The 57,671-nt window shown below is 70.9% G+C and carries 38 protein-coding genes and 1 pseudogene (1 of these 39 running past the window's edge); 20 read left to right on the forward strand and 19 right to left on the reverse strand.

All coding sequences use genetic code 11. The annotated features are described in order from the left end of the window. The 3 genes from ABT025_RS25800 to ABT025_RS25810 form a co-directional block, all read right to left on the reverse strand. On the reverse strand, positions 1 to 14,321 hold a 14,321-nt coding region (locus ABT025_RS25800), incomplete at its 3' end, for a non-ribosomal peptide synthetase (RefSeq protein ID WP_350999011.1). Between the two features lie 106 nt (positions 14,322 to 14,427). Next, a complete protein-coding gene (locus ABT025_RS25805; protein ID WP_350999014.1) occupies positions 14,428 to 16,719 on the reverse strand; it encodes an ABC transporter ATP-binding protein/permease in 2,292 nt (763 codons plus the stop codon). Positions 16,720 to 16,910: 191 nt separating this feature from the next. Then, positions 16,911 to 17,237 (reverse strand): DUF5132 domain-containing protein, encoded by a 327-nt coding sequence (locus ABT025_RS25810; RefSeq protein ID WP_350999016.1) that lies wholly within the window; start codon positions 17,235 to 17,237, stop codon positions 16,911 to 16,913. A 514-nt stretch (positions 17,238 to 17,751) separates the two neighbouring features. On the opposite strand from ABT025_RS25810, the gene ABT025_RS25815 reads away from it, so the two are divergent. From ABT025_RS25815 to ABT025_RS25830, 4 genes are read left to right on the forward strand one after another with little or no spacing between them, the layout of a single operon-like run. Continuing rightward, complete coding sequence (locus tag ABT025_RS25815) at positions 17,752 to 19,332, forward strand: ABC transporter substrate-binding protein (RefSeq protein WP_350999019.1); 1,581 nt, start codon at positions 17,752 to 17,754, stop codon at positions 19,330 to 19,332. 29 nt (positions 19,333 to 19,361) lie between these two features. Further along, entirely contained in the window at positions 19,362 to 20,330 is a 969-nt protein-coding gene (locus tag ABT025_RS25820; protein ID WP_350999022.1) for an ABC transporter permease, read from the forward strand. 2 nt (positions 20,331 to 20,332) lie between these two features. Further along, a complete protein-coding gene (locus tag ABT025_RS25825) occupies positions 20,333 to 22,198 on the forward strand; it encodes a dipeptide/oligopeptide/nickel ABC transporter permease/ATP-binding protein (protein WP_350999025.1) in 1,866 nt (621 codons plus the stop codon). Next, positions 22,195 to 22,986, forward strand: coding sequence for an ABC transporter ATP-binding protein (locus tag ABT025_RS25830; RefSeq protein WP_350999027.1), 792 nt, complete (start codon positions 22,195 to 22,197; stop codon positions 22,984 to 22,986). Before ABT025_RS25825 ends, ABT025_RS25830 begins: the two co-directional genes overlap by 4 nt. 136 nt (positions 22,987 to 23,122) lie before the next feature. Here ABT025_RS25830 and ABT025_RS25835 read toward each other — a convergent pair whose 3' ends face one another. Continuing rightward, complete coding sequence (locus ABT025_RS25835) at positions 23,123 to 24,175, reverse strand: alpha/beta fold hydrolase (protein WP_350999029.1); 1,053 nt, start codon at positions 24,173 to 24,175, stop codon at positions 23,123 to 23,125. A gap of 326 nt (positions 24,176 to 24,501) precedes the next feature. Between ABT025_RS25835 and ABT025_RS25840 the strand changes: the two genes are divergently transcribed. Next, positions 24,502 to 25,536: a 3-oxoacyl-ACP synthase III family protein gene (locus ABT025_RS25840; protein WP_350999032.1), complete on the forward strand. Its 1,035-nt coding sequence runs from the start codon at positions 24,502 to 24,504 to the stop codon at positions 25,534 to 25,536. 558 nt (positions 25,537 to 26,094) lie between these two features. Here the strand turns inward: ABT025_RS25840 and ABT025_RS25845 are convergent. Then, complete coding sequence (locus ABT025_RS25845; RefSeq protein ID WP_350999039.1) at positions 26,095 to 26,670, reverse strand: TetR/AcrR family transcriptional regulator; 576 nt, start codon at positions 26,668 to 26,670, stop codon at positions 26,095 to 26,097. Positions 26,671 to 26,744: 74 nt separating this feature from the next. On the opposite strand from ABT025_RS25845, the gene ABT025_RS25850 reads away from it, so the two are divergent. Further along, positions 26,745 to 27,794, forward strand: coding sequence for a zinc-binding dehydrogenase (locus tag ABT025_RS25850; RefSeq protein ID WP_350999042.1), 1,050 nt, complete (start codon positions 26,745 to 26,747; stop codon positions 27,792 to 27,794). Between the two features lie 260 nt (positions 27,795 to 28,054). Here the strand turns inward: ABT025_RS25850 and ABT025_RS25855 are convergent, their stop codons facing one another. Next, positions 28,055 to 28,333, reverse strand: a complete 279-nt coding sequence (locus tag ABT025_RS25855; protein ID WP_350999045.1) for a DUF3817 domain-containing protein — start codon at positions 28,331 to 28,333, stop codon at positions 28,055 to 28,057. Between the two features lie 5 nt (positions 28,334 to 28,338). Continuing rightward, positions 28,339 to 28,803, reverse strand: coding sequence for a DUF2269 family protein (locus ABT025_RS25860; RefSeq protein WP_350999048.1), 465 nt, complete (start codon positions 28,801 to 28,803; stop codon positions 28,339 to 28,341). A gap of 89 nt (positions 28,804 to 28,892) precedes the next feature. On the opposite strand from ABT025_RS25860, the gene ABT025_RS25865 reads away from it, so the two are divergent. From ABT025_RS25865 to ABT025_RS25880, 4 genes are all read left to right on the forward strand, one after another. Further along, positions 28,893 to 29,234, forward strand: coding sequence for a PadR family transcriptional regulator (locus tag ABT025_RS25865; RefSeq protein WP_350999051.1), 342 nt, complete (start codon positions 28,893 to 28,895; stop codon positions 29,232 to 29,234). Further along, positions 29,231 to 29,911, forward strand: coding sequence for a hypothetical protein (locus ABT025_RS25870; RefSeq protein ID WP_350999053.1), 681 nt, complete (start codon positions 29,231 to 29,233; stop codon positions 29,909 to 29,911). The genes ABT025_RS25865 and ABT025_RS25870 overlap by 4 nt, the downstream gene beginning before the upstream one ends. 550 nt (positions 29,912 to 30,461) lie before the next feature. Then, on the forward strand, positions 30,462 to 31,667 hold the full coding sequence (locus ABT025_RS25875; protein WP_350999056.1) for a hypothetical protein: 1,206 nt from the start codon (positions 30,462 to 30,464) through the stop codon (positions 31,665 to 31,667). After that, positions 31,658 to 32,761 carry a hypothetical protein gene (locus ABT025_RS25880; protein WP_350999058.1) on the forward strand — a complete coding sequence of 368 codons (1,104 nt, stop codon included), beginning with the start codon at positions 31,658 to 31,660 and terminating at the stop codon, positions 32,759 to 32,761. Before ABT025_RS25875 ends, ABT025_RS25880 begins: the two co-directional genes overlap by 10 nt. A 370-nt stretch (positions 32,762 to 33,131) precedes the next feature. On the opposite strand, the gene ABT025_RS25885 is transcribed toward ABT025_RS25880, so the two are convergent. Further along, entirely contained in the window at positions 33,132 to 33,797 is a 666-nt protein-coding gene (locus tag ABT025_RS25885; protein WP_350999061.1) for a TetR/AcrR family transcriptional regulator, read from the reverse strand. 109 nt (positions 33,798 to 33,906) lie between these two features. On the opposite strand from ABT025_RS25885, the gene ABT025_RS25890 reads away from it, so the two are divergent. Continuing rightward, positions 33,907 to 34,854 (forward strand): SDR family NAD(P)-dependent oxidoreductase, encoded by a 948-nt coding sequence (locus ABT025_RS25890; protein WP_350999064.1) that lies wholly within the window; start codon positions 33,907 to 33,909, stop codon positions 34,852 to 34,854. 206 nt (positions 34,855 to 35,060) lie between these two features. On the opposite strand, the gene ABT025_RS25895 is transcribed toward ABT025_RS25890, so the two are convergent. The 3 genes from ABT025_RS25895 to ABT025_RS25905 all read right to left on the reverse strand — a co-directional run bounded on the left by ABT025_RS25895 (position 35,061) and on the right by ABT025_RS25905 (position 37,421). Then, positions 35,061 to 35,477, reverse strand: a complete 417-nt coding sequence (locus ABT025_RS25895) for a (R)-mandelonitrile lyase (protein WP_350999067.1) — start codon at positions 35,475 to 35,477, stop codon at positions 35,061 to 35,063. A 185-nt stretch (positions 35,478 to 35,662) separates the two neighbouring features. Beyond that, entirely contained in the window at positions 35,663 to 36,328 is a 666-nt protein-coding gene (locus ABT025_RS25900; protein WP_350999070.1) for an SDR family NAD(P)-dependent oxidoreductase, read from the reverse strand. A gap of 76 nt (positions 36,329 to 36,404) precedes the next feature. Next, positions 36,405 to 37,421 (reverse strand): zinc-dependent alcohol dehydrogenase family protein, encoded by a 1,017-nt coding sequence (locus ABT025_RS25905; protein ID WP_350999073.1) that lies wholly within the window; start codon positions 37,419 to 37,421, stop codon positions 36,405 to 36,407. Positions 37,422 to 37,625: 204 nt separating this feature from the next. Between ABT025_RS25905 and ABT025_RS25910 the strand changes: the two genes are divergently transcribed. Next, positions 37,626 to 38,510: a helix-turn-helix transcriptional regulator gene (locus ABT025_RS25910; protein WP_350999076.1), complete on the forward strand. Its 885-nt coding sequence runs from the start codon at positions 37,626 to 37,628 to the stop codon at positions 38,508 to 38,510. A gap of 488 nt (positions 38,511 to 38,998) precedes the next feature. On the opposite strand, the gene ABT025_RS25915 is transcribed toward ABT025_RS25910, so the two are convergent. Next, on the reverse strand, positions 38,999 to 39,703 hold the full coding sequence (locus tag ABT025_RS25915; RefSeq protein ID WP_350999079.1) for a hypothetical protein: 705 nt from the start codon (positions 39,701 to 39,703) through the stop codon (positions 38,999 to 39,001). A 334-nt stretch (positions 39,704 to 40,037) separates the two neighbouring features. Here ABT025_RS25915 and ABT025_RS25920 point away from each other — a divergent pair, with 334 nt between their 5' ends. From ABT025_RS25920 to ABT025_RS25935, 4 genes are all read left to right on the forward strand, one after another. Then, complete coding sequence (locus ABT025_RS25920) at positions 40,038 to 40,556, forward strand: hypothetical protein (protein WP_350999082.1); 519 nt, start codon at positions 40,038 to 40,040, stop codon at positions 40,554 to 40,556. Positions 40,557 to 40,606: 50 nt separating this feature from the next. Next, positions 40,607 to 43,582, forward strand: coding sequence for an ATP-binding protein (locus tag ABT025_RS25925; protein WP_350999116.1), 2,976 nt, complete (start codon positions 40,607 to 40,609; stop codon positions 43,580 to 43,582). Between the two features lie 390 nt (positions 43,583 to 43,972). Then, a complete protein-coding gene (locus ABT025_RS25930; protein ID WP_350999085.1) occupies positions 43,973 to 44,413 on the forward strand; it encodes an ATP-binding protein in 441 nt (146 codons plus the stop codon). A gap of 538 nt (positions 44,414 to 44,951) precedes the next feature. Continuing rightward, entirely contained in the window at positions 44,952 to 45,656 is a 705-nt protein-coding gene (locus ABT025_RS25935; protein ID WP_350999088.1) for a tectonin domain-containing protein, read from the forward strand. 489 nt (positions 45,657 to 46,145) lie between these two features. On the opposite strand, the gene ABT025_RS25940 is transcribed toward ABT025_RS25935, so the two are convergent. The 6 genes and pseudogenes from ABT025_RS25940 to ABT025_RS25965 all read right to left on the reverse strand — a co-directional run. Continuing rightward, positions 46,146 to 46,586, reverse strand: coding sequence for a hypothetical protein (locus tag ABT025_RS25940; RefSeq protein ID WP_350999090.1), 441 nt, complete (start codon positions 46,584 to 46,586; stop codon positions 46,146 to 46,148). Between the two features lie 249 nt (positions 46,587 to 46,835). Next, entirely contained in the window at positions 46,836 to 48,683 is a 1,848-nt protein-coding gene (locus ABT025_RS25945; protein WP_350999093.1) for a glycoside hydrolase family 20 protein, read from the reverse strand. 675 nt (positions 48,684 to 49,358) lie between these two features. After that, a complete protein-coding gene (locus ABT025_RS25950; RefSeq protein WP_350999096.1) occupies positions 49,359 to 49,706 on the reverse strand; it encodes an immunity protein TriTu family protein in 348 nt (115 codons plus the stop codon). A gap of 238 nt (positions 49,707 to 49,944) precedes the next feature. Continuing rightward, complete coding sequence (locus ABT025_RS25955) at positions 49,945 to 50,805, reverse strand: hypothetical protein (protein ID WP_350999098.1); 861 nt, start codon at positions 50,803 to 50,805, stop codon at positions 49,945 to 49,947. After that, positions 50,802 to 52,055, reverse strand: coding sequence for a glycosyltransferase family 4 protein (locus tag ABT025_RS25960; RefSeq protein ID WP_350999101.1), 1,254 nt, complete (start codon positions 52,053 to 52,055; stop codon positions 50,802 to 50,804). The genes ABT025_RS25955 and ABT025_RS25960 overlap by 4 nt, the downstream gene beginning before the upstream one ends. A gap of 182 nt (positions 52,056 to 52,237) precedes the next feature. Further along, a pseudogene (locus ABT025_RS25965) lies at positions 52,238 to 52,351 on the reverse strand (LuxR C-terminal-related transcriptional regulator); the annotation flags it as partial. A gap of 118 nt (positions 52,352 to 52,469) precedes the next feature. Here ABT025_RS25965 and ABT025_RS25970 point away from each other — a divergent pair. The 3 genes from ABT025_RS25970 to ABT025_RS25980 all read left to right on the forward strand — a co-directional run bounded on the left by ABT025_RS25970 (position 52,470) and on the right by ABT025_RS25980 (position 56,390). Next, positions 52,470 to 52,640 carry a hypothetical protein gene (locus ABT025_RS25970; RefSeq protein ID WP_350999103.1) on the forward strand — a complete coding sequence of 57 codons (171 nt, stop codon included), beginning with the start codon at positions 52,470 to 52,472 and terminating at the stop codon, positions 52,638 to 52,640. 223 nt (positions 52,641 to 52,863) lie between these two features. Further along, the gene (locus tag ABT025_RS25975) at positions 52,864 to 54,687 is read left to right on the forward strand and encodes an alkyl/aryl-sulfatase (protein ID WP_350999106.1); all 1,824 of its coding nucleotides are present in this window, start codon (positions 52,864 to 52,866) and stop codon (positions 54,685 to 54,687) included. A 110-nt stretch (positions 54,688 to 54,797) separates the two neighbouring features. Then, positions 54,798 to 56,390 carry an oleate hydratase gene (locus ABT025_RS25980; protein WP_350999109.1) on the forward strand — a complete coding sequence of 531 codons (1,593 nt, stop codon included), beginning with the start codon at positions 54,798 to 54,800 and terminating at the stop codon, positions 56,388 to 56,390. A 170-nt stretch (positions 56,391 to 56,560) separates the two neighbouring features. Here ABT025_RS25980 and ABT025_RS25985 read toward each other — a convergent pair whose 3' ends face one another. After that, positions 56,561 to 56,869, reverse strand: coding sequence for a hypothetical protein (locus tag ABT025_RS25985; RefSeq protein WP_350999111.1), 309 nt, complete (start codon positions 56,867 to 56,869; stop codon positions 56,561 to 56,563). A gap of 444 nt (positions 56,870 to 57,313) precedes the next feature. Here ABT025_RS25985 and ABT025_RS25990 point away from each other — a divergent pair, with 444 nt between their 5' ends. Next, positions 57,314 to 57,671, forward strand: partial view of a hypothetical protein gene (locus ABT025_RS25990; RefSeq protein WP_350999113.1) — the beginning only. It continues 548 nt past the right edge of the window; only the first 358 of its 906 coding nucleotides appear in the window; it begins with the start codon at positions 57,314 to 57,316; its stop codon lies off the right edge, out of view.

Here is a 57,671-nt window from a genome sequence, read left to right on the forward strand (position 1 = left end):
ATGAACGCGATTCGTGACTTCGGGTAGGCCGGGTCCACCGGGAGGTAGGCGGCCCCGGCCTTCAGTACGCCCAGGACCGCTACCACTGATTCCACCGAGCGCGGCAGGGAAACCGCTACCACCTGTTCCGGACCGACGCCCCGGGCGATCAGTGCATGGGCGAACCGGTTGGCCCTGGCGTTGAGTTGCCGGTACGTCAGCTCGACGTCACCGCAGACCAGCGCGATCGCGTCCGGTGTCGCCGCCACCCGCGCCGCGAACAGCTCGGGCAGGCTCTCCCCGGCCGTTTGCTCCTCGACCGCGGGCAGCAGCTCGCCGCGCTCCTCGGCGGACAGCAGGTCGATCCCGCCGATCGGCCGGTCGGGTGCGGCGGCGACCGCCGCCAGCAGCCTGGTCCACCTCGTGGTCAGGATCTCGACCGTCGCACGGTCGAACAGGTCGGTGCTGTACTCGACCGCGCCGCTGAGTCCGGCCGGCTCGCCGTCGGGCCCGTACTCCTCCGCGAACCCGAAGGTCAGGTCGAGTCGCGCGGTCCCGGTGAGCACGGCCATGCCGGAGACCTGGAGGCCCGGCAGTTCGAAGGCGCCGCCCGGCGCGTTCTGCACGACCAGACCCGTCTGGAACAGAGGGTGGTGGGACAGCGAGCGGGTCGGGTTGAGCGCCTCCACGAGGTGCTCGAACGGCACGTCCTGGTGTGCGTACGCCGACAGTGCGGTCTCCCTGACCCGGCCCAGCAGCTCCGCGAAACTCGGGTCACCGCTCGTGTCGGTGCGCAGTACCAGCGTGTTGACGAAGAACCCGACCAGATCGTCCAGGGCCTCGTCCGTGCGCCCCGCGACCGGACTCCCGATCGCGATGTCCGTACCCGCACCCAGCCGCGTGTACAGCGCCGCCAACGCCGCCTGCAGCACCATGAACAGGGTCGCCCCCGACCGTCGTGCCACGTCCACGAGCGCCGCGTGCAGCTCGGCATCGATCCGGAGTTCGAGCACGTCACCGCTGTACGACATGGCGGCCGGGCGCGGCCGGTCGGCAGGCAGTTGCAGCTGCTCGGGCAGACCGGCCAGCGTCTGAGTCCAGTAGGCGACCTGGCGGGCGAACAGGCTGTCGGCGTCGTCCTCGTCGCCCAGGATCTCGTGCTGCCACAGGGTGTAGTCGCCGTACGTCACGGGCAGCGGTGGCCATGCCGGTGCCCCGCCACCCTGCCGGGTGGTGTAGGCCGCGGCCAGGTCACGGGCGAGCGGGCCCATGGACCAGCCGTCCCCGACGATGTGGTGCATGACCAGCAGCAGCACATGGTCGTCCGGCGCGAGCGCGAACAGCTCCGCCCGGAGCGGCACCTCCGAGGCCAGGTCGAAGCCGCGCACCGCGGCCTCGCGCAGCAACGCGGGCACCTCCGTCTCGCCGGCCGTGCGCACGGCCAGCGGGACGGCGGCCTCGGAGGTGTCGAGCACCCGCTGGTACGGAATACCGCCGGAGTGCGGGAACACCGTGCGCAGGGTCTCGTGCCGGGCCACCACGTCCACGAGTGCGGCACCCAGGGCGGCCCGGTCGAGGTCTCCGGACAGCCGCAGGGCCAGCGGCATGTGATAGGTGGCGCTCGGCGCCCCGAACTGCTGGAGGAACCAGAGCCGGCGCTGGGCGAACGACAGCGGCATCAGCTCGCGGCGCGGCCGGGGTACCAGAGCCTGCCGCGCGGTTCCGGCGCCGTGCAGCCCGGCCGCCAGTCCGGCGGCGGTCGGGGTCCGGAACAGGGCGCGCAGCTCCAGTTCGGCCCCGAGGGTCGCCCGGACCCGCGAGACCAGCCGGGTGGCGAGCAAGGAGTGCCCGCCCAGCTCGAAGAAGTCCTCGTCGACCCCGACAGCGGCGAGCCCCAGCACCTCGGCGAACATCTCGCACAGGATCTGCTCCTGCGGCGTGCGGGGTGCCCGGCCGCCGGCGGCCGGACCCGGCTCCGGCGCGGGCAGCGCCGCCCGGTCGAGCTTGCCGTTCGGCGTCAGCGGCAGCGCGTCGAGCAGCACGAACGCGGACGGAACCAGGTACTCGGGCACCCGGTCGCGCAGGAACCCAGCCAGCGCCGCCGCGGTCGCCCCGGTCGCGTCCGTGGGGACGACGTACGCGACGATCCGGTCCTCCCGGGCGAGTACCGCGACCTGGGACACGCCCGGGTGCGCGGTCAGCTCGGCCTCGATCTCACCCGGCTCGATCCGGAACCCGCGCACCTTGACCTGGTGGTCGACCCGGCCGGCGAACTCCAGCTCGCCGTCGGCACGCCAGCGCACCAGGTCGCCGGTGCGGTACATCCGCGTGCCCGCCGGACCGTACGGATCGGCGACGAAGCGCCCGGCGCTCAGACCGGGCTGGTTCAGATAGCCGCGCGCCAGCCCCGCTCCGGCCAGGTACAGCTCGCCCAGCACGCCGGGGGCCACCGGTCGCAACGTCGAATCCAGCACATACGCCCGGCAGTTGGCGATGGGGCGGCCGATCGGCACGGGCAGCGGGCAGTCGGCCGGATCGGCCGGGAGCGGGTAGGCGGTGATCACATGGGTTTCGGCGGGCCCGTAGTGGTTGTGCAGGACCCGGCCCGGCCGGCGGGCCTGGAAGCGGCGCACGGCACCACCCAGCCGCATGGCCTCTCCGGCCTGGGCGACCAGTCGCAGGTGCGGCAGGTCCAGCCCGGCCTCCTCGGCGGCCTCGGCCAGCGCCTCGACCACCAGATTCGGCGCGAACAGCTCCTCGACCCGGTGCCGGTCCAGCCAGTGGGCGAGCAGCTCCGCGCTGCGGCGCTGCTCCTCGGTCGGCACCACCAGGGTCTTGCCGTACAGCAGCGCGGACAGCACCTCCTGCACCGAGACGTCGAAGCTGATCGCGGTGAACTGCGCCGTGCGCGTGCCGGGTTCGCCGCCGACGGTCCGGTGGTGCCACTCCAGCAGATTCAGCAGACCGGCGGTGGGCATCTCGATGGCCTTGGGCCGGCCGGTGGAACCGGAGGTGTAGATGACGTAGGCCGGGTGCCGGGCGTCCGCGGGGACGTCCGGGTCGTGCTCCGGCAGCTCGCCGGCCGGTGTGACGGCCGCGAGGTCGTCGAGCACGACGGCCGGGCGGGCGTCCTCCAGCATGTACGTGATGCGGGCGGCCGGGTAGTCCGGGTCGATCGGCAGGTACGCCGCGCCCGTCTTGAGCACAGCGAGTACGGCGACCACCAGCTCGGCCGAACGCGGCAGTCGCAGGGCGACGACCTGCTCCGGGCCCACGCCCCGCCCGATCAGCGCGTGGGCCAGGCGGTTGGCCCGGCGGTTCAGCTCGTGGTAGGTCAGCACGGTGTTCTCGAACACCACGGCAGGCGCCTCCGGCGTCGCCCGGGCCCACGCCTCGAACAGCGCGGGCAGGGTGGCGTCGGGAGTCGGGCGGGCCGTGTCGTTGCGGGCGACCAACAGCTCGCGCCGCTCCTCGGCTGTGAGGACGTCGACCCGGCTCAGCGGACGCTCCGGGTCGGCGACCACCGCCGCCAGCAGCCGCAGCCACCGGGCGACCAGCGCCTCCACCGTTGCGGGGTCGAACAGGTCGGCGCTGTACTCGACCCGCCCGATGATGCCCTCGGCCGGCCCGCCCGTGCCGCCGCGCTCCAGCAGGTGGAAGCCGAGGTCGAACATCGCCGTCGGCGTCCGTACCAGCATGATCTCGGCGGTCAGACCGCTCAGCTCGAACTCGGTGCGGGGCACGTTCTGCAGCGCGAGCAGTACCTGGAACAGCGGCTGCCGGGTGAGCGACCGGGACGGATTGAGGGCCTCGACGACATGCTCGAACGGCAGGTCCTGGTGTGCGTACGCGCCGAGAGCCCCCTCCCGGACCCGGACCAGCAGCTCGGCGAAGGACGGGTCGCCGCTGGTGTCCGTGCGGATCACCAGGGTGTTGACGAAGAACCCGATGAGGTCGTCCAGCGCCTGGTCGGTCCGGCCGGCGATCAGGCTGCCGACCGGGATGTCGCTGCCCGCACCGAGCTTGTCCAGCAGCGATGCCAGGCCGGCCTGCAGCACCATGTACACGCTGGCGCCGTTCTCCCGGCCCAGCCGGACCAAGCCGGCGTGGAGTTCCGCGTCCAGCTCGATTGCCAGGTGGCCGCCGGAGCAGGAAGGCGTCGCGGGGCGGTGACGGTCGGCGGGGAGCCGGATCTGCTCCGGCAGGTCCGCGAGCGTCCGCGTCCAGTAGTCGGTCTGACGGGCGAACAGACTGTCCTGGTCGTCCGCATCGCCGAGCAGCCGGTGCTGCCACAGGGTGTAGTCGGCGTACTGCACGGTCAGTGACGCCCACTGCGGCGCCCCGCCCTGGCGGCGTGCCGCGTACGCGGTGGCCAGGTCGGCGGCCAGCGGGCCCAGCGACCAGCCGTCACCGGCGATGTGGTGCATCACCAGGAGCAGGACGTGCTCGTCCGCTGAGACCTCGAAGACCTCGGCGCGAAGCGGTGGTTCGGTGGCGAGGTCGAAACCGCGCGCAGCGGCCTCCGCCAGCAGTTCCGGCAGGGCCGCCTCGTCGGCCGGGGTGACCGACAGTTCCGGGCGTGCCTCCTCCGCGGCGAGTACCTGCTGGTAGGGCACGCCGTCCATGGCCGGGAAGACCGTGCGCAGGGTTTCGTGCCGGCCGGCGAGGTCGCTCAGCGCCTCCTCGAGAGCCGCCGGGTCCAGCGGTCCCGAGAGCCGCCACGCGAGCGGCATGTTGTAGACGGACTCGGCGCCCTCCAGCTGACGCAGGAACCAGAGCCTGCGCTGAGCGGACGAAAGCGGCACCAGCTCGGGCCGCTCCGCCCGTCCCAGGGCGAGCCGGGCCCGGTCCGCGCCGCCCAGCCCGGCGGCCAGACCGGCCACGGTCGGGGTACGGAACAGGGCTGACAGGGCCAGCTCCACGCCCAGCGTCGCACGGACGCGCGCCACCAGCCGCGTAGCGAGCAGCGAGTGACCGCCGAGGTCGAAGAAGTCGTCGTCGACACCGACCTGAGGCAGACCCAGCACCTCGGCGAACAGGCCGGCCAGCACGTGTTCGTGGGGCGAGTGCGGTGCACGGCCGTCGGACGTCGCGGTGGGCTCGGGCTCGGGAAGGGCGTGCCGGTCGAGCTTGCCGTTCGGTGTCAGCGGCAGAGCGTCGAGGCAGACGAACGCGGCCGGCACCATGTACTCCGGCAGCCGCTCGCGCAGGTGCGCCCGGAGCTCTTCCGGCCTGGGCTCCGTCCCGGAGACGGGTTGCAGGTAGGCGACCGGCCGGGGGCCCGCCGCCCGGTCCTGCCGGACCGTGACGGCTGCCCGTGCGATGTCCGGGTGCTCGGCCAGGGCCGCCTCGATCTCGCCGGGTTCGACCCGGAAGCCGCGTACCTTGACCTGGTCGTCGGTGCGTCCCAGGAACTCCAGGTTTCCGTCGGTGTTCCAGCGGACCAGGTCGCCCGTGCGGTACATCCGCGAGCCGCCGGGACCGTAGGGGTCCGCCACGAACCGTCCCGCGGTCGTGCCCGGCCGGTTCAGGTATCCCCGCGCCAGTCCGGCGCCCGCGATGTACAGCTCACCCGCCACACCTTTCGGCACCGGCTGCAACGCACCGTCGAGCACGTGGAGCCGGGCGTTGCTGACGGGCCGGCCGATGACCGGGTGGGTGCTCGACGACACGGGCGCGGTCACCGAGTTGACGGTGCACTCGGAAGGCCCGTACAGGTTGAGGCAGAGCGTCCCCTCGGCGGCCCGCATCCGCTCCCAAAGGTGCTCGGGAACGGCCTCCCCTCCCGCCGCGACCAGAGCCGGACGATGCCGAGGGTCGTCCAGCAGCCCGTGATCGACCAGAACCCGGAGGTAGGACGGGGTCGCCTCGACGTAATCCAGGCCACGGTGCGCCACGTAGTCGACGAAGGCTTCGGGATCGGTCCAGGTCGCATGGTCCAGTACGTGCAGCTCGTGACCGCCGAACAGGGCCATCAGCTGATCACACGAGGCGTCGAACGACACCGAAGTGGTCAGCCCCATCCGCAGGCGTTCTCCCGTGCGGGCGAGCAGCGGGCGCTGGTCGGCGAACAGGTTGACCACACCGCCGTGTGTCGCGACCACGCCCTTGGGCCTGCCGGTGGAGCCGGAGGTGTGGATGACGTAGGCCGGGTTGCCGGGGTCGACCGTCACCATCGGGTCGGCTGCCGGGCAGTCGGCCACCTGGGCTGCTGTCTGCGGGTTGTCCAGGACCAGTCGGCCGGCGGGGCTGTCGTCGGGCAGGCGCTCCTGGCTGCGGGTGTCGGTGATCACCAGGGCCGGGCAGGCGTCGTCGAGGAGGTAAGCGATCCGTGCGGTCGGATACTCGGGGTCCACCGGAACGTAGGCCGCACCGGACTTCAGTACGGCGAGAATCGCCACGACCAACTCGGCGGACCTCGGCAGTGCCACCGCCACCAGCCGCTCCGGGCCCGCACCCCGCGCGATCAACGCGTGCGCCAGCCGATTCGCCCGCGCGTCCAGCTCCGCGTACGTCAGCGAGACATCGCCGCACACCACCGCGAGGCTGTCCGGAACCCTGCGGACCTGAGCCCGGAACAGCTCCGGCAGAGACATGGCACGGTCCGGGGCCGCCGGGCCGGTACCCAGCGCCGTCAGCTCATCGCGCTCCTCGGCCGTGAGCAGGCCGAGCCGGCTGAGCGGCCGCCCCGGGTCGGCTACCGCGGTGCGGAGCAGCCGCTCCCACCGCGCCGTCATCGTCTCGACGGCGGCCGGGTCGTAGAGGTCGTCGGCGTACTCGACGGACCCGTCGATGCCCTCCGGGGAGCCGTCCTGCGCGTACCGCTCGGACAACGTGAAGATCAGGTCGAGCTTGGCGGTGGTCGACGCCGGAGGCATCTCGTCGACGCGCAGCCCGGGCGGCGCGAAGTCGGCCCCGGGCGCGTTCTGCAGCACCAGCATGACCTGGAAGAGCGGGTGGTGTGCCAGCGACCGGGCCGGGTTCAGGACCTCGACCAGGTATTCGAACGGCAGGTCCTGGTGGGCGTACCCGGCCAGCGCGGTGTCCCGGACCCGGTCCAGCAGTTCGGTGAACGTCGGGTCGCCGGAGGTGTCGGTGCGGAACACCAGGGTGTTGACGAAGTAGCCGACGAGCTCGTCCTGCGCCTGGTCGGTCCGGCCGGCGACCGGACTGCCGACCGGGATGTCGTCACCCGCGCCGAGCTTGCTGAGCAACGCCGCGAGCCCTGCCTGGAGCACCATGAACAGACTGGTCCCGTGCGCACGGGCGAGCTCCCGCAGTCCGCGGTGCAGCTCGGCGTCCAGCCCGGCGCGCACGGAGCCGCCCCGGTGCGAGGCGGTCGCAGGGCGGGGCCGGTCGGTGGGAAGCCGGATGAGCTCCGGGAGACCGGCCAGCTGCCGGGTCCAGTAGTCCGCCTGACCGGCGAGCATGCTGTCCCGGTCGGTGGAGTCGCCGAGCAGTTCGTGCTGCCACAGGGTGTAGTCGGCGTACTGGACCGGCAGCGGCGACCACTGCGGCTCCTCACCGCGGCGGCGCGCCGTGTAGGCGGCGGTCAGCCCCTGCGTGAGCGGGCCCAGCGACCAGCCGTCGCCGGCGATGTGGTGGAGCACCAACTGGAAGACGTGCTCGTCAGGCGCCAGCTCGAACAGCTCGGCCCGCAACGGTACGTCCACGGCCAGGTCGAACCGCCGGTCCTTGGCCGCCGCCATCAGGGAGGGCAGCCCGGCCCCGGTGGTACGGCTCACGGGCAGCCGCGGTCCGGCTGCCTCCGCGTCCAGCACCAGTTGGTGCGGCACGCCGTCCACCGCAGGGAAGACGGTGCGCAGGCTCTCGTGCCGGGCCACCACGTCCGCCAAGGCGGCCTCCAGGGCCGACCGGTCCAGATCGCCGGACAGCCGCCAGGCCAGGGAGATGTGGTAGTTCGCGTCGGCCGTTTCCAGCTGGTGCAGGAACCAGAGCCGCCGTTGCGCGAACGACAGCGGCACGACCGCGGGGCGCTCGCGCGGTGCCAGGGCGGCCTGCGCGGGCCCGGCCGCCACCAGTGCGGCGGCCAGACCGGCCGGGGTCGGCGCCTCGAACAGCGTGCGCAGCGGCATCTCCACGCCGAGCGTGGCGCGGATGCGCGCTGCTAGACGAGTGGCGAGGAGCGAGTGCCCGCCCAGGTCGAAGAAGCCGTCCTCGACACCGGCCGACGGCACACCCAGGACCTCGGCGAACAGCGCGCACAGGATCTGCTCCTGCGGGGTGCGCGGGGCACGGGAGACGGCCGCCGGGGCGAGGCCGGGGGCGGGCAGGGCACGGTGGTCCAGTTTGCCGTTGACGGTCAGCGGCAGGGCGTCCAGCGTGACGAACGCCGACGGCACCATGTACTCCGGCAACCGCTCGCGCAGGTGCTCCCGCAGGTCGGCGGGGCGTGGTGCGGCACCGGCTGCCGGCACGAGGTACGCGGCCAGCCGGGTGTCGTCGGCCCGGTCCTGACGGGCCACGACGGCGACCTGGGCGATGTCCGGGTGCTCGGCCAGGGCCGCCTCGATCTCGCCGAGCTCGATCCGGAAGCCGCGTACCTTGACCTGCTGGTCGGCCCGGCCGACGTAGCGCAGTGTGCCGTCGGCCGAACGGCGCACCACGTCTCCGCTGCGGTACATCCGTGATCCCGGCGGTCCGAACGGGTCCGCCACGAACCGCCCGGCTGTGAGGCCGGGCCGGTTCAGGTAGCCGCGCGCCGGCCCCGCGCCCGCGACGTACAGCTCGCCGGGCACACCCGGGGCCACCGGCCGCAGGCCGTCGTCGAGCACGTACGCCCGCAGGTCCGGGAGGGGGGTGCCGATCTCACCGGCGGCGGTGCCGGTCCGGTCGAGCGCCGCGTAGGTGACGTGCACGGTGGTCTCGGTGATGCCGTACATGTTGACCAGCCGCGGCACGTCGTGCGCGTGCCGCCCGTACCAGCTCGCCAGCCGGGCGTGCTCCAGCGCCTCGCCGCCGAAGACCACCGTGCGCAGTGCGGGCAGACGACCGGTCTCCGGGTCCTCCGCGTCCGCCTGCATCAGCTGGTAGAAGGCGGACGGGGTCTGGTTGAGCACCGTCACCCGCTCGCGGGCGAGCAGGTCCAGGAACCGGCCGGGCGAGCGGCTGGTCTCGTGGTCCACGACCACCAGGCGTCCGCCGTGCAGCAGCGGACCCCACAGCTCCCAGACCGAGAAGTCGAAGGCGTAGGAGTGGAAGAGGGTCCATACGTCGTCGGCGCCGAAGCCGAACAGCTCGCGCGTGGTGTCGAAGAGGCGCACCACGTTGTGATGCGGGACCACCACGCCTTTGGGGTTTCCGGTGGAACCGGAGGTGTGAATGACATAGGCGGCCTGGCCCGGGTCGACGGCGACCCCCGGGTCCGTGTCCGGCAGCCCGTCCAGGTCGGCGGTGTCCAGCAGCAACCGGTCCACGTGCTCCGCCCCCGGCAACCCTCCGGTCCGGCTCGTCGTCACGAGCAGCGAGGGCTGGGTGTCCCGGAGCAGATAGGCGATTCGGGCGGCCGGGTACTCCGGATCCACCGGCACGTACGCGGCGCCGGCCTTGAGTACCGCGAGCACCGCGACGACGAGTTCAGCCGAGCGCGGCAGGGCCAGCGCCACATTCTGCTCCGGCCCCACGCCCCGGTGGATCAGGGCATGCGCCAGGCGGTTGGCACGGGCGTTGAGCTCCTCGTACGTCAGGGAGTCCTCGCCGTCCGTGAGCGCGGTCGCGGACGGGTTCGCCCTCACCTGCCGTTCGAAGAGCGCGGGCAGGCCGTTCTCCGGCAGCTCGTCCGCCCGCCCGGTGCCGACCGGCAGCAGGGCCCTGAGCTCGTCCGCGGACAGCACGTCCACCTGGCCGATCCGCCGGCCGGGGGCGGCGACGACGGCCCGCAGCAGTCGCAGCCACCGCTCGACGATGCCGGTGACGGTGGCCGCGTCGAAGAGGTCGGTGCTGTACTCCACCACGCCCGAAAGCCCGTCCGCGCCGGGCTGTTCGGCCAGGACGAAGGTCAGATCGCACTTGGCCGTTCCGGTGGGGACCAGGTCGGCCGCCACCCGCAGCCCCGGCAGGCCGAAGGTGCCGGACGGTGCGTTCTGCAGGGTGAACATGGTCTGGAACAGCGGGTGGTGCGCGAGCGTCCGGGTCGGGTTCAGCGCCTCCACGAGGTGCTCGAACGGCACCTCCTGGTGTGCGTAGGCGGCCAGCGCGTCGGAGCGCACCCGGCCCAGGAGTTCGGTGAACGAAGGGTCGCCGGACAGATCGGTGCGCAGCACCAGCGTGTTGACGAAGAAGCCCACCAGGTCGTCCAGGGCCTCGTCGGTGCGTCCCGCGACCGGAGTGCCGATCGGAACGTCGGTACCGGCGCCGAGCTTGCCCAGCAGGGCGGCCAGACCGGCCTGGAGCACCATGAAGAGGCTGGCTCCGCCGTCACGGGCGAGGGCGCGGAGGCCCCGGTGCAGCTCGGCGTCGATGTGCACCGGCAGCTGCGCGCCCCGGTAGGACATGAACGCGGGACGGGGCCGGTCGAAGGGCAGTTCGACCTGGTCGGGCAGATCCGACAGCCGCTCCCGCCAGTACGCGAGCTGGCCGTTCAGCAAGCTGCCCGGGTCGGTGCCGTCGCCGAGCAGCTCCCGCTGCCAGAGGGTGTAGTCGGCGTACTGGACGTGCAGCGGCGACCACTCCGGCTCGACACCCGCGCTACGGGCCGCGTACGCGGTCGTCAGATCCTGTGAGAGAGGGCCCGTCGACCAGCCGTCACCGGCGATGTGGTGCACCACGAGCAGCAGTACGTGCTCCTCGGCGCCGAGCCGGAACAGTTCGGCACGCAGCGGCGGCTCCTCGGAGAGCTCGAAGCCCTGCCGGGCCGCCTCGGCCAGCCGGCCGGGCAGCTCGCTCTCGCACACCTCGGTCATCGGCAGGCGCGGCCGTGCCGCGTCCGGGTCCAGCACGCGCTGGCACGGCACGCCGGCAACCACCGGGAAGACGGTGCGCAGGCTCTCGTGCCGCTCGACGACGTCCGTCAGGGCGGCTTCCAGGGCGCGCTCGTCCAGGGTTCCGGACAGCCGCAGGGCCAGCGGGATGTTGTATGTGGCGCTCGGGCCCTCCATCCGGTGCAGGAACCACAGCCGGCGCTGCGCGAAGGACAGCGGGACCGCCCCGGGCCGCTCACTCCGCCCCAGCGCCGGGCGCGCCCGGCCCGCGACATCCACCCTGGCCGCCAGCCGCGTCACCGTCGGCGCGTCGAAGAGATCGCTGAGCCGCAGTTCCACGCCCAGCACCGAACGGGCCCGCGCGATGAGCCGGGTGGCCAGCAGGGAGTGCCCGCCGAGGTCGAAGAAGCTGTCGTCAAGCCCGGCCTCGGCGACCCCCAGCACCTCGGCGAACAGCCCGCAGAGCAGGTGCTCGACCGCTGTGCGGGGAGCTCGGCCCGGTACCGCCGGCCGGGACTCGGGGGCGGGGAGGGCGCGCCGGTCGAGCTTGCCGTTCGGAGTCAGCGGCAGTGCGTCCAGCACCACGATCGCCGACGGCACCATGTACTCCGGCAGCCGCTCCCGCAGCCGGGCCCGCAGGGTGTCCGTGGGGACGGCCTGCCCCGTGACGGGGACTACGTACGCGACCAGCCGGGCTTCCTCGTCGGTGCGGACCGTGACGGCTGCCCGTGCGATGTCCGGGTGCTCGCCCAGGGCCGCCTCGATCTCGCCGGGTTCGACCCGGAAGCCGCGTACCTTGACCTGGTCGTCGGTGCGTCCCAGGAACTCCAGGTTCCCGTCGGTGTTCCAGCGGACCAGGTCGCCCGTGCGGTACATCCGCGAGCCGCCGGGACCGTAGGGGTCCGCCACGAACCGTCCCGCGGTCGGGCCCGGCCGGTTCAGGTATCCCCGCGCCAGTCCGGCGCCCGCGATGTACAGCTCACCCGCCACACCTGTCGGCACCGGCTGCAACGCCCCGTCCAGCACGTGGAGCCGGGCGTTGCTGACGGGCCGGCCGATGACCGGGCGAGGGCTCGGTCCCACGGGCGCGGCGACCGAGTTGACGGTGCACTCGGAAGGCCCGTACAGGTTGAGGCAGAGCGTCCCCTCGGCGGCCCGCATCCGCTCCCACAGGTGCTCGGGAACGGCCTCCCCGCCCGCCGCGACCAGGGCGGGGCCGCGCTGCCGGTCGCTCAACAGCCCGTGGGCCACGAGGTCCTGGAGGTAGGAAGGGGTGGCCTCGACGTAGTCGAGACCCTGGCGCGCCGCGTAGTCGACGAAGGCTTCGGGATCGGTCCAGGTCGTGCGGTCCAGGACGTGCAGCTCATGGCCGCCGAACAGGGCCATCAGCTGGTTCCAGGAGGCGTCGAACGACACCGAGGTGGTCAGTGCCACCCGCAGCCGCTGCCGGTCCTTCAGCAGCGGGGCGAACTGCACCTGCCGGTGGTCGGTGAGCAGGTCGAGCAGGCCGCCGTGTGTCGCGACCACGCCCTTGGGCCTGCCGGTGGAGCCGGAGGTGTGGATGACGTAGGCCGGGTTGCCGGGGTCGACCGTCACCATCGGGTCGGCTGCCGGGCAGTCGGCCAGCAGGGCTGCCGTCTGCGGGTCGTCCAGGACCAGTCGGCCGGCGGGGCTGTCGTCGGGCAGGCGCTCCCTGCTGCGGCTGTCGGTGATCACCTGGGCCGGGCCGGCGTCGTCGAGGAGGTACGAGATCCGGGCGGTCGGATACTCGGGGTCCACCGGAACGTACGCCGCGCCGGACTTCAGCACCGCGAGGATCGCCACCACCAACTCGGCCGATCTCGGCAGTGCCACCGCCACCAGCCGCTCCGGGCCCGCACCCCGCGCGATCAACGCGTGCGCCAGCCGATTCGCCCGCACGTTCAGCTCCGCGTACGTCAGCGAGACGTCGCCGCACACCACCGCGAGGCTGTCCGGAATCGTGCGGACCTGCTCCCGGAACAGCTCCGGCAGACTCCCGGCAGGAGGCTCCGCCGCCGGCCCGGTGCCGAGGACCGCCACTTCTCGGTGTTCCTCGGCCGTGAGCAGATCGACCCGGCCCACCGCCTCGTCCGGGTCGAGGTCCGCGACGGCGCCGAGCAGGGCGAGCAGCCTCCGCTGGTGTGCGGCCAGGTCGGCGTCCCCGTACGCCTCCGGGGCGCCGTGCAGCCGGAGAAGCGGAGGGTTGCCGTCCCGGTAGTCGAAGACCCAGACGGCCAGGTCGGTGGTCGACCCCGAGACGAAGTGGTGAACCGAGGCCGGATGCCCGGCGAAGCTCGGCCTGGCGTTGAAGGCCATGATGTTGACGATCAGGGGGAACGCGGTTCCGATGCCGCCGGGTGCGCCGAGGTCGCGCAGTAGGTCCTCGCTGCGGTAGCGCTCGTGCGCGACGGCCGACTCGACCTCGCGCGCCACCTGGGCGACGAGGTCGCCCCACGGCATGTCCGGTCGTACGGTCAGCCTCAGGGGCACCACGTTGGACACCGTGCCGGGCACCGACATCAGCTCGCGGTCGGAGCCCCGGCGGGCGGTGACGGGAAGGGCGAGCACCACGTCCTGGGCGCCACTCAGCCGGTGGGCGTAGAGCGCCGTAGCCGCGATCACCATCCGGGACCACCTGACACCCGCCCGGGCCGCCGCTGCCCGCAACGCCTCGGGGTTCCGCAGCTCCAGTTCCCCGGCCACGCGCAGGGCGCGGTGAGGGTCGGTCGCGGAGGTATCCGTGAGCCGTGTCGGGGCAGGCAGGTCGGCGAAGCGCTCGGTCCAGTAGGCGCGGTCCGCCGTGAAGTCGGCGGAGGAGCGATAGCCGGCGTCGCTGTCCACCAGGTCCCGCAGCGTGCCGAACGGCGAGGGCGGAACGTCATCGCCCTCGGTCAGTGCCGAATACACCTCGCCGACCCGCTGCCGGACCATCGAGCTGCTGATCGCGTCCAGCACCACGTGGTGGTAGTTCAGGTACCAGAGGAACTCGGTGGGTGACAGCCGGATCAGCGCATGGCCGAACAACGGATCACGGGCCAGGTCCAGTGGACGGGCCAGGTTCCGCTCCATCCACTCCATGGCCGCCGCCCGGGGATCCGGCTCCGCGCCGAAGTCCAGATGAGCGGGCGCCCAGTCCCAGGTCTCGCGGAGCACCTGGCACGGGCCTTCACCGTCGTCGACGAAGGTCACGTGCAGGGCGTCGACCTCGTCGACCACCCGGCGCAGCGCGGCTTCGAACAGCTCCGGGTCGACCGGCCCGTGGATCTCCAGGCATTCACCGACGCGGTAGCCCGGGATCGGCGTCCGGGAGCTCTGCTCGGCGAGCCAGATCTCCCGCTGGGCCGCGGTCAGGGGAAGGACGTCTCCGTCGCGACGGGACATGGGGGTACCTCCAGAAGTATGGGTGGGCATACGCGCAGGACGTGCCGGGCCGCGCCAAGTGCGGTGGTGTCACGCGATCGGCGGGCGGAGCGGCTTCTTTCTGCGGTCAGGCGGCGAGTTCGCCGGCCTGCAGCTGCCAGAGAGATGCGTAGAGTCCGTGCTGGGCGAGGAGTTCGTTGTGAGTGCCCTGTTCGGCGACGATGCCGCCCTTGTCCATGACGTAGATCCGGTCGGCGTGGCGGACCGTGGAGAGGCGGTGGGCGATGACGACCATCGTGCGGTCGACCGCGAAGCCGCGCAGTGTGCGCTGGATGGCGGCCTCGGTCTCGTTGTCCACGGCGGAGGTGGCCTCGTCGAGGATGACGACCGGCGAGTCCTTGAGGATCGCGCGAGCCAGGGCGATCCGCTGCCGCTGGCCGCCGGAGAGCGCGGCACCGCGTTCACCGATCAGGGTGTCGTAGCCGTCCGGCAGCGTGGCGATGAAGGCGTGGGCCTCGGCCATGGCGGCGGCCCGGAGCACTGCCTCGTCCGGAGCTTCGAAGGTGCCGTAGCGGATGTTGTCGGCGATGCTGCCGTCGAAGAGGAACGGATCCTGGGCGACGAAGCCGATGGCGTGGCGCAGGTTGTGCCGCCGCAGGTCCCTGATGTCCTGTCCGTCGATCAGTACCCTTCCGGACTGGGCGTCCTGGAATCGCATGAGCAGTCTGGCGATCGTCGTCTTGCCGGAGCCGGTGGCGCCCACCAGGGCGGTCACCTGCCCGGCAGGGATGGTCAGTGAGAGGTCCTTCAGCGCCGTCGGCCGGCCGGGGTAGGCGAAGGTGACCCCGTCGAGGACGATCTCGCCCCGCACCTCTGCGAGATCGAGCGTCCCGTCGCCGCCGTCGGCCTCGACGGGCAGGGCGCGCAGCCGCTGGACCCGGTCGTACGAGGCGAGGGTGCGCTGGTACTGGTCGGCGATGCCGCCGAGTCGGCTCATCCGCATCAGCAGCATCTGGGGCAACCCGATCAGCGGGCTGAACACCTCGAAGCGCAGGGTGCCGTTGAGTACCGAACGTCCGCCGATCAGCAGGGTTGCCGCCATCGACGCGGTGGTGCAGGACCGGACGGTCTCGGCGTGGCGGATCGTGCTCCGATCGGTCTGCCGGCTGCTCTCCTGGACCGACTCGCTCAGCGCGTCGATGCGTTCGGCCTCGTAGTCCTCGGTGCAGAAGCTCTTGACGGTCGCACCGGCTTCGAGGGAGTTGATCACTTGGCTGCCCAGCCTGGACCGGCACTCGCCGGTGACGGCGTAGTCCGCCGCTGCCTTCTTCTGATGGTGCAGCGACAGCCAGGCGATGACCGGGATCGGCAGGAACGCGATCCAGGCGATCTGGGGTGCCAGCAGGAGGAAGGCCGGCACCAGGACGGCCAGGCTGGTGACGAGTTGCAGCACGTCGTTGGCCGGTCCGGCGAAGAAGGCGCCCAACTGGCCGACGTCGTCGGTGAGGGAGCCGGCCACCCTGCTGGTCCGCTCACCCTCCAAGTGCCCCAGTTCGAGGTGCTGTACGTGTCGGTACGTGCGGCTCCGCCACTCGTGCTCGATGTCCTGGCCGAGTCGGCGCCACTGGAGGTTCGAGGCGTATGAGAGGCCCGCCACCGCGCCACAGGCGACGGCCACCAGCCCCGCCAGGCCCCAGAGTTGAGCGGAGGCCGTGGTCAGGCCGAGGCTGGCCAACGGAGCGGCCTCTCCCTTGATGAGGACCAGTCCGGTCCAGCCGAGGAAGGTGCCGAGCGCCATCTCCGCGGCCTGACAGGCGACGGACAGGGCAGCAGCCCGGTAGAGACGGCGCCGGTACGGACCGACGATCTCCAGCAAGGGGTGAAGCTCGGGCCCGGTCGCGTCCCGGGACACGACGGCCGTTCCGCGCCAGGCCTTCCGCAGGACGACCGCGGTGGCCGCGGCAACCCCGCCCGCGGCCACCAACTGCCTGCTCAGCGCCGATCCCTTGATCAGTGCGACCCCGGCCGCGACCCCGCCGCCGACGGCGAGCACAGGGCTCACGACCGCGCCGCGGTCCGCCCGAGGCGTCGGCACGGGGGCGGGGCCGGCGGGTGCCGGACGCCGCGCCCCGGTCGGTTCCTCCGCGACCCGGGTGACGGCCCCGCGGATGATCCGGCTGATGTCCGTTGCGCGCAGCCGCGCATCATGCCGGACGAGCACCCCGCCGGTGACGGGGTTGGCCTGGGCCTCGGTGATCCCGGGAATGTGACGCAGCGCGGCGGCGAGGATCTCGGCCGTCCGGGGGCGTCCGAGGACCAGCCTGACGTCCCAGCGCTGGCGGCCCGGTGTGACCGAGCGCGGGCTCGCACCCAATTCCACGGAGCGGAATTCGGTGGCGGCACCCAGGAGCGATGGCATGTGTAGGTTCACCTGTTTGCGGAGGTCGCGGAAATCTGCCACGGACATGACGGATTACGACGACGGAGCGGGAAATGGCGTAAGGCAAATCTCGATGGGCGAACGGCCTGTCAACGGCCGCCGCCCGCGCGAATCCCGTCAAAATCGATCGGAATGCGCGCCCGGCGGCGGCCGTGATCCCTTACGGGCCGTCAGTGCGTCTTTCCGGCGGCGCTACCGGCGGTCGCGCGGATCTTCGGGGTCCTCGATTCCCCCTTGGAGCCGTGCCCGGTGGCGTGCTGGCCGTCACCGGAGTGGCTTTCGGTCTCACCGGCGGCGATCTGGGCGGCCACCACGTCGGCAGCCACTTCGGCTGCGAGGTCATGGATGTTCTCCCCGGCCTCCTGAGCTGCCTTCTTCACCTCCATCGCGATGCCGACGGACGCCTTTACGACTCCACCCACCAGGGGCTTGAGCAGACGTTTGGCCAGTGGCGCGACGATGAGGCCGATCAGGAAGGGCGGTACTACAGGCGGCATGATGCTCCATCCTCTGACAGGGAACCCGGGGAGTGGCGAACACCGAAGCAGTGCACCGCCGGGCGGATATGAATCATTCCATCTCGAGATCCGGGACCCGTCTGGCGAATTGAATTCCCGGACACCGGAATGCACCGTCCGATCCCGTGATCACGGTAGCCGAGCCGCGCCCGCCTGAGCCAAATGCCCTCATGCCGGTTCACTCATGTGAGTGGTGATGATCTCCTCGCGTAACCTCAATTGCGGCGCGCCCGACACTCACCGGAGCGATTAAATGATTACCGCCTCGAAGGAACGCCGTGTCCGACCGGTGCTCGCCGCCGCAGCCTCGTGAACGCTGGGCGCGTGACACGGCGGCTGCGGCACCCCCCCGTATGGGTGAATCAGGGATCACCGCCCCAGGCGTCCCCGACGGCTCCCGGCCAAGCCGCCGGGCGATTCGGGATGTTCGAACATGCCTTCCGCGCAAGCCAGTTGAATCAGCCGGTCCAAGCCTTGGTGCGACCATGACGCCATGCTCCGACGCACTCCGCCGGTCGCCCTGGCGGCCGCTCTCACAGCCTCGGCCGTCGCGCTGGGCGGCTGCGGCGGCGCCACCTCCTCGACGAGCACCCACCTGGTGGACCGAGGCACCGTCCGGATCGCCGAGTCCAGTGAGACACCGAGCTTCGACCCGTACTCCGCGTTCGGTGCCGCCCAGGCCCACTACGCCTACGACTCCCTGGTCAACCTCGCCCCCGACGGCACTCTGGTCACCGGCCTGGCCTCCTCCTGGCAGGCCACCACCACCACGGCCACCTTCACCCTCCGCCCAGGCGTCACCTGCTCCGACGGAACTCCCCTCACCGCCTCGGCGGTGGCCCGGGCACTCACCTACGCCGGGAACCCGGGCAATCAGCTCGCCGGTGCCCGGACCGTCCTCCCGAACGTCCCGTTCACCGCGAGCGCCGACGACGGGACGGGCAGGGTGTCGACGACCACCGCAGCCCCCTTCCCCTTCCTCGTCCGCACCATCGGTCTGCTGCCGATCGTCTGCCCCGCCGGCCTCGACCGGCCCGGTTCGCTGGACCGCGCCACCCAGGGAACCGGCCCCTACGTACTGACCCGCTACACCCCCGGCGGACCGTACGAGTTCACCGTCCGCGACGACTACTCCTGGGGGCCCGCCGGGGCGACGACCACACACCCCGGGCTCCCCGCGCGCATCGTCATCTCGGTCGTGCCGCAGTCCTCCACGGTGGCGAACCTGCTGCTCACCGGAGGCGTCGACATCGCGGGCGTGAGCGGGCCGGACCGCGCCCGGCTCACCGGCCACGGCCTGACCACCGCCGACGTGGCGACCGTGGTCGGGCTCACGTTCTTCAACCAGCGCCCAGGCCGGGTACTCGCGGACCGCGAGCTGCGCCGCGCCCTGGTCGCCGCCCTCGACCGCCGGGGCCTGGCCAACGTCGCCGTCGGCGGCACCGGCAGCCCGGCCGGCGACTTCGGCGCCGAGGGCGCCGTCTGCCACGCCGCCCTCGCCGATGCCAACCTGCCCGCGCGGAACGCCGTCGAGGCCCTGCGCGACGCCGGCTGGACCCGCTCCGCCGACGGCCCGCTGACCAAGGACGGCCGGATGCTCCGGCTCCGCCTGATCACCAGCCCCGACCTCGGCCCGACCCTGCCCTCCGTCGCCGAACTGATGGCCAGGGAGTGGACGGAGCTCGGCGTCGAGGTCGACCTGGTGACCGAGAGCCTCCCCGCCCTCGTCAACGCCATGTACCGGAGCGCCGACTTCGACGTGGTGGTCGGCAGTACCCCCGGCTTCGCCCTGCCGGTCGGCTTCATCCCCTTCTTCTCCGGCTCCACCCCCGCCCAGGGCCTCAACTTCGCGGGGGTGACCAATCCCGAGTACGACGCCCTGGTCACCAAGGCACTTGGGGAGACCGACACCACCGGATGCGGCACCTGGAACCGGGCAGCCGCCGCCCTCTTCCGCTCGGCCGACGCGCTGCCGATCGCCGAAGGCCGGAGCAGCGTGTACGGCTACCGCACCACCTTCGCCACCACCTTCGGCGGCCGGCTCGTTCCCACCAGCATCCGACTCCACCAGTGACCGCCCACCTCAGTGACCGAGGGCCCACCATGTCCGTATCCCAGTTGCTGCGCCACCCCTGGACGGTGTTCCTCGGCCGCCGCGCTGTCCGGCTGCTCCTCTCCCTCGGGTTCGTGCTCACCGCGTCCTTCGCGATGATCCGCCTCGTCCCCGGCGATCCGGTCCGGGCCGCGCTCGGCGTCGACGCCGCCCCCGACCTGGTGGCCGCCCGCAGACACGCCCTCGGGCTCGACACCCCATTCCTGTCCCAGTACCGGCACTACCTCGGCGGCCTCCTGCACGGGGACCTGGGCACCTCACTGGTCACCGGCACACCGGTCGCGGAGATGATCCGCACCCGGCTGCCGGCCACCCTGGAGATCGCCTGCCTCGCCTTCGTGGTCACCCTCGTCGTCGCCCTGCCCGGTGGCCTGCTCGCTGCCGTCCGCACCCTTGACGGCCGCCGCCCGCGCACCGAGTCGGCGTTCACCGCGATCACCGCCGGCCTGGCCGGAGTGCCGGACTTCGTCCTGGCCGCCGGACTCACGGCGCTTCTGGCCGTCGGCCTCCAACTGCTTCCGGTGGCCGGTGCGGCAGGCGTCGGGTCCTTCGTCCTGCCCGTCCTCGCGCTCTCGCTCGCGCCCACCGCTGTCCTGCTGCGCATCGTCCGGGTGGAGGCGCTGAAGGTGCTGAACGAGGACTACCTGCGCACGGCCCGGAGCAAACGGCTGTCTCCCGCACGCCGGTACCTCCGGCACGCTGCACCGAACACGGCCACAGCCGCACTCACGGTCGCCGGCAGCCTGCTGCCCGCCCTGATCGCAGGCACCGTGCTGGTCGAGAAGGTCTTCGCCTGGCCGGGCATCGGCTCCGCCATGGCCCAGTCCGCGGTCGCACAGGACTACCCGGTGGTCCAGGCGATGGTGCTGGTGCTGGGCACCACCGTGCTGCTCGCCGGCCTCCTCGTCGACGTTCTGCTCGCCGTACTCGATCCCCGCTCGGCCATCCGGGAGATGTGACCATGTGCCTTCCGTCCGGCTTCCGGCGCCCACTCATCGCCTGGGCCACCGCGTTCATGCTGGCGTCACTCGTCGCGCTCGCCCTCGTCGGTCCGATGGTCTGGGGCGCGGCGGCCGACCGCCCGGACCCCTCGGCCGTGCTCCGGGGACCCTCCGCCGCGCACCCCTTCGGAACGGACGGCCTCGGCCGGGACGTGCTCGCCCGGGTCCTGACGGCCACCCGGCCCTCCCTGCTGCTCGCGCTGGCGGCGGCCCTGCTCGGCGCGGGCTCGGGAATCCTTGTCGGGGCCTGTACCGCGGTTCTCGGCCGACGCGGCCGCCGGCTGACCGCCGGACTGATCAACCTCCTGCTCGCCTTCCCGGCACTCCTCGTCGCGATGTTCCTCGCGGTCGTGTTCGGCGCGGGCGCCGCCGGGGCGGTGGCGGCCCTCGCAGCGGCGGGCGCCCCCGGATTCGCCCGGCTCGCCCAGACCCTCGCCGCAGGGGTCGCGGGCACCGACCACCTGGCCGCGGCCCGTGTCCTCGGCCTGCGCCGCCACCGGCTGCTGTGGCGGCACGTCCTGCCCAACATCGCGGAGCCGCTGCTCCTGAGCACCACCACGGCGGCGGGCACCACCCTGGTCGCGCTCTCCGGGCTGAGTTTCCTCGGCCTGGGCGTCCAACCGCCCAGTTACGACTGGGGGCTGCTGCTCAGCCAGGGACTCGACCGGATCTACGCCGAGCCGCTGCCCGCGCTGGCCCCGGGCCTGGCTGTCCTCTACGCGGCCCTGACGTTCCAACTGCTCGGCGAGACCCTGGCCGGGAGCGTCGCCCGCCGCGGCCCGGCCCCGCGCGCCCCCGCACCGACGCACGCACCGAGCGGCCCCGCCGAGGACGGGCTGGTCCTCCAGGTCGAGGACCTCACCGTCGAACTCCCCACCCCGGACGGCACGATCCAGCCGGTGCGCGGTGTGAGCCTCTCGCTGCGGCCGGGCGAGGCCGTCGGGCTCGTCGGCGAATCGGGGTCCGGTAAGTCGCTCACCGCGCTCGCCGTCGCCGACCTGCTCCCTTACGGTGCCCGGGTGTCCCGGCGCACCCTGCGCCTGCTCGGAGCCGACCTCGCCACCCTGACGCCGAAGGAGCGGGACCGGCACCTCGCGACGGGCCTGTCGGTGATCTTCCAGAACCCGGCCTCGGCGCTCAACCCGTCCCTGCGGATCGGCACCCAGCTCACCGAGGCCGTCCGGGCCCACCGCGGCACGAGCCGTGCACAGGCGGCCGCGGAGGCTGCCGACGCCCTGCGCCGGGTCGACCTCCCCCCGGCTCTGCTGCGCTCACGTCCGTACCAGCTCTCCGGCGGCCAGCGCCAGCGCGTGATGATCGCATCCGGGCTGATGACGCGACCGGGGCTGATCATCGCCGACGAACCGACCACCGCGCTCGACGTCACCGTGCAGCGGCAGATCACCCGGCTGCTCACCGACATCCGGCGGGACACCTCCGCCGCGGTCCTGTTCATCAGCCACGACATCGCACTCGTGGGGGAGTTCTGCGAACGGGTCCTGGTGATGTACGCGGGCAGCATCGTCGAGGCCGTGCCCGCCGGCCGCCTCGCCGACGGCGCCCGGCACCCCTACACCCGGGCCCTGGTCGCCTCGGTGCCGGATCTCGCAGCCGACCGCGGCCGACCGCTGCCGACGATCGGGGGCGCACCGCCCGACCCGTTCGTGCCCGCACGGGGATGTCCGTTCGAGCCCCGCTGCCCGCACCGCCAGGACCACTGCGCCGAGCAGGCTCCACCGTTGCAGGACCTCGATGCCACTCACAGGGTCGCCTGCTGGCATCCGGTGCCGGTGACAGCGGACTTGAAGACGGTGGCCGCCTCATGACCAACCTTCAGGTGACCGGCCTCACCGTCCGCCACCCCGGCTCCCGCGTCTCCCTCGCCGCCGTGGACGGCGTCTCGCTGGAGATCGCGTCCGGCACCACGCTCGGGCTCGTGGGCGAGTCCGGCTCCGGGAAGTCCAGTCTGGCCGGCGCGATCGTCGGCCTCGTCCCCATGCACAGTGGCCGGGTCCTGATCGACGGCCGGGAGGTCCGCACCCGTACCGCCCGCGACCGGCGCCGGCTCGGCCGCCTCGTCCAGATCGTCCTCCAGGATCCGGACACTGCGCTCGACCCCCGGATGACGGCCCGCCAGACGCTTGTCGAAGCCGCCGGCGTCTTCAGCCGGCTCGACCGGGCCGCCCGCGCCGAGCGCGTCACCGAACTGCTCGGCCTCGTCGGCCTGGACCCCCGGCTCGCCGACCGTCTGCCGCGGCAGCTGTCCGGCGGTCAGCGCCAGCGGGTCTCCCTCGCCCGTGCCCTGGCCGTCGACCCCGGCCTGCTGATCGCCGACGAGATCACGTCGGCGCTCGACGTCTCGGTCCAGGCCTCCGTCCTCAACACGATCCGCGAACTCCAGCGACGGCTCGGACTCTCGGTGCTCTTCATCGGTCACAACCTGCCGGCGGTCTGCCACGTCTCCGACACCGTGGCGGTCATGCGGCACGGCAGGATCGTGGAGAGCGCCCCCACCGAGACGATCCTGCGCACGCCGCGGCACCCCTACACCCGAGCGCTGTTCGCCTCCGTGCCGTCCCTGGGCAGGTCCCCGTCCGAGGAAGGGACGCCATGACCGGCAGGGCGCCCGGACACGGCGTCCGGCACCGCCGTCGCCCTCGGCAGCCGCTTTACCGCCGCTGCGCACACGCCGGCACCGCCCTGGGGTCCTCGTCCTCCCGACCCAGGTCGGGACGGACCCGGCGCGGCAGTCAGGGGCCGGTTGTACGAAGCTCACGCACCAGGTCCTCGACCACACCGACCACGAAGGAGGGAACTTCGTGCGGAAAGCCGTGTCCCGTGCCCTGCGGCGTGTGCACCAGTCGTGACGACGTCGACGTCGACAGATACCGGACCCTGCTCCGGAGGTAGAAGCGGCTGATCCGCTCGGCCTCGGCAGCGTCCCGGGCGCCGGCCAGCACCGCCTCACCGCCGATGAGATCCCGGGGTATCACCAGCACCAGGGGAAGGTCCCCGAGATCCCCGTCGTACACCACGGTCTCCCAGCCGACTCCCGCCAGCCCGGACGGCGTCAGTTCGGCGAAGGCCGATGCTGCTGCGCAGCTTTGACCCGCCCGGTTCCCGCGACCGCGATGGGCACCGAACAACTGCCTCACCGCCGTCAGCAGGAGGCCGCGACGCATCCGCGCGAGCTGCCGGTTTCGCGGCGCGAAGGCGACCACCTCCGGGGGAGTCGGATCGAGCAGCACGAGACCGGCCACCAGATCGGGCCGACGCCTGGCCGCGTTCGCGACCAGCAACCCTCCGAAGGAATGACCGACGAGCACGAAGGGTGCCTGCTCCCTTGCCCCCTCCAGCGCCGCCCAAAGCTCCTCCGCCTCGCCCGCCGTCGTTCTCGGGAAGGTCCCGACGTCACTCCAGCCCGAACCGAACCGGTCGACCAGAACCGACCTGGCCCGGGCCGACAGCATGGTGTGCAGCTCCCGGAAGTCCTCACCCGGGGCGTGCCCGCCGGGCATCCAGACCACCGTCGGCCCGCTCCCGGCCTCTCCCTCGGCGAGGACGTGCATCCGGTGGCCGCCCACACCGACCAGCCGCCCCGGCGGGGGGTTCTCCCGCCGCTCGCGGGCCATCAGGACCAAGTGGCGCACGGCTCCCACTGCCAGCAGCACACCGACAGCCATCGCCAGGGCGCCGAGCGCCGTCGCCCAGGTCGTCCCCGCCCCGGCCGGCCCGATGCCCGCCCCCGCTACCAGCACCGCGACCGGCACCCCGATCCAGTCCCGGCTCAACAGCGCGAGCAAGGAATCCGCAAATCGTCCGTCCCGCCGGTCCCGTCGCATCGGCCCCTCCGTAAAGGTATTCGAAAACTGATCACCGCCAGTATCCGCCCCCCGTGCACGCGCAGCACGACAAAGGCTTTTCCGTTATGTGAAGTCAAGTAGTCGAATCTTTTCTCACTCTCATTGATTAAAGAGAGAACTTCGGATCAGATCTCCGTGAGATGATGCGGCGGCGTTGTAATGCAACGGGCTTGGAAGTGCCGGGCATTCGTAAATCGACATGGAAAGGAATGGAATATGGGAATTCTTCGAGGAACACCGAACGCACCCGAACGGAGGGCCGCGGAATGACCGTCGCCCTGGATCAGCCCCTGTGCCACCAGACCGGTGCCGGCCTGTCCGTGCCGTTCGCCATCGCCGGAACCGGGATGCACCTGCCACCGACGGTCGTCAGCAATCAGGAGCTCACCCGCACCCTGGACACCAGCGACGAATGGATCACCAGCCGTACCGGAATCCGCGAACGCCGCCGTCTGGACCCGCGTCTGGCGACCTCCGACATGTGCGTCGCCGCGGCCCACCCGGCGTTGGCGGCCGCCGGCATCGGGCCCGCGCAGCTGGACGCGGTCATCGTCGCCACCTACACCTGGGACCAGCCGCTCCTGTCGACCGCGCTGATCGTCAAAGACGCCCTCGGCGCCCACCGTGCTCTTTCCCTCGACGTCACCCAAGCCGCCTGCGCCTCCGGAATCCAGGCGATGCTGATCGCCGCCCATCTCCTGCAGAATCCCTCCATCACCACCATCCTGCTCCTCGCGGCCGACTGCGCTTCCAGGATCACCGATCCCACCGACCGCACCGCCGGTGTCTTCTTCGGAGACGCCGCGGCAGCCGTGGTCCTCACCCGTTCCGACACCCCTGGCGCGGGCCTGCTCTCCTACAACCTGGGTTCCCGGCTTTCCTACGATGTCCAGATCCCGGCCGGAGGCTCCCGGCTGCCCACCAGCATCGCCACCCTCGCCGCGGGAGAGCACTACTTGTCCATGGACGGCCGCGCCGTCTGGAACGCTGCGACCACACGGCTGCCCGAGAGCATCACCAGCGCCGCTGCCTGCGCCGGCGTGCCGATCGACCAAGTCCGGCACTTCTTCCTGCACCAGGCCAACTTGAACATCCTCACGGAGGCCATGGCCGCTCTGGGCGTTCCCCGTGAGCGTGCACCCGTCACCATCGACCGACTGGGCAACACCGGATCAGCCGGCCTGTTCACCGCCCTGCACACCACCGTCACCGAGGGCTCCCTCCTTCCGGGAGACACCTACGTGCTGTCCGGGATCGGTGCGGGCTTCCAGTGGGGAACCCTCTGTCTCCGGCACGCCTGACCCACTCACGTAACCGAGACGACTCGGCGGGTTTTCGAACCCGTCGATTCCGGGCGGCACGAGCGTCGGTAAAGCGAACACCCGGGCAGAGGAAAGGCATCGTGATTCACGGGTTGTCCGTCCTGTCCCGGTTATCCGCTCCGCTGACGCGATCTCGATCCGCTTCGGCGGACATTCGAGATCAGGGCTCAGCTCAGGGGGATGTCCATCACGGAGAGCGTGGGGGAGAAGAAGCCTCGCCGCCCTCGTCGTTCGTTCACGCCGGACTTCAGGAACGGGATCGTCGGGTTGTGCCGACGGGGTGACCGTTCGGTCGGGCAGGTTGTCAGGGACTTCGGGGCCGTCTTCGGGTTCATCCGGCGCGGTGTCGGGGTGAACGTGGTCAGGTCTCTCCGCGCTGTGATCATCCAGTGGTCACCGGTGTCCGGCGCGCTCACCGTTGTGGTCCGGCTCTCCGCTCTCAAGTGAGTGTGGCGAGGGCGCGGTGACGTGGCGGGTCGAGCGGGCAATCCCGGGTACCCGGCACGGGAACTCCGGCCGCCGCACCTTTCGGCAGCTCTACTGGTGGGGCGGTTTGCTGGCTAGAACCAGGGCTCGTGCCAGGTCGGTGCTCTCCGGAAGGGTGTCGAGCGAGAGGGGCTGGGTGGCGACAGCGCCCTCGTGCAGCACGAGGAGTCGGGTGGCGAGGGTGGCCGGCCGCGAGCAGCCCGCCGCGACGGCGAGTTCCTCGAACAGGTTCAGCAGCCAGAGCTTCTGGTTCGCGGCGATGCGGTATGCGGGATGTGAGGGGTCCGGGAGTTCGGCCAGCGCGTTGATGAAGGCGCATCCGCGGGTGTTGGCCACGCTCCAGATCCGCAGCGCCTCGAAGGGTGCGGTGACGGCCTCGGCGGGAGTGTCGCCGGCGTCGACGGCTGCACGGACAAGCGACCGCCAGCGCCGGTCGCGTTCCGTGAGATAGGTCGCCACGAGGTGGTCCTTCGAACCGAACTGGTTGTACAGGGTTCGCTTGGTCACGCCTGAGTGCTCGGCGATCAGATCCACGCCGACCGCTGTGATTCCGCGGTTGTAGAACAGTTCGTCGGCGGCCGCCACGATGCGACGGCCGGCCGGTGTCAGAGGCCGCGCTTCCTGCACATCGGCTCCCTTCGCCGATCGGTGTACGGTGGACGATGTTCACAGATCAGTATACCTGCGAGGAGGTACAAGCGATGGGCGTGTCAGATTCCATGCGAGCGGTGCGCATCACCAGGCACGGAGGACCGGAGGTCCTTGAGCCGGTGAAGGTCGCCGTCCCCGCCCTTCAGGCAGGGGAGGTGCTGGTCCAGGTCGCCGCGGTGGCGCTGAACAACACCGACCTGTGGACCCGGGAGGGCGCCTACGGCCGCCCGGACGACCCGAAGGCGCTGTCGGGCTGGCGCGGCCCGATCGACTTCCCGCGCATCCAGGGCGCCGACGTGGCCGGCCGGGTCGTGGCCGTCGGGGCCGGAGTGGAGGGGAGCCTCGTCGGACGCCGAGTGGTCGTCGACCCCGCGATCTACGACACCGAAGGGCCGGATGCCAACCCGGTGGGCCTGATGGGCAGCGAACGCGACGGCGGATACGCCGAGTACGTGACAGCGCCGGCGAAGCGTGTGCACGACGTGACGGAATCCCCGCTCACCGACGACCAGCTCGCGACGCTGCCGACCGCCTACGGCACAGCGCTGGGCATGATCGAGCGAGGACGGCTGCAGAAGGGGGAGACCGCCCTGGTCTCGGGAGCGTCCGGCGGCGTCGGCATCGCGCTGGTGCAGATCGCCCGCGCGCGCGGCGCAAGGGTGGTCGCCATCAGCAGCGGACCCAAGATCGACGCGGTGCGCGAAGCGGGCGCGCACGAAGTCGTCGACCGCGCGGGAGACCTCGTCGAGCAGATTCGTGCCGCTGCCCCGGAGGGCATCGACGTGGCACTCGACGTCGTGGCCGGCGAGCTGGTGGGTGAGGGGCTTCCGCTGCTGCGCGAAGGGGGCCGGTGGGTCATCGCCGGTGCACTGGGCGGATACGGCGTGACTTTTGATGTGCGCCGTCTCTACCTGCACAACGCCCAGGTCATCGGTTCCGCGATGCACACGCCCACGCACTTCGACCTCCTCATGGACCTGGCCCGTCGGGGAGAGGTCCAGCCCGTCATCGCAGCGGCCTTCTCGCTGGAACAGGCCGCTCGGGCGCAGGAAGAACTCTCGCGCAGGGGGCATGTGGGAAAGATCGTCATGCGTCCCTGAGTTCCATCCGACGGATCACGGACGGAGTCATGAGGGGGCTGCTGAGGCTATGGCGGTGCCATGGAAGACGTAGGCCCTCTTGTCGTGGCGGGTGGCGGGTGGCGGGTGGCGGGCGGCGGGCGGCGACGGCTCGGGAGGTTCCGGGCCGGTTGACCGTCCGCCCGAACTCGTTGTGGTGTGTGTGGATCTCGTGGTCGGAACCGAGCGGGCCTGCCGCCCTCGCTGTCCCACCGCGGCGGGGCCCGCTCGGTGCCGGTGAGTCAGTCGGCCGAGGAGACGGGGTGGGAGGAGGCTGGCTGCTGCCCCAGCAGGCGCAGGGCGAGCAATCCTCCGATGCCGGGAATGAAGGCACACCCCATGGCTCCCGGCCGCGCGAGGGCGGGAGTGAGGAAGACGGCGACGATGACGGCCAGGTAGGCCGTGCCGTGGAGAAGTCCGCCCAGCGACGTGACGACTCCGGTGTGCACGGTGAACAGGTTGAGCAGCAAGAGCGTGAGGGATGCGGCTTCGACTGCGGCCGCGATACGCAGGGTTCGCATACTGATCAGACTCCCGTTGTGGAGCCGGGGCGGACGATCATCAGGACGACGACGGTTGCCCACAGGAGGTTGAATATTCCTGTGGTCATGGAGAGGCGCACCGCCGCCGGCCGCAGTTCGGGAATCGCGTCCCCTGGTTGGTCGAGCAGCCGGGCCTGTCCGGGCAGGACCACCGTGAGCAGCAGGGCTCCTGCGGCGGCCGTGAGCGCGATCGACGTCAGCAGCCAGGCATCGGTCAGGACGCCCATCCGGGAGCCGGTGGCGACACCCAGTACGGGGACGGCGATGCCGACGACCGCGTACCCACGACAGATCTTGTGCAGGAACGCGGCTGTCACGCCGTCCGGCCCCTGTGCGCCATCGCCGGCCGACTGCCGTGCGTAGCGCGGGAACACCGAGGCCGCCACGGTGATCGGCCCGATCGCCAGGATCGCTGCCAGGACGTGCAGCGAGAGCAGCAGCTTGGTCACAGGGGTCCCTTCATGGATTTCCCGCAAATGGATTGGCTGCCGACCTATGAGTAGCACAGTGTGATGCCGCTTAGGTAGGCTGCCTGACTATGAAGACGGATGCGGTACGTGGCCACCTGGACGGACTGCTGCTGTCCGTCCTGGAGTCCGGCCCCCTGCACGGCTACGCGATCATCGCTGCGGTCCAGGAGCGCAGCGGCGGCGTGCTGGAGCTGCGCAAGGGCACGATCTATCCCACCCTCAACCGGCTCGAGCGGATCGGGATGCTGACCAGCGCCTGGGAGTCGGTGGGCGAACGCCGTCGGCGCTGCTACACGCTCACCGACGCCGGACGGCGCAGCCTGGCCACCGAGCGGAGCCACTGGCGGGAGTTCACCGCAGCGATCGGCTCGGTGCTGGAACCCGCGCCGACCCCCGGACACGCCACGTGAAGGCGCCCGAGTCCCCGGCCGACGACCCCATCGAAGCCCACCTCGCGGACCTGACGGCCGCACTGCAAGGCCCGGCCCGGCTCAAGGCCCGGATGGTGGCCGAACTACGCGAGGGCCTCCTGGATACCGCGCGGGAACTGTCGCCCGATGCCGAACCCGGCCGGGACGCGGCCCGCCGGGCCATCTGCCAGTTCGGCACGGTGGCCGAGCTCGCGCCCAGCTTCCAGCACGAACTGACCATCACTCAGGCCCGTCACACCGCACGCACCGTCATATTGAACGTCCCGTGCCTGCTGGTGTGCTGGTCCCTGGTTGAGCTCTCCGGCCGCGCGGCGGGCCACCGGCTGCCAGGCACGCTTCAGGTGGCAGCCGCCCACCTCGGCGGCCTCTCGGCGCTCACCGCGCTGCTGGCAGCCGTGCTCCTCTCCGCCACCGGCTCCCTGGGCCGCCGACTGCCCCTTCCGCAACAACTGCCCCTCGTGGCGGCCTGGACGGGGACCACTGCGGCAGTCACCCTCGGGCTGAGCGCGCTGGCTCTCGTCACCGCCGCGGCACTCGCCACCGACTGGCCCCTGACCGCGGTCGCCTGCCTGATCAGCATCGCGCTCCACGCACGCATCGCCGCCTCCGCACGAGCGTGCCGCCGCTACGCCCGCCTGCCTGTCACCGCCCCCTGAAGAACGGGCCGGCAAGCCCGGATCCCGGCCGACGACGTCACCCGGAGGCCAGGTCCACGGACCTGGCCTCTCCTCCGACCGCCGGCCGATGTCCCCGGTGCCAGATGCTCCTGCCGTCGTCATGCGCGTTGTGGTCGCCCACGCCAAACCCTGCGGCCCCGGCCTTCTCTCGCGCCTCGTCCGACGACGGGCCGCTGAAGTCGGCCGTCTCCGGCGGGGGTTCGGGGGGCGGGGCCTTGTCGTCCGCAGCCTTCCGTTCCGGCTCCGGCGTCGGCACCGAGCGACGGGTCGACGCGGCGCTCGACGTGTCCGGCGGCGGACAGCGGCTTCGCAACGGCAGGCCGGCACCTTGTCGGCCTGCGCGGGAAGGCGATCGGCCGTCCGTCCGGCCCACGGGCTGCCCGCGTTTGTGGAACTACGGCTCTGATAGGTTCCAGGCCTTGCCCCGCCGGTGATGACGCGATTCTGCCGGCAGTACCGGGAGGGGAATCGCTCCGTGGGCCGGGTGCCGTCATGGTTGCGCAAGCCGCTGCTCATAGGGATGCCGCTCGTGTTGTCCCTCACCGGGGCGGTGCTCTTCTTCGGCGCCGACCGTTCGGACGGCCGTGGTCATTCGGCGGAGAATCGGGCGCAGTTGAAGCGTGCCTGTGCGGGGCTTCTGCCGTACGAGGAGCTGCGGGGCGCCGTGCCCGACGACGTCGCGGGCGTGGTGAGCCAGTACGGCACCATGCTCGACCCCGACGAGGAAAGCCGCTCCCTGGTGAACTGTTCCCTCACCTGGCCGGGGTACGGGTCGGTGCGGGTGCGGGCCGTAGCACTCATCTCCCGGATGCCGATGACGGTGCGGGCCGAGGACATTCTGCCCGGCGGTGACGACGATGGGTACGAGGCGCCCGGAGTCACCGGCAGGACAGGCGAGGACGGGCGGTCGTGGGTGGTCGCCGAGTGCCCCGGCGGGCTCGAGGGGCGGGTCCGCGAGGTGTCCGGGATGTACGTCACAGCCGCTGTCGATCTTCCCGCTTCCGGCAAGGGGGAGCCCGCGAGCTATCTCGCGGACTTCCGGACCGCCGTCCAGGTGGCCAACGGAATCGCAGCGGCTCAGAAATGCGGTGGCTCCCCGTTGAGGATTCCGGCGCGGGTCATCGACACGTACGAGGCCCATGTCACCGCGGACGCGGACGGGGGCAACATGAAGGTCGTGGGGATCGACGAGCCGGGCCTGGGCGTGGAGAAGTGCCGTGGGCTCGGCGGGCGCGCGGGATTCCCCGGCAAGTGGACCGTCAGCGGTGATCTGCAGGACTCACGGCTGCTGAGCGTCTGCGACGCCACCGTTCTGGACCGCGAGGACCCGACGGGCACCGATCCGACACCGCCCGACGGCGCGGTCGTCAGTGTCTCGGCGGCGAGTTGGGCCGGGCCGCTCAGCGAGTCCGCCGACGACCAGTACAACCGGACCGGCGACAGTTACCGCTTTCGCGAGGGGGAGCGGACGAAGGTCATCCCCGAATCGGAGCCGCACGAACTTGCCCTGTGGGCGCGGTCCGAGTGTGCTGCGGGCAGCACGTACCACCGCGTCACCGTCAGCAGGGAGACATCCGACCTAAGCATGTACACGCTGAGCGAGGCGGAGCGAGCCACGTTCTCCAGGGACGTCCGAAAGCTGATGGACAGCTATCTTGCCGCCCCTGACGGCTGGCCCATGAAGCAACGGTGCCATGACACCGAGGTTCTTGGAGAGGTGGAGGGATGGCGGTGAGGCGGATCGTCCTCCGGGCGGTGGCTGCCCTGGTCGCGGCAGCCGTCGTCGTCGCCGGGTATCTCCTGGCGCACGGCGACTTCCAGCGCTGGAGCGACGAGTCGGCGCTCGACGGTGCCTGTGACGGCCTGCTCGACCGGCACGTGGTGCGCGGCGTCCTCGGGTCGGGTGCCGTCGAGGTCGAGCACGAAAGGCGTGGTGCGGGTCTGGTGGGCTGTGAGGTGCGCGTCCGTGACGGTGGCACTGCCGAGATCCGTGTTCTCGACACCGCACAGGTCGGACAGACCCTGGATTCCCTCTACTCAGGTTCGCCGCGCGCGCTCGCCGTGCCGGTCGGCCACGGGTGGACGGGGCTCTTCGGAGCCGTTCCGGAACCCTCGGGATCTGCGGACGTGTTCAGGGCCGAGGAGGACGAGAAGGTGACCACGAGCCTGATTCTCGAGTGCACCGGGGACAGCAGTGCCAAGGGCCTGTCCGTCACGGTCCGGACGACGATCGACAAGACACTGGACGACCCGGCTGAGCGGCCGGCGTTCGCCAGGATCGCCACCTCCACCGCGGCCCGGGCGTCGAAGGCCCGGCGCTGCGGAGCCAGGCTCGGAAAGCCGGTCAGCAGCCTCGGCCTGCCGGTGAACGAGGACGAGTACGAGCCGCTCGGCACAGCCGACGGAACCTGCTCCGGCCTTCCCGTCGCGCACGGCATGGTGACCGCCACCGAGACCGCCCGCGGGGGAGCCCCGCACGAAACGTGCCGGCTCGCCGACGCCGGCCTCAGGACGCGCTACGTACTCGAGGCCGACTACGGCCCCTATGCCCAGGAGCGGTTCCTCCGGTACGAGGACGATCCCGATGAGGACACACCGAACACCCGGACACCCGCGCACCACCGCGACCGCGACGGCAGGATGAGCTGGACAACGGCCAAGTGCCGTGACGGCCAAGCCTTGTTCACCTTGCAGCCCTCGTACGAGACGGGGCGGGACCGCAAGTACCCGAGGGGTGACGCGGACCTTGCCTACGAGCGTGCCGCACTGAAGGCATTCGCTGAGCGCTCGGCCAGGGCCCACGAATGCCCGGCCCCGGCCAGGCCTTGACGCCGCTCCCGACCGGAGTCGCCGTACCCGGCCGTCCTGGCCGGCGGCCGGCCAGTGGGGTTCATTGCGCGTGAGGGGACGAGGCCCCACCGGGGAGTCCGGCGGGGCCTCCTCGTCCCGCGGTGGGGTTGAGGGCGCGCCGTTTCGGTACGGGCCGGGTGGCACCGCGGTCCTCCGCCGGGCTGCGCGCGGCGAAGCGCCCCGTCGCGCACCGTCTCGCCACGTCGCACCCGGCGGCACCAGCCGGCGGCCAGGTCCTGCCGAGCTGCTGGGGGGCGACATGGTCCAGGGCGCTGTGGGGGAGCGGGACGGGCGCCGCGGGCTCGCGCGCGCCGAGCGCAGAGGTTTCGGCCGCTCCGGCGCGCGCAGGTCAGCCGCGGGGCAGCACGCCCAGGAGGGTTGCGGTCAGGGCCGACTCCAAATAGTCCTGCAACTCCAAGTGGAAGCGGGCCAGTTCGGGTTCGGCCTGGTAGGCCGCCTGCAGGCTGGGCGGGGGTGTGCTGTACGCCGACAGGGCGCCGGCCATGACCAGGGTCTGCAGGCTGAACAGTGTTGCGTTGTCGCCCAGCTCCGGCAGGTGCTTCAGGAGCAGGGCGGTCATCGTGGTCAGGCGCTCCAGGGAGGCGCGCTTGTAGCGTGCTACGACCTCGACGGAGACGTTGCGTTCCAGGACGCTTCCCTGTGCGCCGAAGAGGTCGCACAGCACCGGTCGGCCGGAGAGTGAGCGGCTGAGGACCTCGGCCACCGCTGCCGCTCGCTCGGCCATGGGGAGGCTTTTGTCGATGTCGGCGGCCAGCTCTGCTGCCAGTTCCGTCAGCCACTCCTGCAGGAAACGGTCCAGCAGCTCCAGCAGCACCGCCTCGCGGGACTCGAAGTAGCGCAGCACGTTCGGCTTCGCCAGGCCCACCCGGCGGCTGAGCTCGTTCAGCGTGACCGCGGCCACGGGCATCTCGTCGAGCATCGCCGACGCCATGTCGAGGATCGCCCGCCGGCGGATCTCCCGCTGCTCTTCGGTTCGTGCCCGCTGGAAGCTCATGATCACCAGCCTAACTTAGGTACCTGCGGTACGTTGACAACGTACCGAGAGTACTTTAACGTCGTCGGTGCAAGATACCTTCGGTACTTTAGATGGCTGGGAGCCTGACATGAGCGAGAAGTGGACGACGGCGAGCATTCCGGACCAGCGTGGTCGGGTGGCCGTGGTGACCGGGGCCAACACCGGACTGGGATACGAGACCGCCAAGGCGCTCGCCGAGCGCGGGGCGTCCGTGGTGCTCGCCGTGCGCAATGTCGAGAAGGGGGAGCAGGCCGCGGCCCGCATGACCGGCGACGTGACCGTGCAGGCGCTGGACCTGACCTCGCTCGACTCCGTCCGGACCGCGGCGGCGGCGCTGCGATCCCGGCTCGACCGGCTCGACCTGCTGATCAACAACGCCGGTGTGATGTACACCCCGAAGCAGACCACCCGGGACGGCTTCGAGATGCAGTTCGGCACCAACCACCTCGGCCACTTCGCGCTCACCGGGCTGCTGCTGGACCTGATGCTGCCGGTGCCGGGCTCACGCGTGGTGACGGTCAGCAGCACCGGCCACCGCATCCGGGCCGCGATCCACTTCGACGACCTGCAGTGGGAGCGGTCGTACAGCCGGGTCGCCGCCTACGGTCAGTCCAAGCTGGCCAATCTGATGTTCACGTACGAGCTGCAGCGCCGGCTCGCCACGCACGGCACCACCGTCGCGGTGGCCGCGCACCCCGGCATGTCCAGCACCGAGCTCGCCCGCAACACCCCTGCGGCCCTCCGGCTTCCGCTCACCTGGCTCGCGCCGCTGATCACCCAGACGCCGGCGATGGGCGCGCTGCCGACCCTGCGCGCCGCCGCCGACCCTTCCACGCTCGGCGGCCAGTACTACGGTCCCGGTGGACGCAACCAGGTCATGGGCCACCCCCGGCTGGTCACCTCCAGCCCGAAGTCGTACGAGGCAGCCGTCCAGCAGCGGCTGTGGGCCGTCTCCGAAGACCTCACCGGCGTGGAGTTCCCCGTCATCCGGTCCGAGCAGAACCCGTTTCCCTCCGGCTCGGCCATCACGATGTAGTCCGGGCCGGCAAGGGACGCAGGTTCGTCGCGGCGCAGACGGGTGTCGCCGAGACCGACGGGGCTCTACGCACCCCACCCGGCTCCGGTGCTCCAGCCGGACTTCTTCGGCGGCGCCGCTCAGCGGCTTGAGCGTGGGGAGTGCGGCAGGCTGGAACGGGTTGGGGCGGCCTCGGCGAGCGCGTGTGCCCGTCGCGTGAGGGCGGGTCAGCTCTCGCCCTGGCTGCTGAGGGCGTGGGTGTACTGACCGTCGGTGACCGGCTCGAGCCATGTGGTGCCGTCGCCGTCCGCGTCGCCCACGACCATGGCGATGTGCGCCATGAGCGTGGTGTCGGTGCCGCCGTGCCAGTGCTCCTCGCCGGCCGGGCACTTGACGGTCTGTCCGGCGCTGACACGCACGACGTGGCCGTCGCGGGTACCGACCAGGCCGACCCCGTCGGTGATGTGGAGAGTCTGGCCGTTGGCGTGGCTGTGCCAGTTGGTGCGGGCGCCGGGCGTGAAGCGGACCAGGGCGCAGGCGAGGTGGGCGGGGGGCACAGGGGCCTCGATCATGTTGAGGTAGACGTCGCCGGTGAACCGCTCGGCCGGCGCCTTGGCCGTCGGGGTCGAGGTGATTAGTTCCATGGTCTTCGTCCTGTCAGGTGGGGGCGTTGGGGGTGAGGCGGCAGGTTCAGGAGGGGGCGCGCTGGTCGGCGGTCTCCTTGAGCCTGTTGACCGCGGTCATGGCACCGGGCCGGCCCGCGCGGGGACCGCCCGAGCACAGGTACGCAGGGCAGGTCGGTGCGGGACATGACCGAAGGCCTTCCGGTTCAGTCGGGCATCGGTTCTGCGTAGTACCGAAAGCCGTCCCGATCGGTGTGCAGGCTGTACAGCCGCTCGGCCAGTGCGCTCGGGCTGGAGTGTTCGGAGTCCGGGCCGATGGCTCCGGGCACGATGAGCTGGGCGGCGTGGATGTTCTCGCCCGCGAGTGCGTCGTGCAGCATCGCCGCGTACGCGCTCTCACCGGCGAACGCGATCGAGGTGCCCGCACGGTCGGGGTGCGGGCGGACAGCGCTGCCGCCGTTCACGAGCAGCAGGGTGCCGCGCCCCAGCGCCCGCATCCCGGGCAGGACCGTGTTCACGCAGGTGATCGGGCCCTTGACGGAGAAGGCGAGCGGATCGTCGAGGTCGGCCGGGCCGGTGTCGAGGACCGGCTTCATGAAGTCGGCGCGCGGCACCGGGCTGAACTGCAGGATCTCCACCGGTCCCAGCTCGTCCCCGGCCCGTCGCAGGGCGGTGACGAGGGAGTCGGGGTCCAGGACGTCGGCGGTGTAGCCGCGGGCCTGGATACCGTCTCGGTTCAGCTCGGCCACGAGAGGGCCGAGGTGTCCGGCGTTTCGCGAGAGGAGGGCGACGGCGTGGCCGGCGGCGCCGAAGCGGCGGGCGCAGGCCAGGCCGAGGCCCGGACCGGCACCGACAAGGGCGAAGGTCGTCATGAAGGGTTCCTCCCAATGATCGGAACGGGGTCGGTCAGCGCTCGGGCCTGCTGCTCGGATGGGCGATAGCCCCTGGTCAGGGCTTCAGGAGCGCCTTGATGGCGCGGCGCTCGTCCATCGCACGGTAGCCCTCGGCGACCTCGTCGAGCGGCAGGGTGAGGTCGAAGACCTTGCCCGGGTCGATACGGCCCGACTGGACGAGGCCGATGAGGTCGGGCAGATAGCGGCGTACGGGGGCGGGGCCGCCGCGCAGCCCGACGTGGGAGAAGAACAGCTCCTGGCCGTCGACGGCGACGTCGTGGGGGACGCCGACGAAGCCGACGTTGCCGCCCGGGCGGGCGGAGCGCAGGGCCTGCTGCATGGCCTCGCGGGTGCCGACGCACTCCAGCACGCTGTCGGCGCCGATCCCGCCGGTCAGCTCCTTGATCCGCTCGATGCCTTCGTCGCCGCGCTCGGCGACGATGTCGGTGGCGCCGAACTCGCGGGCCAGCTTCTGCCGCGAGGTGTGGCGGGACATGGCGATGATGCGCTCCGCGCCCATCTCCTTGGCGGCGATCACCGCACACAGGCCGACCGCGCCGTCACCGACCACCACGGTGGTCGAGCCGGGCTTCACCTCTGCGGCATCCGCGGCCCACCAGCCGGTGCCCATGACATCGGAGACGGCCAGCAGGCTCGGCCACAGCTCCTCGCCCGGCACTTGGCCGGTGGCGACCAGAGTGCCCTGGGCGTTGGGGATGCGCACGTAGTCGGCCTGGCAGGTGGACATGAATTCGCGGTGCAGACAGCTGGACTGGAAGCCGTTCCGGCAGTTCGCGCAGGTGTTGTCGGAGGTGGCGAACGAGCCGATCACGAACTGGCCCGGCTTGACCGAGGTGACCTCGGAGCCCACCTCCTCGACGAAGCCGACGTACTCGTGGCCCATCGCGTGCGGCTCGTCCGTCGGCTCCAGACCGCGGTAGGGCCACAGGTCCGAGCCGCACACGCAGGTCACGGCGGTGCGGATGACCGCGTCGGTCGGTTTGAGGATCCTGGGGTCGTCCAGCGTCTCGATGCGGATGTCGCCGGGGGCATGGATCATTGCGCCACGCATGAGTGAGATTCCTTTGCGAGCCGGGGCGACGTACCGGGGGAGTGGCCGTCGCCGGGGAAAGAGCCTGATGCTCTCGTCGCCGGGCCGGACGAAAAGCACCACCTCATCCAGGTAACCCGCTCCCGGCGCGCGGAGCCAGGCACGGTCAAGGGGTGTACTGCCAGTACATCGCTGTGGGCGCGTACGGGACGTACCGTCGAAGGTGTGGACAACCAAGCAGAGGTCCGCGAGTTCCTGACCTCGCGGCGAGCGAAGATCACCCCCGAGCAGGCGGGACTGCCCTCAGGCAGCAGGCGCCGGGTGCCCGGGCTGCGCAGGAGCGAAGTCGCCGCACTGGCGGACATGAGCGTGGAGTACTACGCGAAACTGGAGCGCGGCAACCTGGCCGGCGCCTCCCCGCCCGTCCTGGAGGCCCTGGCCCGCGCACTGAAGCTCGACGACGCCGAACGCGCCCACCTGCTGAACCTCGCCCACGCGGCGGACGGCTCCGACGCCCTCACCCGCCCCCGGCGGCGCACCCCCCAGTGGAAGGCGCACCGCAGCCTGCAATGGGTCCTGGACGCGGTGACCGCCGGCCCGGCCTTCGTGCGCAACGGCCGCATGGACCTGCTCGCCACGAACCAGCTCGCCCGCGCGTTCTACGACGACCTCTACGCCGCGCCCCACAACCAGGCCAACCTGGCCCGGTTCAACTTCCTGGACCCCGCATCCCGGCGCTTCTACCCCGACTGGGAACAGGCCGCCGATGTCGCCGTGTCGATCCTGCGCACCGAAGCCGGCCGCAACCCCCACGACAAGGGCCTGCACGACCTCGTCGGCGAACTCTCCACCCGAAGCGACGACTTCCGAACCCGCTGGGGCTCCCACAACGTCCGCCACCACGGCACCGGCACGAAACGCTTCCACCACCAGGCCGTCGGCGAACTGACCCTCGCCTACGAAGGACTGGAGATGGCCGCCGAACCCGGCCTGACCCTCACCGTCTACACCGCCGAACCCGGCTCGCCCTCCGAAGAGGGACTGCGCCTCCTCGCGTCCTGGGCCGCCACCCGGGATGCCGACGTCACGGAACCCTCCGCGAAGAGCTGAGCCCGGGCCCCGGCGAGCCTGTGAGGGCGGTCTCGTCGATGCTGCTCATCCGCTGATGTCCTTCGGGGCGACGTGTGTTTCACACAGCGGCGGATGCTGCCGTGTCCGCCACGTCCTGACGCCACGTCACCCTGCTCGTGCAAGGCCGATGAGCCAGTGGGACGGTCCGCCCCAAGGAAGGGGCCGCGGCGCGAAATACTCCGCCCTCATCACCCACCCCACGGCGGGCTTCGCCATGGTGACAGCAGCCAGCATTGCGTCTGGCCGGTGGTTGCCCTCCGGCGACCGACCGCGCGGAGTTCCTTGCCCTTCCAGCCTGTCGGTGACTCGGTAGTGGGAAGAATTCGTGGAGTTGGCGATGGCCCTGCTGCGGGGACCGGGGGAGGCCGGGTCCATCCGGGGAAGTGCTCCAGCACTCCAGTCGTGGATCGTGATCGTGCATGAGCCGTCCCCGGCCCCGGGCAGGGAACAGGGTGGGCGACCGGGAATCAGTCGAGGGGCAGACCCTGCATCTGGCCGAGAGTGCGGGCTCCCGAGCCGTGGAGCAGAGTGCCGTCGCAGGCGGGCAGTTCGCCCTGCACCTTCTCCACTTGCCGGGCATCCACGTAGCCCACGGAGATGTCTCCCTTGTCGGTGAAGTCCTTGGTGTAGCTGCGGTCGTGATCCGTCCCCATGGCCAGCAGGCGCTTGCTGTCGAGGAGCACGCCGTAGTACAGCGTGTCGGAGTTCAGTCTGTCCACGGAGGAACAGAGCACAGGTACCTCTTCGCCGCGCTGCGGGTGGCAATCGGGCTTCGCCTGATTGCACAGGTCGGGATCACCGACCTTGATCACCTTGCAGCTGTCCTCGGACTCGCCCGTGCAGGAGACGGGCATGATGTTGAGGGGAGGGCTCACGGTGGGGTTGCTGTAGACGCCGGCCCAGGCCGCACTGACGGCTGTGCGGCGCACTTCGGGACGCGTACACAGATCGATGTCCGCCGTCCCCCCGAATTTGTCGTCCTGCACGGTCACCGAGTGCTTGTCGGGGCAATCCCCGGACGCGCCCTCATTGGCCGCGTCCCGCTTTGGCGTACTGCCCGCGGACGCCGGGCCCGGGACGTCCGGGTCCTTGTCGGCCGTGGATCCGCAGCCGGCGAGGGACAGCGCCAGGACCACTCCGAGTATGTGGCAAACGGGGACGCGGTGTGACACGGGAGCACCTCTTGTTCGACGGGTGAATCATCCGCATGCCGACAGCGACGGGCGCGTGGCTGCGCTGCGACACGGGGGCCGATGCTCGCAGGATCCGCTGCCGGGGGCGTCGGTGTAACCACGTACTTCGCCACGTAATGGCTGGGCGGCCGACCGCGAACATCCCGAAATTACGTAGGGCACGTCAGCGAAACCACGGACTCGCGGGAGTGTGACGGGTGGGAGGGTCGTGGTCGGTCCGGGGAGTCGTACACAGCACGGGCGGTCAGTGCGGCGGCCGCCTTCGAGGAGGGCGGGCGGTGTGGCGCGAACGGCAGGGAGATGGGAGCGGAGGGTGGGCCTGACGGGAGCGGTGGTCAGTCTCGCTGTCGCCGGGTGGCTGATCTGGCTGCTTCCGGCCCCGCACCTGGCGGCCGTCCTGGGGTTCGGCCCCGTGGACGGCGTCATGACGATCACTTCGTGCTACGAGGCCACCGACGAGCAGGGCAATCTGGACGGCACCGACTGCCGAGGCATGTACACGCCGCGTGCGGCGGGAGAGCCCCGGCGGCGGATCACGCTGGACAGGGCCGCCGAGTCGCACGAGCCCGGCAGCACCGTGGAGGTGCGATTGGCGAGAGGCAGAGCCCACGAGCTGTCGGGCTACGCGCTGGGTACGTGGATCACCGTCACCGGCGTCATCCTCGCACCGTTCCTCGCCTTGTCACTGTCGTTCCGGGCCTGCGCGCGGGCCGGCACGTGGAGCCACAACGGTGACTACGTCCTCGTCTTCATCGCCGTCGAGTTCGCCGCCCTCGTCCTCGGCATCCTGGTGGGCATCCTCGTCTCGATCGCCATTGCCCTGTTCGCCTGAGGGGCGGGGTGACGCAGGGCCTCGGGCCCTCGACCGAATTGCCGGACACGGTGTACGTACGACTACCGAACAGTCTTCCGTTCAACGTGATAGACAATGCCGTGGAGTTCGGTGGAGAGATCACACGCGCGGGAGCACCGGAAGACGCTGCCAGGCATCACGGCGGCGGGAGTCCCCTCGTCGGCCGAACGGCCGAGCTGGGGCTGCTCGACACAGTGATCGACCGACTCGGCCATGGGGCCCCGCCCTTCGTCGACATCACCGGCGCGGCAGGGATCGGCAAGAGCCGGTTGCTGGCGGAGCTCTGCCTGCGCGCACGACGACGCGGGGTGACGGTGCTGCGCGGCCGGGCGGCGGAGTACGAGCGGCACCTCCCGTTCCATCCGTTCGCCGACGCGTTCGCCGATCTGGACGACCGCCCGCCGCATGCATCCAACCTGCTGGACGCGGTCTCCCGGATCCGCGGCGGCCGCGGCGCCGAGCCGTCCCCGGGACCGGTGCCGGCGGCCGCCGACCGCTTCGGTCTTCACCGGTCGGTGGCAGCGCTTTTGGCTCAACTCGGCCGGGCAGGAGGCCTGGTGGTGGTGCTGGACGACGTGCACTGGGCGGACCCGGCGTCACTGGAGCTGCTGGACCATCTCGTCCGGCATCCCGTACCCGGCCCGGTCGCCCTCGTCGTCGCCCGCCGGGACCGCCAGACTCCGACCGCGCTCACCGCGGCGCTCACCCGCGAAGTCGACACCGGGGCGGTACTCCGGATCGGTCTGGCGCCGCTCGCGGAACAGGAGTGCATCGAAGGGCTCGCCCCCGATCTGCCGCGCGACCGGGCCGCGCAACTGTATGCCGCAGGAGAGGGCAATCCGCTCTACTTCCTCTCCCTCCTGCACGCGCACCGCGAGGACGCCGCGCGTCGCCGTACGTCCTCCCCGGCCTCCGCCGGGAACAGCGTCGGCGAACTGCCCACCGGACTCGAGGCGCTGCTGCTGAACGAGCTGGCCCCGCTGACCCCGACGCAGCACCGGACCCTGGAGGCGATCGCCGTGCTCGGCGACCACGCCGTGCCCCCGGTGATCCGCAGCGCGACCGGACGTACTGATGCCGAGCTCGACGACGATCTGGACACCCTGGCGCGACGAGACCTCGTGCGGCCGGGGCCGGGCGGCCGAACGATGCTGCGCCACCCGGTGCTCCGGACCCTGGTCCACGAGTCCACCACCGCCCGGCGGCGCGTCGAGATCCATCGTGCAGCCGCCGTCGAGCTGTCCCTCAGCGGTGCGCCGGCCGTCGAGGTGGCGCAGCACGTCGAACGGTCGGTGACGACGTGGGACCCGCAGGCGTACGCCGTACTGAGGCAGGCGGCCGAGCAGACCGCGTCGACGGCTCCGACGAGCAGCGCACACTGGCTCCGGGCCGCACTCCGGCTGCTGCCCGACACGGTCGAACGCGGCGCCGAGCGGCGCGATCTGATGCTGCGGCGCGCACGCGCCCTCGGTGTCGCCGGTGGGCTGCGGGAGAGCCGCGACCTGTTGCACAAGGTGATCAGCACGGCCGGTCCCGACGAGGCCGGAGTCAGGACGTCGGCGGTCGTACTGTGCGCCCTGACGGAGCGGCACCTCGGAAGATACCCCGAGGCGATCGCGCTCCTGCGCCGCGAGTTGAGCGGGCACCCGGAGCTCTCGCCGGCCGACCGGGTCTCGATCGGACTGGAACTGAGCTCGTCCGCACCGCACAACGCCTCCTATCCCCGGATGCGGGGCGAAGTCGCACGGACCCTCGCGGATGCCCGCACCCTCGGCAACGAACTCGGCGAGGCGGGGGCACTGGCGGTCGCAGCGTTCGGTGAGGCCTACGAGGGCGGCGTTGCCGCAGCGAGCGCGTACGCCGTGCAGGCAGCCGGGTTACTGGACGGTCTGCCCGACGACGACCTCACGGCGCTGTGCGAACCGCTGGGCAGACTTGGCTGGGCGGAGGCGTTCCTCGGCCGCTTCACCGATGCCGAGCGCCATGCCGACCGGGGCCTCGGGATCGCCCGGCGCAGCGGGCAGGTCTACCTCCTGCCGCTCCTGCTGCTGTGCAAGGCACACGTACGCATCCAGACCTGCCGGCTGCCGTCGGCCTGCGAACTCGCGGACGAGGCAGAGGACATCGCCCGCGGCATCGGCAGCGGCGAACTGCTTGCCTTCGTTCTGGCCAACAAGGCCCAGGTTCGCATCGCGGCGTCCGCCCCCGGTGACCCGGAGGCACTGGCGGCAGCCGAGGAGGCCGTCGCGACCATGGGGCCCAGCGACAACTGGCGTGCCTCCATGGCGTGGTGCATGCTCGGCTACGCCGCGCTCACCGGCGGCGACCCCCACCGCGCCCGGGACGCCCTCCTGCGGGCCGGGGGCAAAGACCTGGGTGGCCTGCAACCCTCGATGCGCCCCCTGCTGTCGGAACTTCTCGTCACGGCGGCTCTCGCCACGGGGGACGTCGGCTCGGCGTCCGCATGGGCCGAGCGCGCCCGCGACGAAGCGGAGCAGCTCGGGCTGCCCGTGCAGCGGGCCTCCGCGATGCGGAGCGCGGCGCAGCTCGCCCTGCACGAAGGCGACCCCGCCGGGGCGGCGACGCTGCTCGCCGAGGCGGCGGCGCTGTGCGCACGGTCCGGTGCGGTGTTCTGGGAGGCGCGGTCGCTGCTCCTTGCGGCCCCGGTGATGACGGCTGCCGGGTTCGGAGCGCGCGGCGCGGCCATGTGGGAGCAGGGCCACCGGCTGGCCACCGGCGGAGGGGCCGGCCTGCTGGTCGGCCTGGCGGAGATGACGCGGCCGTCCGAACCCAGCACGTCCTCCACCGCCCCGCCGTGGCTGGCCTCCTTGACGGCGCGCGAACGAGAGGTCGCCGGACTGGCGGCCGAGGGCCTCACCAACCAGGCGATCGCCACCAGGCTCTACCTCAGTCCGCGTACCGTCGAGACCCACCTCTCCCGGGTGTTCCGCAAGACGGACGTAGCCACCCGGGCGGCTCTCGCCGCCCGCATGGCCCGTTCCTGACACAGGGAAACGTCCCCGCGGCCGCACGCCTCCAGCATGGGGCGGGGCGTGCCGCGGCGCAGCAGACGGACGGCAGCCGGCCTGTCGGCGCGTGCTTCCACGGGATCGAGCTGCGCGGCACCTACCGGGGCGGCGGTGCGAGCCGACTGCCGCACGCGGTCGGTCGGAGTGCGGCCTCAAGCCGGCGGGCGGGGGCGGCCCGCGCAGCCTTCGCCGTCCGCCCGTCCGCCCGTCCGCCCGTCCGCCCGTCCGCCCGTCCGCCCGTCCGGTCCCCGGGACAGACCCGTTTCGCTTCGGCCTCGGGCGCCGGCCGGGCTGTGTGCCGGGGCTGCCGCGTGTGCCCCGGGACAGGGGGTAGGAGGGGGAGGAGAGCGGAGTGAGGGAGGGACGATGGCGAAGGACACGTCGCTGCGCGCGATGGGATGGGCCCAGTCGTTTCCGGTGTCGCAAGGTGTGCGGGCCGGCCGTCGGTGGACGCGGGAGCACCTGGCGTCCCTGGAGTGGACCGGGGCCGCCACCGAGACGGTGGACGCGATACTGCTCAGTGTCTCCGAGCTGATGACCAACGCACACGTGCACGCGCACAGCGACGCCCAGCTGGTTCTCACCTGGGACGGCCACTGCCTGCACGTGAGTGTCCACGACTCCGACCCCCTGCCTCCCGCCAAGCAGCCCGAAGACCTTACGACGACCGGGGGACGCGGACTGGCCATCGTCGACGCGCTCGCCGACGGCTGGGCCACGCATCCCCAGGCGTCGGGCAAGACCGTCACCGCGTGCTTCGTGCCCCCCGGTGCTCCGAAGCCCCGGCACGGCGGGGACATCAGCTGAGGTCCGGGTGGGTGCGGTCCGGAGCCGGAGGAAGGGTGGCCCGGTCCGGCTCTGTGCAGGCCTCACCCGTGCTGCCCGACTTGTGTGCGGCTCGGCCCCGCCGGGCAGCCGCCATACGCAACACCGTGACGCAGGCCGGGCTCAGGCCGCCCTCATCCACCGGGACGTGTACGGCCGCACCACGTGAATCCCGCATGCGCGTACTCGGCGGTCCGAGACTCCTGCGGACTTCACGTGACCACCGGCGGCTCAGGCAATGACTCATGGAGCCATCACCTCACAGCACGATCATCGCGGCGGGAGAGGGGAGCCGGGCCGACGTCAGTTGTCAATTCGGCGCGCGAGTTTTCCCCTGTGGGTTACTGCGATTTCGGACTTCCGGGACCGGCGCCAACCGTCCTCCGCCGGTGCGCCAAGGGGGGAAGGGAATGACAAACGGCGATTTATAGGTCATCTTAGCGGCCCATCGGTCTATGACTCCGTACGGGTGTCCCCGATGCTCGGCACGTACCGAGCATCACATCCGAACGTAAAGGGCATGGGCATGGCTGACTGGAAGAACATCTCCGGCGGACTCACCACAATCTCGGTCGGGTCGCGGACGCACGTGTGGGGGATCAACTCCCTGGGGCAGATCTACCGGTACACCGGTCACGACGCGAACCCGTGGATCGGAATTCCGGGCAAGGCGGTCGACATCGGGGTGGCGGCCGACGGCACGGTGTGGCACGTGAATTCCGCCGGTGGCATCTTCCGCTACACGGGAGACCAGGGCTCGACCGACTGGGTGAGCGTCGCCGGCGGACTGACCCGCATCTCGGTCGGGTCGCGGACGCACGTGTGGGGGATCAACTCCCTGGGGCAGATCTACCGGTACACCGGTCACGACGCGAACCCGTGGATCGGAATTCCGGGCAAGGCGGTCGACATCGGGGTGGCGGCCGACGGCACGGTGTGGCACGTGAATTCCGCCGGTGGCATCTTCCGCTACACCGGCGACCAGGGCTCGACCGACTGGGTGAGCGTCGCCGGCGGACTCACCCGCATCACCGCCGGTTCCCGGACCACCGTGTGGGGGATCAACTCCTCCGACCAGATCTACCGCTACACCAACCACGACTCCAACCCCTGGACCGGAATCCCCGGCGCCGCCGTGGATATCGGCGCTGCCGCCGACGGCACCGTGTGGTGCGTCAACTCCGCGGGCGGCATCTACCGCTACACCGGAGACCAGCCCAGCTGACCCGGCCCCGAGCAGAGCCCCGGCGCGGGAGCGCCCGGGGCTCCCACCGTGGGTGATCGGCCGGCTCGGAACTGCGGATCCAGGGGTGCCGACGCCGACTGCCCTGCCGTCGCAGGCGACGCGGTACGCGGCTCTTCGTTCCCTGCCGGCTTCTGCGCCCGTCCGATGACGCGGGACGTGGAGTGCCCGATCGGGCACCTTGACTCGTGTGGCACCTTGATTTGTGTGGGCCTGGAGGCGAGCCATGTTCGGCCGATGAGTGGAGTGGATCCCGGCCGCGGAGCATGCGCTGTCATTCCGGTTCGGCACTGTCAGAGTTGCGGCAACCAGCAACCAGCAACCAGCAACCAGCAACCGGCAACCAGAAACCGGCGACCTCGACCCGTAGCCGGGCCCGGGCGAGTAACGCGGGTCGGCTCGTGCCAGGACAGGACAGGACGGGGCGGGCCGACGGTTCAGTTCGAAGCGAGTGTGCGCTGTGGTCCCTGGTCAGCGGCGGCCGGTCGCCAGGGTGACGAGGAACTGGCCGCCCCCCGGCTCGATGCCGGCGGTCACCGGCAGCCCGGGTACCAGCCGGGAGAACCGGTCCACCAGCCAGTCCGCCGCCTCCTGGGCGTCCCGCCTGGTCGGACAACGGGCCACCATCTCGCGGCCACCCTTGCGCTCCAGCCTTCCGGCGACGGTGATCAGCGGCGCGGGTTCGACCACGTACAGGTGGTCCGGCCAGGCGATGGCCACCTTGACCGCGCCCTTGCGGGTGTTGCATCCGCGGTGTGCGAGCCGCTCGGCGACCTTCGCCTTCCGGTCGGCGGTCCGGCTGTCGACGCTGGGTCCTCGCGGGTCGTTCACCGACTCGTCGGGGTCGACCGCTTCGTCACATACCCAGCATCGCCAGCCGTCGCGCTCGGCCACATCATCAAGGAGACTCATCCGAGCAAACTAGCCTGCCCGGCCGCACCCCGAGCACCCGGCCCCGTAGCCGCAGCGCAGGGGCGACCGCGCGGGCGCCCCTGCGCTGCGGCTTTCAACAGGGGTGGTCCGGGCGACGTCGGAGAGACAGCCGCGTGGCAGCCTGCCGGACGGGAGGACGCAGTTCGGGCCAACGGGATGGCCGGGCGCCCTGGGAGAACAAGGGTCACCGCGAACGGCGGTGACCCCGCTCTCCGTCGAGCCTTGCGCTCAGGCCAGGACCTCGAAGGAGTAGAGGGAGTAGCCGTAGCCGGTGGCGCGGGTGATGCCCTGCATACGGACATGGCGAGCCGTGGTGGCAGGGAACGTGAGCGTGTCGACGCCGGCCTCGGCCAGGCCGCGGCGCTGAGCCACGGTCTGCCACGTCGTACCGTCGTCGGAGACCTGGATGTCGTAGTCCTTGCCGTGGGCCGACTCCCAGTCGAGGTTGACCTTCGAGAACGACTGAGGGCTGCCGAGGTCGACCTCCAGCCACTGACTGTCGGTGTACTGGCTCGCCCAGCGAGTGCTGGAGGTGCCATCCACGGCGTTCGACGGCACCAGACTCGCCGTCTCCGACGACGAGGCCGTTGCCGCCCGGTTGAAGGCAAGGTCCCCGGGTGTCGGCTCGGGCTTGACGACCGTGTCGGGAAGGTACCCGGTTCCCGGGCCCTGGCCAACGGTGCCCACCCGATTCAGGAACGCGGAGTAGTTGGTGCCTGCGCGAGTGCCGGACCACATCTTCTGGGCGAGTGCGGCAAAGCTCTTCTCGACCAGGCCGTGGACCTGGAGTTCGGTGTAGGTAGCGCGGACAAGGTCGTTCCACACGGCCGGCATGGCGCCGAGGAGCATCGGATCCTGGGCTGTGAGATCACTGGTCCCGCCGAAGACGTGTGGTTCCCAGCTGTTGAAGATGTACTGGCCGTCCAGTCCCTGGCCGTGGTAGTAGTTCGCGAACGGGACCACGTAGAGCAGGCCGTCGTTGGAGTTGATGACCTTGTAGCCGTCCGCGACAGCCGCCTTGGGCGAGTACCAGCCGTTGTTCCAGCTGTTGATCACCATGCTCTTGTCGTATCCCGCGCCGCCGCCGGACATTGCGCTGAAGCTTCCCCAGGCATTGACCTTCTTGCCCAGCGACCGCACGTAGGGGGCGATGGTGTTGACGTACGACTTGTACTGCGAGACCAGCGACGTCGGGTACTCATCTATGCCGATGTGCACGGTCGGGCCGCGAAACCACGGGACGAACTCGGCGTAGACGCTCTTCATGAACTCGGTGGCGGCCGGATTGCTCAGGTCCAGGTGGTCGGAATTGCCACCGTCGAGGCCGATCGCGGGCTTGAACTTGACGAAGGCCCGCGCATGGGCAGGGGCATCGATCTCGGGAATGATCGTGACGCTGTTGGCGGCGGCGGTGTCCTCGAAGGAATTCCAGTCCTGCCGGGTGTACCCCTGGTCAGCGCCGAGTCCGGTGAAGGCGGGGTTGCTGCTTTTGAGACGGAAGGCGGAGACGGCCTGCGACCAATCACCGCCCGGAGCCTGGATCTCGTTGTCGTTGAGGTGCAGTTGGAAGGTGTTGAGCTTCAGCCAACCCATCCAGTGCAGGTAGGACTTGATGAACTCGGGCGTGAAGTACCGTCGCCCGACGTCGAGCATGAAGCCGCGGACGGCGTAGTTGGGATAGTCCACGGCGGTGCCGACCGGAATGCTGTCGCCGTTGGCTGACCCGAGGACCGCCTGCAGAAGAGTGCGGGTGCCGTAGTAGGCGCCCTTCCGGCCTCCTCCGACGATCTCGGCAGAGCCGCTTGTCACGGTGAGACGGTACGCCTCGGGACGCAGTTCGGTCTTCGCGGAGCCGAAGTCGGCGGAGGCGTCGATGCGCAGGGAGATGTCGCCCGTACGAGGGGTTCCCGTGGCCGTGGTGAGTCGTAAGGAGGTCAGTTCGGCAGCCTCGGCGGCAACCTGGGCCGCCAGCGACCGCAGAGCGGCCGGCGCACCAGGGGGGACGACGATGCGGCTCGACGAGGTGAGGGTGAGACTGCCCGTGCCACCGGTCCACTGCTGCAGAGCGGGCACCACGCCGGGAGGTGCCGTGTTGACCTCCGCAGCGGCGGGGGAAGTGCCGGTGACGGACAGAAGTGGGATGAGCAGGAAGCTGCCCAGAATTGCTCTACGCGCCGGTTTCCGTTGATTCACAGATCTCTCCGGGGGGGGGTGGGCGTGAAAAGGGACAGGAGCTGCCTTCGCCGATCGGTGGAGGCAGCCCTCGGAACGTTCCAGGAGCGGTGCACACAGGGTTGCGGCGCACCCTCACACCGTCAAGAGGTGTAGACCTCTCGATCGGGGCTGTTGCCGCGCGGTGGCGGATGAACGACAGAAGGGGCAGGTGGGGACTTCGGGCGCCGAGGCGCGGGCATCGAAAAGTCCAAGCACTCCGACCCGCGAGTCCATGCCTCAGGCGGCGGGGTTGTCGAGAAGGTCCGGCGTGGACGTTCGGCACTCACCGGCTGCTCCCGGAAAGCGGCGAGCGCAGCCTTCGCAGGACATGGGGCCGACGGGACGGCCGCGGTACTGAATTTGAAGGCGGCTCGGCGTCACCGCCTTCCGGCAGCTGTACGTCCCGTTCCACAGCGAATGCCGGGGCTTCCCTCCCGCGCCTCACCGGGAAACACGTCCGCTTCGCTGCCCGGCCATCGGCGGACGGCCGGTTCCGAGAGGGTTCCGATGCGTCTCACAGAACGCGTCGAGCCGTTCTCAGCTCGTTCTCCGACCTCCGTCGACGGCAGCCGCTTCGACCAGCTTCACGAGAGGTGCCAGGATCCTTGGCAGGTCGTTCTCGGACGTGAGCGTTTGTCGGTCCTGCCAGGTGTGCTCGGTGGCGGTGTCGATGAAGAGCAGTGAAGTGGCCCCCGATTCCCACAGGAGCACCATTCCGGTGCGCTCGTCCGATTCCATCGTGAGGCTCACAGCCGTGGCCTTCGGGCGCCCGCGGGAAGGGGTTCCCGGGGCCGGCCGCTTCACCGCCGAGCTGATCCCACGGGAGCGGAGCGCCTGTTCGTGTGCGGCATGCCAGTCCCTGAGCCACTGAGCGATCTCTGGCATCGCGCCTCCACGTGTGCCTCGCACGATCCGTCGAACGTGATCATAGGGCCGGCATGCACCGGAGGAACGGACGTCGTCCGATCATGTGCTCCGGCCAGGGAACGCACGTGACCACGACGAAGGCGGTGAGGGCGAGACTGCTGCCTGATTCCGGTCACCGCCCGGTGCCGCCCACGCTGCGTGGCGGCGGGCCGGAGCCACCTGTGGGTAACTCAACCCCGCCGCCACGCAACGGCGTTCACCGAGCGCGGCGCGGTGCGACCTCCACGGAGAGGTCGTTGTCGACCGTGTAGTACGGACGTGCCGATACCTCGCCGAGCACGGCGGCCGGGTAGACGAAGACCGTCTTGCGGTCCGCGATGTCGTCCAGCAGCCGGGCCACCCTGATCCGCGGCGTGCCCGTGGCCGGGCGGACGTACACGTCCCAGAACACCGGTGCCTCCCCGGCACCCGGCCCCCCGCCTTCCGCCGCGAGGTCCCCGTAGTCGACGGTGAACGAGAAGTCCTGGCCCCCCTCGGCCCGGAGCGCGGTCTGCCGTACGTCGGAGTCCTGCCCCCGTCGGTTCAGCGACACCGCCGCGCCCTCACCCAGCCGGGCGCCGAACAGCCGCGCATGCACGGTCATCGAGTCACCCGCGAGGACGATCCGGCCGGCCTCCGCGTGCGTGGCCCGCCACCAGGCCCGTACGGCGAGCCGGCCGTCCTCGGTGGCGTACGGGATCCGGACCGCCACCGGCGTGGCCCGCCCGTCGCCGCCGGACACCAGTGCACGCAGATCACGCAGGCCGGACAGCAACGGTGTGCGCTCATCCCCCGGCGCGTCCACGACGTAGGCATCCCAGCGGCCTTCATCGAGAGCAGGGGCCGCCTCCACCACGGCCCGCCACTGGTCCTGTCCCGCGGGCTCCAGCTCGACGTAGCGGCCGGTCTCCTCCGGCTTCCCCTTCTTCGGGCGCCGCTGAAGCAGCAGCCGGGGACGTGCCGAGGCGGGCAGCGGCAACCGTACGCGTACGAGCAACCGCCCCTGATCGTCCACCGTCACCTCCCCGCGGGGCTTCTCCACCGGTCCGTTCACGCCCCCGCCGTCACTGCCGCTCATCGCCGCGCCTTCCGTACGGCCCTCACGACACTGCCGGCCGCGACGAGCACGGTGTCCCTGGTCGCGTAACCGCTGCTCACCAGGGCATGTTCCGTCCCGCGCGCCGGCCGCCCCGCGCTCCGGGCCGCCAGCAGTTCCCCGAACAGCCGCTCGGCCTGGGCCACGACGGGGGCAGGGGCGTAGCGCCGGGAGTTCTCCAGCGCGGTGCGCCCCATGCGCCGGCGCAGTTCGTCGTCGCCGACGAGGTCCAGCAGGGCGCCGGCCAGTGCGTCCCGGTCTCCGACGGGAACCAGCCTGCCGTCCTCACCCGGGGCGATGATCTCGCCGGGACCGTACGCGCAGTCGGTGCTCACGACAGGCAGCCCGCAGCGCATCGCCTCGACGATGGTCATACCGAAGGGCTCGAAACCGGAGGTCGCCGCCCCGATCGAGCCCTTGACCCACTCGGCTTCCATCGGGGCCACCGCACCCATCAGGAAAACGTTGTTGTACAGCCCGAGCCGGTCGATGAGTCCACGCAGCCGATCCTGCTCCTCGCCTCTGCCGTAAATGCGTAACTTCCAGTCGGGATACTGTGCGGCGACCGCGGCGAAGGCCTCGATCAGCAGGTCGAAACGCTTCACCGGAACCAGCCGTCCGGCGGCGACCACGACGCGCTCACGGCCGTCCGCGGGCGGGAGGGTGGGGGTCGGGACACTGTTGGGCAGCGCCTGCACCCGTACGCCCGGCAGCCGCATCTTGCGTCGGTAGGCGGCGGCGTCGGCTTCCGTCACGGGGGTGATCGCGTCCAGGCGCGGATAGATCCGGCGCAGCACGTTGCGCAGCCGCGGCGGGTGGTTGTCGAGCGTGAGGTGTTCCTGTCCGACCCGCACCGCCCGGGCGGGGGCCTGGAGGGCCAGGTGGACATTGAGGCCGGGGCGGGTGCCCACGACGACGTCCGCGTCGAGCGACGCCAGCGTCTCGCTGATGCGCTCGTCGGTGAGCGCGCTGTACTCCCGGTAGCGGTACTCGGACGAGGGAAAGACCTTCGCCGGTGTCAGATGCCGCGGGTCGTTCTTCTCGTGCCGCAGATCCACCAGGGCCCTCAGCCGCACGCGCGGGTCGGGTGTGAGGTTCGGCCGTTCCCGGCTCCGGAGCACCGAGATGATCTCCACGTCGTGCCGATCGGCCAGCGCTCGAACCAAGTTGAACGTAGTGGTGATCGTCCCTCCAATCCCATATGCGTTGTGTATAAGAAATGAGATTTTCATGCCGTACATGACGGTCGGCGCCCACGGAAGGTTGCCTGCGTAACCCCTTGGCGAGACAAAAGATCCCCCGCCGTGACCCACCGGGGCCGGCACTTCACCTGACAACGGACGCCGGAGATCCGGGCTCGACGGGAACCCGTCGCACCGGCCCGGCACCGCCGACTCCTCACGCGTGAAAGCGCTCAGGCGCCGTTCTCCGGGACGATCAGCCCTGTCTCGTACGCGAGGACCACGGCCTGTACGCGGTCACGGAGGTCCAGCTTCGACAGGATGCGGCCAGCATGCGTCTTGACCGTACGGCCTCTCGAGCCCCTTCGCCCACCCGGTCCGCGCGCTCGCACTGCTTCTCGCGGTGGCCTTCGGCACGGTCGCGGCGACTTTCGCGCTGGGGCTGACGGCTATGTGCTGGCGGTGATGGGTCACGCGGGGGGCACCGATCTGCCGCCGTCGATCCTGGAGGTGCACGAGCCCGGGCAGCTGATCCTGCTGGGCCTGGCCGGCATCGCCATCGCCGTGCTGGGCGCGATGCTCCCGGCGGGCTGGGCGGCCAAGACCCGTACGGCCACGGCGCTCCGCACGGAGTAAAGGCCGGTGGCGGCTGTCGGCGCGCGAACCCTGGGGTCAGGTCCGGCGGACCGCGGGGTGAGGCAGTCGAGCAGGCGCGTGCACGCGGTGCCCCGTCGGGCCCGAGTGGTGCGGGTGGCACCGGCGGGTGCCACCCGTACGGGCTACTCGTCCGAGCGGCCGAGTGGTCTGTGCAGGTGAATGGGTTGCGTACGTGTTCATGAAGATGAGCCGGGGAGAGCCCATGCGTGTCAGTGACCTGCCGTTCGAGGACACCACTGCGGAGAAGAACGCCGATCGCGGATTCATCGCGGCGCTGCCGGATCCGGTCGTGAAGGACGAGTCGGGAAAGGTGGTGTTCGACGCCTCGGCGTACGACTTCATGGACGCCGACTGCCCCGACACCGCGAACCCGAGCCTCTGGCGTCAGGGCCGGCTGTGTGCGCGCAGCGGCCTGTACGAGGTGACCGAGGGCATCTACCAGGTCCGGGGCGTGGACCTGTCGAACATGACGCTGGTGGAGGGGGAGAGCGGCGTCGTCGTGATCGACCCGCTGATGTCCGTGGAGACCGCCGCGGCCGGTCTGGCCCTGTACCGGGCACACCGCGGTGAGCGCGCGGTGACGGCGATGATCTACACCCACTCGCACGGTGACCACTTCGGCGGGTCCCGCGCCATCGTCCCTCACGGGGTCACCGACATCCCCGTCATCGCGCCGTCCGGGTTCATGGAGCACGCCGTGGCGGAGAACGTGTACGCCGGCAACGCCATGAGCCGCCGCGGGGTGTTCATGTACGGCATGCGGCTGCCCAGGAACCCCGAGGGACAGATCGGCTGCGGACTGGGCAACGCCACCTCCCTGGGTACGGTCAGCCTCGTCGCCCCGACCGTGGACATCACCCACACCGGTCAGGAACTCACCCTGGACGGGGTGCGGATCGTCTTCCAGCTCACCCCCGGCACCGAAGCCCCCTCGGAGATGAACTTCCTCTTCCCCGACCACCGGGCACTGTGCATGGCCGAGAACGCCACCCACACCCTGCACAACGTCCTCACCCTGCGAGGCGCGGTCGTCCGCGACTCCCGCATCTGGGCGCACTACCTCAACGAGGCCCTCGTGATGTTCGAGGGACAGGCGGACGTCGTCTTCGCCTCGCACCACTGGCCCACCTGGGGTGAGCAGGAGCTCACCGCGTTCCTCAGCGCCCAGCGCGACCTCTACGCCTATCTCCACGACCAGACCCTGCGCCTGCTCAACCAGGGGCAGACCGGTCCGGAGATCGCCGAGGGCTTCGCCCTGCCCCCGGCGCTGGAGAAGAACTGGGCCGCCCGTGGCTACTACGGATCGGTCAGCCACAACGTCAAGGCGATCTACCAGCGCTACATGGGCTGGTTCGACGGCAACCCCGCCCACCTGTGGGAGCACCCGCCGACCGAGCTGGCCAAGCGGTTCACCGCCGACTACGGCGGCATCGAGGCCCTGGTGGCCAAGGGGCAGCAGTATGCGGAGGCCGATGATCTGCGCTTTGCCGTGACCCTCCTCAACCACGCGGTCTTCGCCGAACCCGGCCATGCGGGGGCGCGCGAGGCCCTGGCCGGTGTCTACGACCGGCTCGGACAGGGCGCGGAGAACGCCACCTGGCGCAACTTCTACCTCACCGCCGCGATGGAGCTCCGCGGCACCCTGGCAACCACCGGTATCGACCTCGGCAACCCCGAGATGGCCATGGCGCTCTCCGTCGACCAGGTCATCGACACCCTCGCCATCCGCATCGACGGCCCCCGCGCCTGGGACACCGGTCTGACCATGGACTGGCACCTCACCGACCTCGGCCGCACCTGGCACCTGACGCTGTCCAACGGGGCCCTCACCTACCGCACCAGCGAAGGCGCCCCCACCACCGGCAGCCCCGACCTCACCCTGTCGTTGACCAAGCCCCAGCTGCTCGGCGTCGTCGCAGGCCATGGGCTCGACGGCATCACCACGCAGGGCGACCCCGCAGTCCTCCAGAGGCTCGTCGGCTTCCTCGACACCGCCGAACCCAATTTCCCCATCGTCACCCCCTGATCCCAGATCCCAGGTCCCTGATGCCAGATCCCGTCCCCTGCCCGGGCGTGCACGTCCGGGCAGGGGACGGGATGTGCGCGCCCCGTGCCCGACGAACCGGAGGTCCTCACGTGCCCGCATCGAAGAACTCGAAGGTCTACCTCGTGGGCGGAGGCATCGCCTCCCTTGCCGCGGCGGCGTTCCTCGTACGGGACGCGGAGGTGCCCGGGCAGAACATCCACATCCTCGAACAGCTGCCGATCGCGGGCGGGTCGATGGACGGGGCGCCCGCACCCACGGCCGAGGGCGGATACGTCACCCGTGGCGGCCGCATGTTCGAAGAGGAGCACTACGTCTGCCTGTGGAATCTGCTGGAGTCCATTCCGACCCTGGACGACGCGGCGGTCTCGGTACGCCAGGAGATGCTCGCGTTCAACATCGAGCACCCCACCCTCGCGAAGGCACGGATCATCAACGGCGACCGTACGATCGCCGACGCCTCCCGGCTGGGCCTGGACGCCCGGGACCGCGCCGACATGACACGGCTGCTGGCGCTGCCCGAGCGGGTGATCGGGGCCCGCCGCATCGACGACTTCTTCCAGCCGCACTTCTTCGCGAGCAACTTCTGGTGCATGTGGCGCACCACGTTCGCCTTCCAGACCTGGCACTCGGCGATCGAGCTGAAGCGCTACTTCCTCGCCTTCGTCCAGGAATTCGACCGCATCCACACGCTGTCCGGTGTGCGGCGCAGCAGGTACAACCAGTACGACTCCGTCATCCGCCCGGTCCAGGAGTGGCTCACAGCTCAAGGTGTACGCACCGAGTTCGGGGTGACCGTCACCGGAGTCGAGTTCTCCGGTCCGGATGCCCGTCGCGTCTCGCGGCTGCAGCTGGAGCGCGCGGGTGCCCCGGCGGAGAGCGTCGAACTCGGCGACGACGACTACGCATTCCTGACGATCGGATCGATGACCTCCGACACCACTTACGGAGACCGCGCCACCGTGCCGGAGCTGGTCCGGGACAAGCGGGACGGTTCCTGGCAACTGTGGGAGTCGATCGCCAAAAAGGCACCGGACTTCGGCCGTCCCACCGCCTTCTGCGGCAACATCGACGAGACGAAGTGGGAGTCCTTCACCCTCACCATGACCGGCCGCGCCCTCCTGGACCGCATCCAGGAGTACACCGGGAACGTGCCCGGCGAGGGCGCCCTGATGACGTGGAAGGATTCACGCTGGCTGCTGTCGGTCGTCGTGCCGGCCCAGCCGCACTTCCGCGACCAGCCGGAGAACACGTACACCCTGTGGGGGTACTCGCTGTTCGGGGATGTTCCCGGCGACCACGTGCCGAAGAAGATGGACGACTGCACCGGCGCGGAGATCCTCGACGAACTCCTCGGTCATCTGGGCTTCGACGACATCGCCGACGAGGTCCGTGCCACCACCGAGGTGACCACCGTCCAGATGCCCTACATCGACGCGCAGTTCCAGCGACGTGTTGTCGGCGACCGGCCACTCGTCGTCCCTGCCGGTGCGCAGAACTTCGCCTTCCTCGGGCAGTTCGTCGAGATTCCCGAGGACGTCGTTTTCACCGTCGAGTACTCCGTGCGTGGGGCCATGACGGCCATCTACCACCACTTCGGCGTGGACAAGGAGATCCCTGCGATCTACCACGGTCTGGCTGATCCCAAGGTCGCGTGGTCGGCGCTGAGGACTGCGTTCGCCTGACGTCCCGGGCGAAGCCCGCACCCGCACAGCCATGGACACACGGCGCACCACACACGACACGCGACTCCGACTCCGCCCGTGGTCCACCGGACGGAGCCGGTAGCGGTTCGTCCGGTCGGTGCTGCGCAGGTGCGGGCTTCGCCGGACCGAACGCCAGGGCGGACCGGCTGTCAGTCCTCGGATGCCACCTCCCGGATCAGTGGCTCGAACTCCCGCCGCACGTAGGCGTCGAAGGGCTCCGACAGCGCGCCGTCGATCACCCGCCGCACCCGGTGCTCCGCCGCGAACTCCTTGATCGCGGCGCGGGAGTCCGGCTCCACACCCCCGCCAATGATCAGCACAGCGAACTCCTCGGTCTCCAACAGCTTCCGGGCCTCCTCGTCGGTGCTCACTCCCTCCGCTTCGAAACCGTCCGCGCGCAGCGTGGCCAGCACCTCCGTCACTCTGGCGGGCGCCCTTCCCAACACCAGCGTCCTCATGGCTCGTCCTCTCGGGTACGTCGACATCGGTGCACCCGAACCTAGAAGCACAACCCGACTTGAGGTCAACCCTCGGCTCGGGACCTTCGGCTCCGGACCTTCGGCTCGGGACCTTCGGCTCCCGACCCGCAGGGGCGGCGGTCCCGCCGGCCCATGGCGGGGTCACACATTCCAGCCTGCTCCGGCAGGCCGAGGTGCGGTCAACTACCTTGAACGCACTGACGGAACAGGGGATCACGAGGGCCGCTCGGGCGTGGACCAGTACCCCTCGGGGCTTCCCTCGCCTGGGCAGAGGCAGGGGCGGGGAAGCAGTCGGCCATCATCGAGGTGGAAGTCCGTCCCATGGCGTCGGCCCGTGAGCGTTACTCGCCGTCAGGCGGAGGGGCGGTGCGGTGGGATCATCATGGGCGTTTCCGAGCGGAAGAGGGGCGGCGACACCTCACCATGGCCGATACGACCGATCCGGCTGACGAACAGGGACCTGGCGGCGTGCTCGCCGTTCCGGAGAGCGCGGTGTGGCTCAAAGGGGAACTGCTGGAGATCGCTTCTGCGCTGTACCCGGACCGCCGCCCGGTGGTGGTCCGTGAGTGGACGGACCCGGTACGGCTGCGCGACCCGGAGCCGGTCGGTCACCGCTTCCTCATTCTTGTCTGCGTCGGCGGGGACGATCGTCCCTCGTTCCCCCGTTTCGACGACGTCCTGAACGTCTTCAACGCGGCCGGCTGGGACGTGCGTCAACGGTCTCCGGAGCATGCCGGGGAGAGCGGGGCGGTGGTCCGGCGCGAAGACTTCGAGGTCAGGG

The sequence above is a fragment of the Streptomyces sp. NPDC002809 genome, from assembly GCF_040295435.1.
Classification (GTDB): domain Bacteria; phylum Actinomycetota; class Actinomycetes; order Streptomycetales; family Streptomycetaceae; genus Streptomyces.

Coding starts and splice junctions, on each gene's coding strand:
- ABT025_RS25805 (WP_350999014.1), bottom strand. CDS start 16,719: ATGCCATCGCTCCTGGGTGCCGCCACCGAATTCCGCTCCGTGGAATTG.
- ABT025_RS25810 (WP_350999016.1), bottom strand. CDS start 17,237: ATGCCGCCTGTAGTACCGCCCTTCCTGATCGGCCTCATCGTCGCGCCA.
- ABT025_RS25815 (WP_350999019.1), top strand. CDS start 17,752: ATGCTCCGACGCACTCCGCCGGTCGCCCTGGCGGCCGCTCTCACAGCC.
- ABT025_RS25820 (WP_350999022.1), top strand. CDS start 19,362: ATGTCCGTATCCCAGTTGCTGCGCCACCCCTGGACGGTGTTCCTCGGC.
- ABT025_RS25825 (WP_350999025.1), top strand. CDS start 20,333: ATGTGCCTTCCGTCCGGCTTCCGGCGCCCACTCATCGCCTGGGCCACC.
- ABT025_RS25830 (WP_350999027.1), top strand. CDS start 22,195: ATGACCAACCTTCAGGTGACCGGCCTCACCGTCCGCCACCCCGGCTCC.
- ABT025_RS25840 (WP_350999032.1), top strand. CDS start 24,502: ATGACCGTCGCCCTGGATCAGCCCCTGTGCCACCAGACCGGTGCCGGC.
- ABT025_RS25850 (WP_350999042.1), top strand. CDS start 26,745: ATGGGCGTGTCAGATTCCATGCGAGCGGTGCGCATCACCAGGCACGGA.
- ABT025_RS25855 (WP_350999045.1), bottom strand. CDS start 28,333: ATGCGAACCCTGCGTATCGCGGCCGCAGTCGAAGCCGCATCCCTCACG.
- ABT025_RS25865 (WP_350999051.1), top strand. CDS start 28,893: ATGAAGACGGATGCGGTACGTGGCCACCTGGACGGACTGCTGCTGTCC.
- ABT025_RS25880 (WP_350999058.1), top strand. CDS start 31,658: ATGGCGGTGAGGCGGATCGTCCTCCGGGCGGTGGCTGCCCTGGTCGCG.
- ABT025_RS25885 (WP_350999061.1), bottom strand. CDS start 33,797: ATGAGCTTCCAGCGGGCACGAACCGAAGAGCAGCGGGAGATCCGCCGG.
- ABT025_RS25890 (WP_350999064.1), top strand. CDS start 33,907: ATGAGCGAGAAGTGGACGACGGCGAGCATTCCGGACCAGCGTGGTCGG.
- ABT025_RS25895 (WP_350999067.1), bottom strand. CDS start 35,477: ATGGAACTAATCACCTCGACCCCGACGGCCAAGGCGCCGGCCGAGCGG.
- ABT025_RS25900 (WP_350999070.1), bottom strand. CDS start 36,328: ATGACGACCTTCGCCCTTGTCGGTGCCGGTCCGGGCCTCGGCCTGGCC.
- ABT025_RS25905 (WP_350999073.1), bottom strand. CDS start 37,421: ATGCGTGGCGCAATGATCCATGCCCCCGGCGACATCCGCATCGAGACG.
- ABT025_RS25930 (WP_350999085.1), top strand. CDS start 43,973: ATGGCGAAGGACACGTCGCTGCGCGCGATGGGATGGGCCCAGTCGTTT.
- ABT025_RS25935 (WP_350999088.1), top strand. CDS start 44,952: ATGGGCATGGCTGACTGGAAGAACATCTCCGGCGGACTCACCACAATC.
- ABT025_RS25940 (WP_350999090.1), bottom strand. CDS start 46,586: ATGAGTCTCCTTGATGATGTGGCCGAGCGCGACGGCTGGCGATGCTGG.
- ABT025_RS25950 (WP_350999096.1), bottom strand. CDS start 49,706: ATGCCAGAGATCGCTCAGTGGCTCAGGGACTGGCATGCCGCACACGAA.
- ABT025_RS25955 (WP_350999098.1), bottom strand. CDS start 50,805: ATGAGCGGCAGTGACGGCGGGGGCGTGAACGGACCGGTGGAGAAGCCC.
- ABT025_RS25960 (WP_350999101.1), bottom strand. CDS start 52,055: ATGAAAATCTCATTTCTTATACACAACGCATATGGGATTGGAGGGACG.
- ABT025_RS25970 (WP_350999103.1), top strand. CDS start 52,470: ATGGGTCACGCGGGGGGCACCGATCTGCCGCCGTCGATCCTGGAGGTG.
- ABT025_RS25975 (WP_350999106.1), top strand. CDS start 52,864: ATGCGTGTCAGTGACCTGCCGTTCGAGGACACCACTGCGGAGAAGAAC.
- ABT025_RS25985 (WP_350999111.1), bottom strand. CDS start 56,869: ATGAGGACGCTGGTGTTGGGAAGGGCGCCCGCCAGAGTGACGGAGGTG.